This is a genomic window from Caulobacter ginsengisoli (genome assembly GCF_030814835.1).
GTDB lineage: Bacteria > Pseudomonadota > Alphaproteobacteria > Caulobacterales > Caulobacteraceae > Caulobacter > Caulobacter ginsengisoli.
This window is the reverse complement of record NZ_JAUSVS010000006.1, coordinates 53,898-107,858: the sequence shown is the minus strand read 5'-3', so window position 1 is coordinate 107,858 and position 53,961 is coordinate 53,898. Positions and strand designations below refer to the sequence as shown.

Sequence of the window (53,961 nt, the reverse complement as noted above, 5' to 3'; positions counted from 1 at the left end):
GAGCGCGAAGAGCGGGTGAGGAGACAACCAGCGGCCACGTTTCGGGCGAAACACCCTAGCGCCGGCGGCATGCTGAACCGCCGCAAGCCTCCCCCTCCGTGGGACGCCGCCTTCGGCGTGTCCCTCGCTCCCCCTCGCAAGCGAGGGGGAGAGGCGCTGTGCTTCACGTGAAACATGACGCCCTCCCCCGGGATGATGAGAAACGGGGGAGGGCGCTCCGGCCTACTGCGTCGGGGGGGTTATCCCGCCGCCGTAGTCGAAGTTCGGCTCGCGCGGCTTGCCGCCGGCGAAGGTCCAACTCAGGCCGATCATCACCTGCCGGGTGTCGAACCGGGTCCGGACACGGTCCTTCAGGATTGGCGTGCCGAGGGTCAGGCGGTCGCCGAAGGTTCCGAACAGGTCCTGGGCGGTGAGCACGAAGGCGAGCTGGTCGGTCAGCCTGCGGCGGTAGCCCAGATTGACCCCCGCCATGGGCTCACCGAGGCCCTGGGACGTCAGGCGCTTGCCTTGGGCGAAGACATTGAGCTGGACCAGGTCGTCCGGGCTCGCCTGCCAGTTCAGATTGCCCCGCCCGCTGACGGCCCAGATCGACCGGGTGGGCGGAAAGCCCGGGCCGAAGCTGTCCAGTTCGATCCGGGCGACCGTGCTGCTGAGATTGTAGGTCAGGCTGGGGCTGAACCGCCCGGTCGCCACCAGCTCCACCCCCAGGCTGCGGCTGTCGGCCAGGTTCTGGCGGGTGGCCAGGAAGACGCCGCCGCCCAGGCTGGCTGCCACATCGGCCACGCCGCCCTGGTTCTCGCGATAGAACAGGGTGGCCAGGTAGCGGCTGGGCCCCCGGCGCAGCTCGTAGCCCAGCTCGAAGGAGTCGGTCTGCTGGGGGCGCAGGTTCGGGTTGCCGGACCGGTAGTTCACCGGGTCGACCATGAAGCGGAAGCTGTTGTAGTCGAACGGATTGGGCCGCTGGATGCGGCGGCTGTAGCTGGCGGTGACGGTCCGGCTGTCGTCCAGCTTCCAGGCCAGATGCAGGGTCGGATAGGCCTTCAGGTCGCTGCGGCTGTCGAACCGGCCCTGGGTGATCTGGGCCAGATCCAGCTGGGTCCGCTCCAGGCGCAGCCCCGCCAGCACGGTCAGGGGGCCCACCGGCCGCTCGTAGGTGGCGTAGGCCTGGCTGAGGGTCTGCCTGAACCGGTAATGGTTGGTCAGGGTCAGGTCCGGGGTCAGGGCGCCGGGCGCGGCGCCCTTGAAGCCGCGATTGACGTAGTCGTTGTCGTCCCGCTGGATGTCGAAGCCCAGCTTCAGGGTGACGCCGTCGCCCAGTGGCCGGACCAGGTCGCCCTTGAGGTCCAGCTGGGTGAACAGGTTGTCGATCCGCTGCTGGTCGAAGGCGTCGGGACCGGCGGGCAGCTGATACCGGGTCTGGCCGCCCCGGACCCGGTCGTCATTGGTGGCGTCGTAGGTGAAGTTCAGGGTGAAGAGGCCGCCCTCGTCGTCCAGCTTGCGGCGCAGGGAGGCGCCCAGCTGGCCGTTCACCCGCTGCTGGTGGACATTGAGGATGCGGACAAACTGGCTGACCGGCAGGCCGGTGGGGTCGGCCCCGGCCCAGTCCGCCTCCGACTGCAGCCGAAAATCGGTCAGGCTCAGGCGCGCCTGCAGGCCCAGCCGCGTGCGCGCATCCAGGTCGTAGTCCAGGCCCGCCCGGCCCGAGAGGTTCTGGGGCTTGAACCGCGAGACCTGGTCCTGGGTCGTGTCGTCGAAGCCGCCGGGGACAAGGCGCTGGCGTTCCTCGTGAAGCCACAGCAGCTGCCGGTCGCGCCGATACGCAGCGTCGCCGGTGAAGCTGAGCCTGTCGCCGTTGAACCCGACATTGCCCCCCAGGATTAGCCGGCCGGCGTCGCTGGCCGAGATCCGGGCCGAGCCGGTGGCGCCCATGCCCTGGGCCTTCTTGGTGATCAGGTTAATGACCCCGGCCGAGCCGTCGGGGCTGAACTCGGCCGAGGGGTTGGTGATGACCTCGACCCGCTCGATCTGGCCGGCCGGCAGCTGCTGCAGCGCCTGGCCCTTGTTGTCGCCCTGGAACTGGGTGGAGGGCTTGCCGTCGATCAGGATGGTGACGTTGCTGTCGCCCCGCAGGCTGACATTGCCCTGGACGTCCACCTCCACCGAGGGGAGGTTGCGCAGGGCGTCGGCGATGGAGCCGGACTGGGCCTGCAGGTCGCCCGAGACGCTGTAGCTGCGCCGGTCGATGCTGGTGGAGATGGCGGGTTTCTGGGCCTGGACGACCACGCCGGCGACGTCGGTGGACTGGGGCGCGGGCTTGGGCGCCTCTTCCGCAAGGACGGCCACGGGTGCGGCGGTGGCGAACAGCGCCAGCAGCAAGAGACGGTTCCGCACAGGTCTTTCCTCCGAGCCGGGCTGGCTGTAGGCTCGGAATACAGACGTATTCTCGATTGGAATACACGTGTATTATCTGTAATGCGGAATTTGCCGCCGATTGTGAGAGGATCGCGCCATGAAAATTTCAGGCGCCGAGAGCCAGGTCATGGACGCCCTTTGGCGGCAGGGGCCGCTGACGGTCGACGGCGTGCTGGCCCAGGTGGGCGAGGCGCACGGCTGGCAGGTGGGCACGGTCAAGACCCTGATCACCCGCCTGCTGCACAAGGGGGCCATCGAGGGCCGCCGCGAGCCCGAGGGCTACCGCTACCACCCCTTGGTCAGCCGGGCCGACTATGTGCAGGGCGAGAGCCAGAGCCTGGTCGACCGGCTGTTCGGCGGCGAGGTCGCCCCGCTGGTCGCCCATTTCGCCGAGCACCGGGCCCTGTCGCCCAAGGATATCAAGCTGCTCCGGCAGCTGATGGCGGAGCTTCCCGAAGAAGAAGGCGGGGCCGATGACGAGTGACCTGCTCCTCTGGATCAACCTCGCCGTCTCGGCCGCCGTGCTGACGGTCCTGGCCCTGCGCCTGCCGGTGCGCCGGCTGTTCGGCGCCCGAATCGCCTATGGCCTCTGGGCCCTGGTTCCCCTGGCCGCCGCGGCCGTGCTGGTTCCGGCCAGGATGGTGAGGGTCATGCAGGCGCCGCTGAGCGCCGCCCCGGCGACCGCCTGGCTCGAGTCCGCCGAGGCGGCCTCGGCGCCCGCGTCCGGGTTCGATCCGGTTCTGCTGCTGACCGGGTTCTGGCTGGCCGGCGCCCTGGCCAGTCTCGCGTATCTGGCCTGGCGCCAGAGACAGTTCGGCCAGGCCATTCGCCAGGGCGCCGCCGGCCCGGCCGTGGTCGGCGTCCTGCGGCCCCGGGTGGTGACCCCCGCCGATTTCGCCACCCGCTACACCGCCCGCGAGCAGCAGGTGGTGCTGACCCACGAGGCCGCCCACATCGCCCGCCAGGACTGCCGCATCAACGCCCTGATGGCCCTGGCCCGCTGCCTGAGCTGGTTCAATCCGCTGGTCCACCTGATGGGCCACTATCTGCGGATCGACCAGGAACTGGCCTGCGACGCCCAGGTGGTTGCCCTCCACCCCAACGCCCGCCGGGCCTACGCCCAGGCCATGCTCAAGGCCCAGCTCGCCGCCCGGCCCCTGCCGCTGGGCTGCTACTGGCCGGCGCCGGCCGCCCATCCCCTGGCCGAGCGGGTCCGCCTGCTCGCCCGCCCCACGCCAGGTCCCGGCCGCCGGCTGATGGGCGCGGCCCTGGTGGCCCTGGTCGCCCTGGCCGGCGCCGGCGCCGTCTGGGCGGCCCGGCCTGCCCAGGTCGTGATGGTCCCGGCCGAGCCGGCGCCCATGGCCCAGGCCTCCACCCAGGCCAAAAGCACGCCGACAGCCCCGGCCAGGCCCGCCGCTCCGACCCCAAAGCTCCAGGCCGCCGCCCAGCCCATAGCGCCTGAGCCGGCGCCTACGCCTACGCCGCCCGACCAAAGCCCGCGCGCCGCGCCCCCGCAGATCATTCCCGCCGCCGTCACCATGGTCGAGCGGCCGATGCCCGAACGGTTCGACCCCAACCACCGCTTCGGCGCCGCCGCCCGGCGCTCGGCCGTGGCCCCGGGCTTCGCCGTGCGGGTGCTGGCCGAGATGACTGACCCGGAAGGGATACTGCTGACCACCGACATGACCGCCTACGGCTCTCAGTCGCGCTTCCGCACCGGCTGGTACTGGAACAAAGGCAGCCGCTATTCCCTGTTCACCAGCGTCGTGCAGCGCGGCGACCGTTTTCTGGTGACGGCCAGCCTCAACAAGCGCTTTGAGGCCGAGGTGTCGGGGAGCATCTGGCTTGCGGACGGCCAGGCCGGGGAGATCACCCTGCCCAACGGCCTGAAGGTCCGGGTCCGGCCGACCCTGCGGCCGGAAACGCCTGACGAAATCGCGGCCGGGCGGGATATCCAGCGCCGCACCTAGCAGTGTTTCACGTGAAACCTACTTTCCTCCCCGCGAAGCGGCGGAGGAGAGCTACTTCCCGATACAGAAGCTGGCGAACACCCTGTCCAGCACGTCCTCGACATCGACCCGGCCGGTGACCCGGCCCAGGGCGCGGGCGGCGAGGCGGACGTCTTCGGCGGCCAGTTCGACCTCGGTCTGGGCCAGGGCCCGGTCCAGATAGAGCCGCGCGGTCGTCAGGCTCTCGGCATGTCGCAGCCGGGTGGCGGCCGGCAGGTCGGCGCCGGAGAGGGCTGAGATCACCCGCTGCTCGATGAGCTTTTCCAGCGCCTCGAGGCCCTGGCCGTCCGTCACCGAAATCGCCAGCTGCTGCAGGCCGCCGGCGCGGGCATGGTTCTTCAGCGGGCCGGTGAGGGGGCTGGGGCCAAGGTCGGCCTTGGTCCGGACCAGCAGGTCGCCGGGGCGGCCCAGGCCCGCCGGATCTTCCCAGTCCCCGCCGCCGGCCCCGTCGACCAGGATGAGGCGCAGGTCGGCCGCCTCGGCCCAGGCGCGGGCGCGGCGCACGCCCTCCTGCTCGATGGGGTCCGCCGTGGCCCGCACCCCGGCGGTGTCGGCCAGCAGCACCTTGTAGCCGGCCAGGACCAGCGGGACCTCGATGATGTCGCGGGTGGTGCCCGGGATTTCGGTGACGATGGCGGCGTCGCGGGCGGCCAGGGCGTTGAGCAGGCTGGACTTGCCGGCATTGGGGGCGCCGACCAGGGCGATGCGGTAGCCTTCGCGGACCTTGCGGCCCCGGTCGGCGCCGGCCAGGGCGGCGTCCAGGTCTTCCAGCAGCTTCGTCAGCCCGGGGCGGGCCCGGGCGGCGACATCCTCGGGCAGGTCCTCGTCGGGGAAATCGACCGCCGCCTCCAGCACCGCCAGGGCCTCGACCAGGATGTCCCGCCAGCTGTCGTAGCGGCGGGAGAGCCCGCCCTCGAGTTGGGCCAGGGCCTGCCGCGCCTGGCTGGCGGTCTCCGCATCGACCAGGTCGGCCACCGCCTCGGCCTGGGCCAGGTCCAGCCGGCCGTTCTGGAAGGCCCGGCGAGTGAATTCGCCCGGCTCGGCCAGGCGCAGCCCCAGGGCTGCCAGGGCCTCGATGGCCGCCTCGACCACGGCCGGGCCGCCATGCAGCTGCAACTCGGCGCTGTCCTCGCCGGTGTAGTTCGCGCTCCCCGGCATCCACAGCACCAGGGCCTCGTCGAACACCGCCCCGGCGGCGTCCTTCAGCCGGCGCACCGAGGCGCGGCGCGGGAAGGGCAGTTTGCCGGACAGGCTTTTAAGCGCCTCACCCGTGGCGGGGCCGGACAGGCGCACCACCGCCACCGCCGCGCGGCCGGGCGCGGTGGCCGGGGCGAAGATGGTGTCGGTCATTTGCCCAAAGCTACTTTCGAGTGGTGTCGCCGCCCATGGTGTTGGAGGCCGCCGCGGTCATCAGCTTGCGGAACTGCTCCTGGGCGTTGGTCCCGAAGGCCATCCAGTTCTTCATCAGCTCGTCGGGGGCGAGGGCGGCCATGTTGGAATCCAGCCGGGTCTTCATCTCGTTGACCAGATGGTCGTTCAGGGTGCTGACGTCCGGGAGGCCCAGGAAGGTGCGCGCCTCGACGGGGGTGCAGTCGATCTCGATGGTCATCTTCATCGGGCGTCTTTCTCCAGTCCCACACGGTCTGGTATGGGCTGTACCTGCCATACGGGAGAACGCAACATGAGCGGTGAAAGCCTGACCATCAAGACGCCGGATGGATCGTTCACGGCCTATGTCGCCAGACCGACCGCCGCGAATGCCCCGGCCGTGGTCGTCATCCAGGAGATTTTCGGGGTCAACGCGGTGATGCGCGAGATCACCGACGGCCTGGCGGGCCAGGGTTACCTCGCCATCTGCCCCGACCTGTTCTGGCGGATCGAGCCCGGCATCGACATCACCGATCATTCGGAAGCCGAGTGGAAACGGGCCTTCGAGCTGTTCAACGCCTTCGACGTCGACGCCGGCCTCAAGGACATCCAGGCGACCATCGACGCCGCCCGGGCCGACCCCGGCTGCAACGGCAAGGTCGGGTCGGTCGGCTTCTGCCTGGGCGGCCTGCTGGCCTATCTGACCGCCACCCGCACCGATGTCGACGCGGCGGTCGCCTATTACGGGGTCGGGATCGACAAGCATCTGACCGAGACCGTCAGCCATCCGCTGCTGATGCACGTAGCGGCCGAGGACGGTTTCGTGCCCAAGGAAGCCCAGGCGGCCATCCATGCGGTGCTCGACGCCAATCCCAAGGTCGAGATCCACGACTATCCCGGCCGCGACCACGCCTTCGCCCGCCCGGGCGGCGAGCACTACGACGCCGGCGACGCGCGGAAGGCCGGCGAGCGGTCGCTGGCCTTCTTCAAGGCCAAGCTGGGGTAGGGGCCCTCACAACTTGCTGAACGCCACCCCGCGCCAGCCCCAGCCGGCGTCATGGACGGCCTTGCGCAGCGGGTCTTTGATCTCCTCGCTGTCGAAGCGGTAGCTGTAGATCTCGCCATAGGAGAGGTCCTCGCGGAAGGCGTAGACCGCTTCGAAGCTCTTCTCCCATTGCTGGCCGCGAAAGGCCGTGGCTTCGAGCGTCAGGACGGGATGGCCGCCGACCTTCCATTCGATTTCCCAGGCCTGGTCGACGGCGCGCACCTCGTGCTTTTCCGCGTCGAACTTCATCAGCACCTTGAACGTCCGCTTCAGGCCGGCCTTGGCGAAGATCTCATACCAGCGGGCGTCGACGATCTTCCATTCGCCGACCAGATCGACATGCTCCCTGGCCCCGCTCCGCACCTTCCAGGGCGCGGTGTCGCGGTTCAGCGCCATCAGCCGCTCGCGCAGCGCCGCCGCGCCCAGCCTGCGCACGCCCTTCGGCGCGGGCCGGCTGCCGGTTATCAGGTCCCACAGCTTCATCCCGACCTTCCCGCCTTGACTTGGCCCCGGCACAGGGCGGCACAGTGGTCCCCATCCTCTCCAGTAGCCAGCGCCAAAGGATATCAATCGCATGCGTGGTCTCGCCCTAGGCGCCTGCGCCGCCGCAGCCCTTCTGGCCCTGGCGGCCTCGTCCGCGCCTGAGGCGGCCCCCAGGGCGAAGCCGCAACTTCGCTGCGGCTGGATCCAGAATCCCACCCCCGCCAACTGGTGGCTGGTCGACCGCGACGGCGACTGGACCCTGATGACCCAGGGGAGCGGCGAGGACCCGCCCGAGGGCATGGAGAGCATTCCCGACCTGACGGGCCGCAACTGGGTCGTCACCAACGGCGCCGCCTATGGCTATGGCTGCGTCTGCATGGGGGTCGATGTCGACCGCGCCGCCCGGCGGATCACCCGCATCTACAGCGTCAAACAGAAGCCGCTCAGCGCCTGCCGGGCCGACAAGCGCCTGCCCAAGCCCTGACCTGTCAGACTTCCCTCGCGATCGCCGCCTTCACTTCGGCGATCCGCGCCTCGTCCCGGCGGTAGAAGATCCAGCCCTTGATCCGCTTGCCGCGGATCAGGCCGGCCTGGGTGAGCACCTTGAGATGCTCGCTGGCGGTGGGCTGGCTGACGCCCAGCTTCTCGGCGATCAGCTGGCCGCAGACGCCGTCCTCCACCAGGTCGCCATCGACCTGGGGCCGGAAATGCGCCGTGGGGTCCTTGAGCCAGGCCAGCACCTGCAGGCGGCGGTCGTTGGCCAGGGCCTTGAGGACTTCCGATATAGGCATATTGCTATTTAGCTAATTTACGGCGATATGTCCAGGCCATGGACCGCATCGACCCCGACAGCATCGCCGCCGCCGAGACGGTGATCCGCCCCTACATCCGCCGCACGCCCGTTCTCGAGCTGGACCGGGCCCAGTTCGGCCTGCCGCCAGGGCCGCTGGTCCTCAAGCTGGAGCAGCTGCAGCATGCGGGGTCGTTCAAGACCCGGGGCGCCTTCGCCAACCTGCTGCTGCGGGCGGCGCCGGCGGCCGGGGTTGCGGCGGCCTCGGGCGGCAATCACGGGGCGGCGGTGGCCTATGCGGCCCGGCAGCTGGGGATCAGGGCGCAGATCTTCGTGCAGGAGACGGCCTCCCCGGCCAAGACCGCCCGCATCCGCGACTACGGCGCCGAACTGGTCATCGGCGGCGAGAGCCATGCCGAGGCGCTGACCGCCTGCGAGGCCTGGGCGGCGCGGACCGGGGCGATGACCGTCCACGCCTTCGACCAGGTCGAGACGATGCGCGGGGCCGGGACGCTGGGACTGGAGCTGGAGGCCCAGGCCGGGGTCGACACGGTGATGGCGGCGGTCGGCGGCGGCGGGCTGATGGGCGGTCTGGCCGGCTGGTTCGGCGATCGCCTGCGGCTGGTGGCCGTGGAGCCCCAGGCCTCGCCGACCCTGCATCGGGCCCTGGCCGCCGGCCAGCCGGTCGAGGCCGAGGTTGGCGGCCTGGCCGGCGATTCGCTGTCGCCGCGCCGGGTCGGCCAGCTGGTCTTCCCGCTGCTGGCGCGCCATGTGGCGGCCAATCCCCTGGTCAGCGACGACGACATCCAGACGGCCCAGGCGGCGCTCTGGCGGGTGCTGCGGCTGGTGGTCGAGCCCGGCGGGGCGGCGGCCTTCGCGGCCCTGCTCAGCGGGGCCTACGCCCCGGCCCCGGACGAGCGGGTGGCGGTGATCCTCTCCGGCGCCAACACCACGGCGGTCGATTTCGGCCGCTGATTTTCAGGAAAGACACGATGTTCATCCAACGTTTCGGAACCACCGTCCGCATGAGCCAGGCCGTGGCCTTCGGCCAGACCATCTACCTGGCCGGCCAGGTGTCGCAGGCGGACGGCGTCGCCGCCCAGACCCGCGAGATTCTGGCCAACATCGACGCCCTGCTGGCCAGGTCCGGCTCCGACAGCAGCCGCCTGCTCAGCGCGACACTCTGGCTGGCCGACATCGCCGACTATGACGCGGTGAATGAAATCTGGGACGCCTGGGTCCCGACCGGGACGGCCCCGGTGCGGGCCTGTGTCGAAAGCCGGCTTGCGGGCGACGCCTTCAGGGTCGAGATAGGGGTCATCGCCGCCGTGAAAGAAGAATAGTCATGCTCGCCATCCAGGCCGTCCGCACCGGCGGGCCCGAAGTCCTCGAAGCGGTCGACCTGCCCGTCCCGACGCCCGGGCCGGGCCAGATCCTGGTCCGCAACGCCGCCATCGGGCTGAACTATATCGACACCTATTTCCGCAGCGGCCTCTACCCGGCCAAGCTGCCGGCGGTGCTGGGGCTGGAAGGCGCGGGGGTGGTCGAGGCGGTGGGCGAGGGCGTCACCCGCTTCAAGGTCGGCGACCGCGCCGCCTATGGCAACGGGCCGATGGGGGCCTATGCCGAGGCCCATCTGGTGTCGGCCGACCGGGCGGTGAAGATTCCCAAGGGCGTCGACACCGAGACGGCCGCCGCGGCCATGCTCAAGGGCATGACGGCGGAATTCCTGCTGCGGCGCTGCTATCCGGTCAAGGCCGGCGACACGATCCTGGTCCATGCCGCCGCCGGCGGGGTGGGGCAGATCCTGGTGCAGTGGGCGGTGTCGCTGGGGGCCAGGGTGATCGGCACGGCCGGCTCGGCCGACAAGGCGGCCGTGGCCAAGGGGCTGGGCTGCGAGGAGGTCATCCTCTATCGCGACGAGGACGTGGCGGCGCGGGTCAAGGCCCTGACCGGCGGGGCCGGGGTGCGGGTGGTGTATGACGGCGTCGGGGCTGCGACCTTCGAGGGCAGCCTCTCGAGCCTGGGCCGGCGGGGGATGCTGGTCTCTTATGGCAACGCCTCCGGCCCGGCGCCGGCGGTGCTGCCGCTGCGCCTGAGCCAGGGCGGCTCGCTGTTCCTGACCCGGCCGACCCTGTTCGACTATGTGGCGACGACGCCGGAACTGGATTCCAGCGCCAAGGCGTTGTTCGCGGTGATCGCCTCGGGGGCGGTGAAGATCCAGATCGGCCAGCGGTTCGCGCTGAAGGACGCCCGGGCGGCCCATGAGGCGCTCGAGGGCCGCGAGACGGTCGGGGCGACGTTGCTGATTCCCTAGCCCTAACTCCTCTCCTCGGTAGAGGAGAGGTCGACTCTGAGCGCGAAGGCGCGAAGAGCGGGTGAGGAGATTCCCACGCCTGCCGGTGCTTGAATCTCCCACGCTAGCGTCAAGCTGAACCGCCTGCGGCGGCCAGCGTGGGAATCTCCTCACCCGGAGGCAGCGCCTTGCGGCGCATGCCTCTCGACCTCTCCTCTACCGAGGAGAGGAGGCGCGCTCCCTTTGACCCCTAGGTATTCATCGAGTTGAAGAAGTCCCCGTTCGTCTTCGACTGCCGCATCTTGTCGAGCAGGAACTCGATCGCGTCCTGGGCCCCCATCGGGTTGAGGATGCGGCGCAGGATGTAGGTCTTGGTCAGCTGGTCCTTTGGCGTGATCAGCTCTTCCTTGCGGGTGCCGGACTTCAGCACGTCGATGGCCGGGAAGATGCGCTTGTCGGCCACCTTGCGGTCCAGGATGATTTCGCTGTTACCGGTGCCCTTGAACTCTTCGAAGATGACCTCGTCCATCCGGCTGCCGGTGTCGATCAGGGCGGTGGCGATGATCGAGAGCGACCCGCCCTCCTCGATGTTCCGCGCCGCGCCGAAGAAGCGTTTCGGACGTTGCAGGGCGTTGGCGTCGACGCCGCCGGTCAGCACCTTGCCCGAGCTGGGCACGGTGGTGTTGTAGGCGCGGCCGAGGCGCGTGACCGAGTCCAGCAAGATGACCACGTCGCGCTTGTGCTCGACCAGGCGCTTGGCCTTTTCGATGACCATTTCGGCGACCTGCACATGGCGGGTGGCCGGCTCGTCGAAGGTCGAGGAGATGACCTCGCCCTTCACCGTGCGGCGCATGTCGGTGACTTCTTCCGGCCGCTCGTCGATCAAGAGGACGATCAGGTAGCATTCGGGGTGGTTGGTCTCGATCGACTTGGCGATGTTCTGCAGCATCACCGTCTTGCCGACCCGGGGCGGGGCGACGATCAAACAGCGCTGGCCCTTGCCGAGCGGGGCGACGATGTCGATGACCCGGCCGGAGCGATCCTTCACGGTCGGATCGGGCAGCTCCATGTTCAGCCGCTCCTCGGGATAGAGGGGCGTGAGGTTATCGAAATGGACCTTGTGGCGGACGTTCTCGGGGGATTCGAAATTGATCTGGGTGACGGTGACCAACGAGAAGTAGCGCTCGCCTTCCCGGGGCGCGCGGATGGCGCCGTCGACGCTGTCGCCGGTGCGCAGGCCGAAGCGGCGGATCTGCGAGGGCGAGACATAGATGTCGTCGGGGCCGGGCAGGTAGTTGGACTCGGGCGAGCGCAGGAAGCCGAAGCCGTCGGACAGCACCTCCATGGTGCCCGAGCCGGAGATCTCGATCCCCTCCTCGGCGACGGTCTTGAGGATCGCGAACATCATGTCCTGCTTGCGCATGGAGTTGGCGTTCTCGATCTCCAGCTTCTCGGCCAGGGCCAGCAGGTCGGCGGGCGACTTGTCCTTCAGCTCCTGCAGGGACATGCGGGTGAGACCCAGCTCGGCCACGGCGGCGGAGACGTCGTGGTCCCCGTCATCGCCGTTTTCCTCGTCGGCGGCCGCCTGCGTATCGACGGCCTCCTGCGGGGTGGTGTCGACCTCGGCGTCTTCGCCGGCCGGGATTTCGGTGTCGTTGTTATCGGACATGAAAATAGACTCGTGGGTGCGGAGGCCGGATGGGCCTTCGGGTCTTGCTAAAGCCAGGCGAAAGGCCGGGCGATGAGGCGTCTTGCGGCGCCGGGTCTTGGGGGGCGGATCCTTGGGCGGCCCAGGACGGGCGCCGATCCGTGTGGTGTGACGAGAGGCAAATCAGCCCTTCGCTTCGCGGTGAGGGGAACCATATGGCGGGCCCCCGGTCAAGGGCGATAGGGTCGCGGGGCTTTTCGAGAGGGATGGATGGACGAGCTGATGCTGAGCCATGAGGCCGAGGTCGACGAGGCGACCGCCCGGCGGATCAGCGATGGGCTGGACGATCACAACCTGGCCATGACCGGGGTCCACGACTGGCAGCCGGTGGGCCTGGTCCTGCGCACCGGCCAGGGAGAACTGGCCGGCGGGCTGATGGGTCATGTGTGGGGCGGCTGGCTGGATATCAAGACCCTGTGGATCGCCGAACCCTTCCAGGGACGGGGCCACGGCTCGCGGCTGATTGGCGAGGCGGAGGCGTTCGCGGTGCGCCACGGCGCGGTCTGGGCGACCCTGGACACCCACAACCCGCGGGCGCGGTTGCTCTATGAGCGGCTGGGCTACCGGGTGGTGGGCGAGCTGCCGGACTTTCCGCCGGGGTTCAGCAAGGTGCTGATGAAGAAGGCGCTGGCCTGAAATTCTCAGCTCTCCCCCTCGCCTGCGAGGGGGAGCGAGGGACACGCCGAAGGCGGCGTCCCACGGAGGGGGAGCCTGGCGGCGGTTCAGCATGCCGCCGGCGCGGGGTAGTTCCCCGACAGGCTTTCGCCGACCTGTCTCCTCACCCGCTCTTCGCGCTGGCGCGCTCAGAGTCGACCTCTCCTCGAAGAGGAGAGGAGTTGGACCTTCTAGTTCCCGAACTCGGTCGTCACGGCGATGACCATGATGATGGCGGCGACGAAAGGCAGTTCGTTGACGGCGCGCCAGAATCTGTCGCTGCGCTGGTTGGTCCCCGTCTCGAACCTGCGGCGGGCCCGGGAGAGGAAGCCGTGCCAGCTGACCAGGAAGACGACGCCGGCCAGCTTGGTCAGCATCCAGGGCCGCAGTAAAAAGTCCCAGCCGCGCAGATGGCCGTCGATCCAGATCAGCAGCAGGCCGAACAGGAAGGCGATGATCATCGCCGGGTTGATGATGCCGCGCATCAGCCGGAGTTCCATGACCTTGAAGGTCTCGTCCATCTGCGAGCCGGGCGGGGCGGTCAGGTGGTAGATGTAGAGGCGGGGCAGATACATCATGCCGGCCATCCAGGCGATCACCGCGATGATGTGCAGGCCGCGGGCCAGGTTGTACTGCTGCAGGATCCAGTCGCCCATCAAACCCTCTCCGTGCTTCGCCCGGTTCTGGGACATTGCCGCAGCGCCGACGGGCAGATCCAGTCCCCGACCGGGCCGACGCCGCCGGGCCGCTCGAGCGCGGTGCGCACCGCCCCGGCCAGGCCGTCGATGAAGGCCGCCTCGATCCCCAGGGCCGGGGCGCGGACGTAGGATGGACAGCCCTTCTGGCGGGCCATGGCCCCGTATTCGTGGTCGAGCTCGACCAGGGTCTCGATATGCTCGGACACGAAGGCGATGGGGACGACCAGCAGGTTCAGGCCCGCCGCGCTGGCCTCGGCGATCTCGTGTTCGGTGGCCGGCCCGATCCATTTCATCGGCCCGACCCGGCTCTGGTAGCTGATCCGCCAATCCCAGTCTTTGGCCCAGGTCGTCGAAAGCTTGCCGACGATGGCGCCGGCCGTGGCCTCGATCTGGGCCTGGTAGGGATCGCCCCGGGCCACCACGCTTTCGGGGAGGCCATGGGCGGAGAACAGCAGCCGGGTGGGCCCCGCAGCGCCGGCGGCGGCCCAGGCAGCCTCGATCTTCGCGGCGTGGGCGGCGGCCAGGCCGTCCAGGGTCGGGTAGCAGCAGATGGCGCGGCTGCGGCCGGGACCTTTGTAGGCCTTGCGCCAGGCGGCGAGGGAGGAGCCGGTCGTGGTGGTGGAATATTGCGGATAGAGCGGGGTCAGGACGATCTCGTCGGGCCCGAAGGCGGCGACGGCGGCGGCGGTCTCGTCGGTCAGAGGCTTCCAGTAGCGCATGGCGATGAAGCAGCGGACCTCGTCGCCAGGGGCAGCCAGGGTCGCTTCCAGGGCCTTGGCCTGGGCCTGGGTTTCCGGGAGCAACGGCGAGGCGCCGCCCATGATGGCGTAATTGGCCTGGGCGGAGGCTTCCCGGCGGCTGGAGATCAGGGCCGCCAGCGGGGTGCGGACGATCCCCGGCAGGGCGATGATGGCCGGGTCGTTGAACAGGTTGAACAGGAAGGGCCGCACGGCCTCCGGGCCATCGGGGCCGCCGAGATTGAACAGGACGACGGCGATCTTGCGCGGCGCCATCAGATCCTCCCCCGGAGGGGGAGGGGGACCATGCGAAGCATGGTGGAGGGGGTTTGAGCCTGCATCCAGGCGTCAGGAGAGAACGCGGCGGATCGGCTGAGCTTAGCTCCCACGCGTGGATGTAGGGGTTGACCCCCTCCACCACGCCTTCCGCGCGGTCCCCCTCCCCCTCCGGGTGAGGATTTTTCGGTGATTGTCATACCGCCCGCATGCCCTCGCCGGTGATGCGCTTCAGCACCTGTTCGACATGGGCCAGCGGGGTGTCGGGCAGGATGCCGTGGCCGAGGTTGAAGATGTAGGGGCCGGACCCCCATTGGGCGAGCAGGCCTTCGACCCGGGCGTCCAGGGCCTTGCCGCCGGCCCGCAGCAGGAGGGGGTCCAGGGCGCCCTGGATGGGCTTGGTCTTCTGGATGCGCTGGCCGACCGCGGCGCTGGCCTGGGTGTCCAGGGCGACGGCGGTCACCGGGCAGTCCCGGGCGTAATCCTCGACCAGCTGGCCGCCCCCGCGCGGCAGGCCGATGATCGGCGCATCGACCCCGGCGGCGCGAACCTGCTGGATGATGCGGGTGTGTGGGGCCGTCACCAGCCGCTGGAACAGCGGTTCGGACAGACCCTCGGCCCAGCTTTCGAACAGCTTCAGCACCTGGGCGCCCGCCTTGGCCTGCATGACCAGGTAGCGGGCGGTGGCGTCGCTGAGCAGGGCCAGCAGGCGGTCGAGATCCTCCGGATGCTCATAGGCGAAGCGGCGGGCGCCGGTGCGGTCGGAGGAGCGGCCCTCGATCATGTAGGTGGCCACGGTCCAGGGCGCGCCGGCAAAGCCGATCAGGGCCCGTTCCGGCTCTAAGGACGCGCGGACCCGGGTCAGGGTTTCGCCGATATTGGCGAGACGCTGGGTGGAGGCCTCGACCTCGGCCTCCATGGCGGCCAGCTCGGGGAGCGGCCCCAGCCGCGGGCCCTCGCCGGCCTCGAACCAGACCTTTTGGCCCAGCGCCCCGGGGATCAGCAGGATGTCGGCGAAGACGATGGCGGCGTCATAGGGAAAGCGCCGCATCGGCTGCAGGGTGGCCTCGGCGGCCTTTTCGGGGTCGAAGCAGAAGCTGATGAAGTCGGGGGCGGTTTCACGCAGGGCGCGGTATTCGGCCAGGTACCGGCCGGCCTGGCGCATGAACCAGACGGGGGGGCGGTCGAGGGTCTCGCCGGCCAGGGCTCTCAGAAGGCGGGGTTGGGCGGAGGCGTTCATTGACCGCCTTGATAGGGCCCTCATCCCCCCTGGCAAGCCCCCTCCCGTCCGCCTTCTATTTCTTAATAAGATATTAAGATTGAACGAGAGGAAGGGGTTGGTCAGGGGTAAAGGCGGGAGAACGGCGCGCCGCGCAGGCGATATCCGCCACTGCTCCCTCATTCGGCGCCCAGTCCGTCCACAGACCGATTCGAGGCCTGTGAATCCCGGGGACAACCGGCAGGCGCCGGGATTCCCTCGATGAATCGGGCGGGAGAACACGGATCGCTCCGGCGCCGCCGCGCCTTTGGTTAACTGGCCTGGAAATCGCGATGCGCGGGTCGGGTATGGTTGAAGGGCCTGGGGATGGGTTGGGTCACGACCGGGGTGGTTCTACAGCCGCCGGCCGGCCGCGCGGATTCCATGCCCGGCCGGGGGCGGGGCGTTAAGACTTCGTTAACGAAGTTTCCACAGCAGAGTTTCAATCGTGTGACGGTGCGAACCGGGGAGCCGGACGTTGGCGGCTTTGGGCGTGGGATTAAATTGGGAAGGAAGAGAAGAAGGGAGGAGAAGCGCAAGGGGCCGTGGTCGGCGGATAGGTTGCGCCTGGGCCACGCTCGGATGGGGCTTACCGAGGCGCGAAGCGCCTCAAGGAAGATGTCGGCCCTTGACGGCCCAGGCTGGGGCCAGCGCCGTCGCTTGCTCTTCTTCTAATCCTTCTCTTCCTTCCCAATTTAATCCCACGCCAGACGCCGCCGCGGCCCCTCTCCAGGGCCCCCATCGATCGGGTTCGCGGACGAATTCCTCTTTTCCCCTTCGCCCCAGCCACGGTGTCTCTTAAGAGTTCCCTCCGTGACCTCCGCGCCGCGCATCGCCACCTATTTCCATGTCCATCTCGTCTCGGACTCCACCGGCGAGACGCTGAACGCCATGGCCCGCGCGGTCTGCACCCAGTTCAACGACGTCCTGCCCATCGAGCACATCTACGCCCTGGTCCGCAGCCAGCGGCAGATGGACCGGGCGCTGGAGGAGATCGCCGGGGCGCCGGGGGTGGTGATGCACACCATCATGAACGCCATGCTGCGCCAGGCGCTGGAGGAGGGCTGCCGCAGCCTCGACATCCCCTGCATCGCCGCGCTCGATCCGGTGATGATGGCCATGAGCCGCTATCTGGGGGCGCCGATCTCCAGCCGGGTGGGGGCCCAGCACGTGCTGGACAACGACTATTTCAACCGCATGGAAGCCCTGAACTACGCCATCGGCCATGACGACGGCCAGCTGGGCCAGGACCTGGAAAAGGCCGACGTCGTGCTGGTCGGGGTCTCGCGCACCTCCAAGACCCCGACCTGCATCTATCTGGCCCACCGCGGCATCCGGGCGGCCAATGTGCCGCTGATCCCCGGCTCGCCGCCGCCGCCGGCCCTGCTGAACCTGAAGAACACCCTGGTGGTGGGCCTGATCGCCTCGCCCGACCGCCTGGTGCAGATCCGCAGGAACCGCCTGCTGTCGCTGAAGGAAAACCGCGAGACCAGCTACACCGATATCGAGACTGTCCGGGCCGAGATCATCGAGGCGCGGCGGCTCTTCGAGCGGCTGGACTGGCCGGTGATCGACGTCTCGCGGCGGTCGGTGGAGGAGACGGCGGCCTCGATCATGAACCTGCTGTCGGGCGGCCGGCCCCAGGTCGAGGTGCTGGGATGAAGGCGGTGACGCTGGCCTCGAAGAGTTCGGCGCGGGCGGCGGTGCTCAGGGGCGCGGGCGTGATCTTCGAGACCGCCGGGTCGGGCGTCGACGAGGCGGCGGTGAAGGCCGGGCTGCTGGCCGAAAACGCCACGCCCCGCGAGGTGGCCGACGCGCTGGCCGAGCTGAAGGCGGTCAAGGTCAGCCGAAACCGGCCCGGCCTGGTGATTGGCGCCGACCAGACCCTGGAGCTGGACGGGGCGCTGTTCGACAAGGCCGAGAGCCTGGACGAGGCGCGCGAGCGGCTGAAAGCCATGCGCGGCAGGATCCACAAGCTGCATTCCGCCGTGGTGGTGGCCGAGAACGGCCAGGCCATCTGGCGCGAGGTCCCGGCCGCCAGGCTCTCCATGCGGCCGTTCACCGACGCCTTCCTGGAGGGCTATCTGAGCCGGGTCGGCGAGGACGTGCTGTCCAGCGTTGGCTGCTATCAACTCGAGGGCGAGGGGGTGCAGCTTTTCGACCGCATCGAGGGCGACTATTTCACCATACTGGGGTTGCCACTGACGGGCCTGCTGGACCTGCTGCGGCGGCATGGGGTGCTGGAACTATGAGCGTGGGCCCGACATGAGCGTAGGGATGACCGGGGCGGCCTGGGTGGCGGGGGTGGTCGGCAGTCCGATCAACCATTCGCTCAGCCCGGTGATTCACAACGCCTGGATCGAGGAGGCCCTGCTCGACGCGGCCTATGTGCCCTTCAACCCCCCGCCGCCGGCCTTCCGGGGCTTCATCCAGGGCCTGAGGGGCGGGGCGATCCGGGGGCTGAACGTCACCATCCCCTTCAAGGAAGAGGCGCTGGCCCTGGCCGACGAGGCCAGCGACCTGGCCCGGCGGGCCGGGGCGGCCAACCTGCTGCTGTTCCGCGACGACGGGGCGATCATCGCCGACAATACCGACGGCACCGGCCTGCTGGCCGCCCTGCATGTCCAGGCCGAATACCGCGCCGACGCCGGGCCGGTGGTGATCCTGGGAGCCGGCGGCGCGGCCCGGGGCGCGGCGGCGGCCCTGCTGGAGGCCGGCGCCCCGGCCGTGCGGGTGATCAATCGCACGCGGGAACGCGCCCTGGTCCTGGCCCGGCAGCTGGGCCCCCTGGTCACCGGCTTTGGCCGCGAGGACGCCCATGTGGCCCTGCGCGACGCGGCCTGCATCATCAACGCCACCTCGCTGGGCCTGGGCGGCGGGCCCGGTCCCGACATCGACCTGGGCCTGGCGCCCCATGCCGCGGTGGTGATGGACATGGTCTACAAGCCGCTGGAAACCGGCCTGATCCACCGGGCCCTGGAGCGGGGCATGCGCACGGTCGACGGGCTGGAGATGCTGATCCGCCAGGCCGTGCCCTCGTTCGAGGCCTTCTATGGCCGTCGGCCGCCGGCGACGATCAATGTCCGGGCGTTATGCCTGGAAACCCTGGCGGCGCAGGAGCGCAACGCGTGATTGTTCTGGGACTGACCGGCTCGATCGGCATGGGCAAGTCGACCACCGCGGCGATGTTCGCCGCCGAGGGCGTCCCGGTCTACGACGCCGACGCCGAGGTGCATGCCCTCTATGCGCCGGGCGGGGCGGCGGTCGCGCCCATCGAGGCGGCGTTTCCCGGCGTCACCGCCGGCGGGGCGGTGGACCGGGCCAAGCTCAGCCAGCGGGTGGTCGGCCAGCCGGACGAGCTGAAGAAGCTGGAAGCCATCGTCCACCCCCTGGTCGGGGCGACGCGGGGCGAGTTCTTCGCCAAGGCTGAGGCCGCCGGGGCGGATGTGGTGGTGCTCGACATCCCCCTGCTGTTCGAGACCGGCGGCGAGAAGCGGGTCGACGCGGTGGTGGTGGTCTCGGCGCCGGCCGACATGCAACGGGCCCGGGTGCTGGCCCGCGACGGCATGGACGAGGCCAAGCTGGACGCCATCCTGGCCCGGCAGATGGCCGACGCCGAGAAGCGGGCCCGGGCGCACTACATCATCGACACCGGCCAGGGCCTGGATCATGCGCGAGCCCAGGTGCGCGAGGTGCTGGCCAAGGTGCGGGCGGGGCTGCCTGACAGGCCTTCGGCCTAGCCGACGAAAAGGCGCGCAAATTAGGAGCGCGGTGGCGCGGTCAGGTGGGTTTAAGCCGCTTCGCGGGAAGGAAGATAAGTTCAGAGAAGAAGAGCAAGGGGGTCGGGACATCCTCGAAGCGCCGCAGGCGATCAATTTGAGAAGACAGCCTGCGGCGCGTCCAGCGAGCTCAACCGCTTGCTCTTCTTCTCTTCCCTTATCTTCCTGTCGCGAAGCGACCCCAAAATCCCACGCCTCCTCGACCACGGACCGTCGGACTTCGCGCCCGTTCGTGTGGTTCGTGGACAACCCTTACCCACACCTGCGACCGCGCCGCCGCTTGACCGACTCCCACGAACGGAGCGAATGAAAGGCAATGGCGCGGCATATAGTACTCGACACCGAGACCACGGGGCTCGACCCCCGCAGCGGTCACCGGCTGATCGAAATCGCCTGCGTCGAGGTCGTCGACTACATCCCGACCGGCAAGAGCTTCCACCGCTACGTCCATCCCGACCGCGCCATCGACCCGGACGCCGAGCGGGTGCACGGCATCTCGCTGGAGCGGCTCAAGAACGAGCCGCGCTTCCATGAGAGCGTGGTCTGCGACGAGTTCCTGGCCTTCGTCGGCAGCGACACCATCGTCGCCCACAACGCCCCCTTCGACCGCGGTTTCATCAATGCCGAGCTGGAGCGGGCCGGCAAGCCGGTGACCGAGGACCATCGCTGGGTCGACACCCTGGCCATCGCCAAGAAGAAGTTCCCGGGGATGTACAACTCCCTGGACGCCCTCTGTAAGCGGATGAAGATCTCGCTGGAGGGCCGCGAGAAGCACGGGGCCCTGATCGACGCCCAGCTGCTGGCCGCCGTCTATCTGGAACTGCAGGGCGGCAAGGAACGGGCGCTGGACCTGACCGCCGCGGTGGTGCGCCAGGCGGTGGGCGCGGCGGTGGCGGCGTCCTATGGCGCGCGGCCCAGGCCCCTGGCGCCGCGTTGCACCGAGGCGGAACGGGCGGCGCATGAGGCGTTCGTGCGGGACGTGCTGAAGGACAAGGCGGTGTGGCTGCAGTTCAGGGGCTAGGGATTAGGGGATAGCTGGCGCCAATCCCTAGCCCCTAAACCCTAGTCCCTAAGCGGAAGCGATCTCGTCCGGAAGTCCAATCATGTGGAAGCCCGCATCGACGTGGACCACCTCACCGGTCGTCGAGAAGCCCAGGTCCGACAGCAGCCACAGCGCCGCGCCGGCGACGCCTTCCATGCTGGTGTCTTCCTTCAGGGCGCTGAAGGCCCGGCCCTGGCTGATCATGCCACGACCGCCCGAGATGCCGGCCAGGGACAGGGTGCGCATGGCGCCGGCCGAGATGGCGTTGACCCGGATCTTCTGCTGGCCGAGATCCCGGGCAATGTAGCGCATGGAGGCCTCGAGCGCGGCCTTGGCGACGCCCATGGTGTTGTAGTTGGGGATGACCCGCTCGGCGCCCAGATAGGTCATGGTCACCATCGACCCGCCATTGGGCATCAGTTTCGCGGCGCGGCGGGCGCAGTCGACGAAGCTGAAGGCCGAGACGTTCATGGCGCTAAGGAAGCCGTCGCGGGTGGTGTTCTCGACGAAACTGCCCTTCAGCTCGTCCTTCTTGGCGAAGGCGATGGAATGCAGGAAGGCGTCCAGCGTCCCCATCTCCTTCTCGATCTGGGCGAAGGCGGCGTCCATGGAGGCGTCGTCGGTGACCTCCATCGGCACGAAGGTCTTGACCCCGATGCTCTCGCCCAGCGGCCGGACCCGCTTTTCCATGTCGGGCAGGTAGGCGAAGGCCAGCTCCGCGCCTTGGGCGGCCAGCTGCGAGGCGATGCCCCAGGCGATGGAGTTGTGGTTGGCCACCCCGGTGATCAGGGCCTTCTTGCCCTTCATCAACTCGCCGGTCGGGAAGTTGTAGTCGTCGGCCATGGTGGAGGTCCTATGGTCGTGGAGAGGGTCTAGGGGCTAGGGATTAGGGGCTAGAAGCGGGAAGGGCTAGCCCCTAGCCCCTATTCCCTAGCCCCTCACGGGTCGTCAGACCCGGCTGAAGATCAGCGACCCGTTCGTCCCGCCGAAGCCGAAGCTGTTGGACATCACCGTCTCGAGCTGGCGGTCGATGCGGCTGCGGGCGATGGGCAGGCCTTCGAACAGCGGGTCGAGGTTTTCGATGTTGGCGCTTTCGGCGACGAAGCCGTTGTTGAGCATCAAGAGACTGTAGATCGCCTCCTGCGCCCCGGCGGCGCCCAGGCTGTGGCCGGTCAGGGACTTGGTCGAGGAGATCAGCGGGGCCTTGTCGCCGAACACCTCGCGCACGGCCCCCATCTCCTTCTCGTCGCCGACCGGCGTGCTGGTGCCGTGCGGGTTGAGATAGTCGATGGTGCGCCCGCCGGCGTCGGCCATGGCCAGGCGCATGCAGCGCACCGCGCCCTCGCCGGAGGGGGCGACCATGTCGAAGCCGTCGCTGTTGGCCGCGAAGCCGGTGACCTCGGCGTAGATCTTGGCCCCGCGCGCCTTGGCGTGCTCCAGCTCTTCCAGCACCAGCATCCCGGCCCCGCCGGCGATGACGAAGCCGTCGCGGTCCTTGTCATAGGCGCGGCTGGCCTTGGCGGGGGTGTCGTTGAAGTTGGTCGACATGGCGCCCATGGCGTCGAACAGGTTGGAAAGCGTCCAGTCCAGCTCCTCCGTGCCGCCGGCGAAGACGATGTCCTGCTTGCCCATCTGGATCTGCTCGGCGGCCGCGCCGATGCAGTGGGCGCTGGTCGCGCAGGCCGAGGAGATCGAATAGTTGATCCCCTTGATCTTGAACCAGGTCGAGAGCACCGCCGAGGGGCCAGAGCTCATGGCCTTGGGCACCGCGAACGGACCGATCCGCTTGGGGCCCTTCTCGCGGGTGATATCGGCGGCGTTGACGATGGCTCTCGTCGAGGGCCCGCCCGAGCCGACGATCAGGCCGGTGCGGACGTTGGAAATCTCGGACTCTTCCAGGCCCGCGTCGGCGATGACCTGCTCCATGGCGATGTGGGCGTAGCCGGTGCCGGGGGCCAGGAAGCGGGCGGCGCGGCGGTCGACCATGGATTCCCAGTCGATCTGCGGGGCGGCGTGCACCTGGCAGCGGAAGCCCAGCTCGGCGTAGTCGGGGGCGGCGATGACCCCCGAACGGGCCTCGCGCAGAGAGGCCAGGACTTCGTTGGGGTTGTTGCCGATCGAGGACACGATCCCCATCCCGGTGACGACGACACGACGCATAGGCGCTCCTTGTTCCTTTTTCCGCCCCTCCGGACCTCGACCCTCCTTGAAACTTTGGGGCGGGCCCGGTTCCTGGTCAACGCTTAGGTGTAGAGCCCGACCCGCAGATCGGTCGCCTCATAGATGGGCTTTCCGTCGGCCAGGAGAACCCCATCGCCGATGCCCATGACCAGGCGGCGCAGGATCACCCGCTTCAGCTCGATGCGGTATTCCACCTTCTTGATGTCAGGCGTCACCTCGCCGGTGAACTTCACTTCGCCCACGCCCAGGGCGCGGCCCTTGCCGGGGGCGCCCGACCAGCCGAGGAAGAAGCCGACCAGCTGCCACATGGCGTCCAGGCCCAGGCAGCCCGGCATCACCGGGTCATTGATGAAGTGGCATTTGAAGAACCACAGGTCCGGATTGATATCGAGCTCGGCGGTGATGAAGCCCTTGCCGGCCGCCCCGCCATGGTCGTCGATATGGGTGATGCGGTCGAACATCAGCATCGGCGGCACGGGCAGCTGGGCGTTGCCCGGCCCGAACATGCGGCCGTTCCCGCAGTCGATCAGATCCTGGTAGTCGTAGCTGGATTTGGCTTTAGCCGCAGTCATTCCGGTCACCGTCTTCCTGTCCGTTCAACCCGGAACGGCAGGCTCTGGTTGCCGGGGTAGCAGAGCAGGAAGCGAGGGACTAGGGGTTAGGGGCTAGGGACCAGAGCCCGCTAACCCCTAACCCCTAGTCCCTAACCCCTACTTCGGCCGTGGCCGGCAGACCGGCGGGGGGCCGCCGCCCCAGACGTCTTCCTGGCGCACCCAGCCCTTCACGCCGGAGGCCTTGAGGCGGCACCAGCCCTTCTCGCAGCGGTCGAGCAGGGCGATGGCGTGGGGCTGCAGCCAGGCGACCAGCTTGGCGTCGTCGCGGGGCTCGGCGCGCAGGGTGGCGGCGGTGGGGGCGTTGCGCAGGGCGAAGCGGCGGCCATCGACCAGCCGCTTGTTGACCCAGGCGACCGATCCGTCGGCGGCCTGCACTTTTCGCCAGTCGCTGGTCTCGGCGATCACCTTCACCGGCAGGCCCTTGCCGTGCCAGACCCACTGGATGTCGTAGTCCTCGCCCGGACCCTTGCGGGCGTTGACCTCGGCGAACTTCAGCGACACGAAGCGCGGCACCGGCAGGGTCGAGGGGGTGGCGCAGTTCTGGTCGCCCGCCCCGCGGCAGGCTCCCGCGAGCAGTCCCAAGCCGCAAATCGCCAAAAGCGACAGCATCTTGCCTTGCGGACCCCGGTTCGCTTGGACACGGGCCGCCGCTTTGCTAGAGGTGCCCAGACACCTCCGTCCTCGACGCCCGCCCGGGCGGCGCCCGTTTCCGTCAGAATCGCTCATGGCCGCCCAGAAGCCCAAAGTCGTCGTTACCCGCAAGCTGCCCGATCCGGTTGAAACCCGGATGCTGGAACTGTTCGGTAAAGAAACCGAACTGAATTTCGACGACACCCCGTTTACCGCGGACCGGCTGCTCGACGCCATGAACCGTTGCGACGTGCTGGTGCCGACCATCACCGACCGGCTGGACAAGGCCCTGCTGGCCCGGGCCGGCGAGCGGCTGAAGCTGATCGCCAATTTCGGGGCCGGAGTCGACAACATCGATGTCGCCACCGCCAACGCCCGCGGGCTGATCGTCACCAACACCCCGGGCGTGCTGACCGAGGACACCGCCGACCTGACCATGGGCCTGATCATGGCCGCCTCGCGCCGGCTGGTGGAGGGCGCCAATGTCGTGCAGGCCGGTGGTTTCAGCGGCTGGTCGCCGACCTGGATGATGGGCCGGCGGATCTGGGGCAAGCGGCTGGGCATCATCGGCATGGGCCGCATCGGCCAGGCCCTGGCCCGCCGCGCGGCGGCCTTCGGCCTGTCGATCCACTATCACAACCGCAAGCCCGTCAGCCCCCGCATCGCCGAGGAGCTGGGCGCCACCTACTGGGAGAGCCTGGACCAGATGCTGGCCCGGATGGACGTCATCTCGGTCAACTGCCCGCACACCCCGGCCACCTATCACCTGCTCTCGGCCCGGCGGCTGAAGCTGCTGCAGCCGCATGCCATCGTGGTCAACACCGCCCGGGGCGAGGTGATCGACGAGGGAGCCCTGGCCAACATGCTGGCCCGGGGCGAGATCGCCGGGGCCGGGCTGGACGTCTACGAGCACGAGCCGGCCATCAATCCCAAGCTGCTGAAACTGCCCAATGTCGTCCTGCTGCCCCATATGGGCTCGGCGACCATCGAGGGCCGCATCGACATGGGCGAGAAGGTCATCGTCAACATCAAGACCTTCATGGACGGGCACAGGCCGCCGGATAGGGTTATCCCGGCGATGCTGTAGCTAGGGGTTCCTCGCCCCTTGGGCGAGGTGGCGGCGAAGCCGACGGAGTGGGCTCTTGGGAGCACACGGGTTTTCAGGATTGAGCACTGTCGGAGTGGGCGTGCTTTCGCCTACGTGCCGGCTGACAGAGCCCACTCCACCACTTCGTGGTCCCCCTCGCCCAACGGGCGAGGAATGACGGAACGCCGTTCGCGCCTGTCCGCTTGACGCGGCGCCAGCCGCTTGGGCAACCTGTCCCGCAGTAGGGGGACGGGTTTTGATCAATCGCAGACGCTTGATGGCGACGGCTCTGGCCGCGCCGCTGGCCAGCCAGGCCTTGGCTGGCGAGGCCTGGGCCGCGGACGCGCCCGGCGCGGCGGCCGTCATCCCGCCCACGCTCGATGAGCTGCTGAAGAAGCCGGTGATGCTGGACGCGGCCCTGTCGCCGGACGGCGAGCGGGTGGCCATGCTGCGCGAGGTGCGGGAGGGCGACAAGCGGCTGGCCTATCTGCGGATGGCCAAGGTCGGCGACTACGACAACACCACCCAGGTGCTGCTGGGCGACTTCGAGGTCGAGCAGGTGGAATGGGCCAGCAACGACCGGCTGCTGATCTGGCTGCGGTTCGACAAAGGCCAGGACGGCAAGCCGACCGGCATCCCGTACGACGGCGACTTCATCCCCATCCCGGTGCGGCGGGTGATGGCCGTCAGCCCCGACGGCAAGAACCCGGTGGCGCTGTTCGGCAATCAGAAGCGGGTCCTGCGCCGGGACTTCAACCTGGCCCAGGTGGTCGACGTGACCCCGGACGACCCCGACCACGTCATCATGCAGATCTGGAACTACGACTACGACTGCTGGGCGCTCTACCAGGTCAATATCCATACCGGCGAGGCGGTCGTATCCGAGCGCGGGTCCCCGACGACCGACGGCTGGTTCCTGCAGAACGGCAGGCCGGTCCTGCGCTATGATTCCAACGACAGCGGCACGTCGGTGACCGTCTCGGCCCGGGCCCCGGGCGAGAGCGACTGGAAGGTCTATCGCAAGTTCCGCCGCGACGAGCTGAAGAAGCTGGAGAACTTCGACGTCATGGCCGCCACGCCGGAACCGGGCGTGCTGCTGGTCGCCAGCCTGGCCACGATGGACGATGCGGTGACGGTCCGCCGCTTCGACCTGCGAAACCTGACCATGGGCGAGGTCGTGGCCCATCAGCCGGGCCGCGACATCTCGGGGGTGTTCTGCGACGAGCGGTCGGGGCTGGTGGCCAGCCGCTATCTCGAGGACCGCCAGGCCTACCTGTTCACCGACCCCAAACTGGCGGCGCATTTCAAGGGCATGAACGCCTTCTTCGGCAACGAGTGCAATGTGCGCCTCTACGACGTCGACCAGACGCACAACCGCTTCATCACCTTTGTCAGCGGTCCCCGCCAGGCCGGCGGGTTCCATCTCTATGACCGCACGGCCAGACAGTACGCCCCGCTGGGCGACACCCGGCCCTGGCTGGACGGCCGCCTGGCCTCGATGGAGATCCTCAAGGTCAAGGCGCGCGACGGCCTGGACCTGACCGCCTATCTGACCGTGCCCGTCACCCCGGCAGCTGGACCCCGGCCGATGGTGGTCATGCCGCATGGCGGGCCGCAGGCGCGCGACGGCTACGACTACGACCTCTGGGCCCAGGCCCTGGCGGCCCAGGGCTGGCTGGTGCTGCAGCCCAACTTCCGCGGCTCGGGCGGCTACGGCAAGGCCTTCGCCGCGGCCGGCCACCGCCGCTGGGGCGACGCCATGCAGTGGGACGTCGAGGACTGTGTCGAGGCCGTGGTGAAATCCGGCCGGGCCGATCCGGGCCGACTGGCCATCCTGGGGGCCAGCTACGGCGGCTACGCGGCCCTGATGGGGGTGGTGCTCAAGCCCGACCTCTACCGCTGCGCGGTGTCGCGGGCCGGGGACAGCGACCTGAACCAGCTGCTGACCTACGCCCGGCGCGATGAGGGCGCCGACTCGCTGACCTACAAATGGTGGGTCAGGCTGGTCGGCGACCCCAAGACCGACGCGGCCATGCTCAAGGCCGGTTCGCCCCGCCAGCGGGTGGGCGAGATCAAGGCGCCGCTGCTGCTGTACCATGGCAGCGACGACCACATCGTCACGCCGGAGGCCTCGCGGGATATGGCCAAGGCGATGAAGAAGGCCGGCAAGCCGTGCGAGTATGTCGAGGTCAAGGGCGAGGGCCACAACGGCTGGGCGGAGGCCGAGGAGCGCCGGTTCCTCGAACGGGCGATCGGCTTCATCGCCCGGAATTTCCAGGCCTGAGGACCTCGCCGGGATCGATCGCGGCGACCCGTCACGCTTGACGTGGACGTAAGGGCCGGGCCAAAGCTGCGGCAGTATTTTGGGGGGCTTTATCATGATCCAACGCAGAACCCTGCTGGCCGGCGCCTTCGCCGCGCCCGCCCTGACCGCCGCCATGGCGGCCTGGACCCGGGCCGTGGCCGCCGACGCCGTTACGCCGCCCACCGTCGCCGAGCTGATGAAGAAGCCCGAGGTGCTGGGCGCCAGCCTGTCGCCGGACGGCCAGCGGATCGCCATCCTGCGCGAGCAGCGCCAGGGTGAAAAACGGGTCGCCTTCGTGCTGATCGTCAAGGCCGACGACCTGGCGGCCGCCCCCAGGACCGTGGTGCTGGGCGACTACGACCCCATGCAGGTGGTCTGGGCCAACAATGACCGGCTGCTGGTCACCCTGGCCATGGATCACGACGCCAACGGCCTGAAGATCAAGGGCGTGTACGACGGGTCGATCGAGAACATCACCATCTACCGGGCCATGGCCATCGGCGCCGACGGCTCCAATCCGGTGATCATGGTCGGCAACCGCACCAACGCCATCACCGACAGCCTCGATCTGAGCCGGATCGTCGACATGCTGGCCGACGACCCGGACAACGTGATCATGCAGATCTGGGACCCGGGTCCCAGCCAGTGGACGCTGCAGAAGGTCAACGTCAATACCGGCGTCGCGGTCCGCTACGAGGCCGGCTCCAAGTCCACCTACGCCTGGGATTTCCAGAACGGCGTGCCGGTCGTGCGCTACGACAGCGCCACCACCCGCCGCACGGCCGTCAACATATTCGTGCGGCCGCAGGGCGCGGCGGACTGGACCTTTTATCGCAAGGTCCGCAGCGACTTCGGTGAGCTTCCCGCCGAGTTCGAGATCATCGCCGCCTCGCCCGAGCGGGACGTGCTCTGGGCGATGGAGCTGCCCGAGGGCGAGGACGCGCAGGTCATCCGCAAGTTCGACCTGAGGACCCGGACGCTGGGCGAGGTAGTGGCCCGCCAGCCCGGCCGCGGCGTCGACGGCATGCTGGTGGACAACAACCAACTGTTGGTGGGGGTCCGGTACACCGAGGACCGGACCAGCTACCAGTTCGCCGACAAGAGCTTCCAGGGCCACTTCAAGGGCATGAACGCCTTCTTCGAGAACAAGGCCAACGTCTTCCTGTTCGACGTCGACGACGCCCACAACCGCTTCCTGGCCCATGTCAGCGGGCCGCAGCAGGCGCCGGCCTACTACCTTTATGACCGCAAGGCCGTGCGGTTCGACGTGCTGGGGGATTCGCGGCCCTGGCTGGGCGGCCGCCTGGCGCCCATGGAGACCTTGAAGATCAAGGCCCGCGACGGGCTGGACCTCACCGCCTACCTGACCACGCCCATCACCCCCGCCACCGGACCCCTGCCGATGGTGGTCGTGCCGCATGGCGGGCCGCAGGTTCGCGACCAGAGCGGCTACGATCACCTGGTCCAGGCCCTGGCCGCCCAGGGCTGGCTGGTGCTGCAGCCCAACTATCGCGGCTCGACCGGCTATGGCCGCGCCTTTGCCGAGGCGGGCCACCATCACTGGGGCGACGCCATGCAGTGGGATGTCGAGGATTGCGTGGACAGCCTGGTCAAGGCCGGCCGGGCCGATCCGAAACGCCTGGCCATACTGGGCGGCAGCTACGGCGGCTATGCGGCGCTGATGGGGGGCATCCTCAAGCCGGACCTCTATCGCTGCGTGGTCTCGCGGGCCGGACCCTCGGACCTGCCCAAGACCCTCGCCGACGTCCGCGGCCAGGGCGACGCCGAGATCTACCGCTGGTGGACCGATCTGATCGGCGATCCGGCCAGGGACGCGGCCATGCTGCGCGCCGCCTCGCCGGCCTTGCGCGCCGCGGAGATGAAGGCGCCGGTGCTGCTGTTCCACGGGACCAAGGACCCGGTGGTCGACGTCTTCGCCTCGCGGGACATGAACGCGGCCCTGAAACAGGCCGGCAAGGCGGTGACCTATGTCGAGGTCAAGGGCGAGGGCCACGGCGGCTGGAAGGACGAGCACGAGACGACCTGGCTGGAGCAGTCGGTCGCCTTCATCGCCAAGAGTTTCAAGAGCTAGACACGCGAACCGCCCGGGGGGGACCATGATCGACCGCAGACGACTGATCGCCACGGCCTTGGCGGCGCCAGGCCTGGCCGGGTCGGCCTGGGCCGCCGACGGGCCGCCCGCCGCCATCAAGCCGCCCAGCCTGGAGGAGCTGTTCCGCTACCCCGTGCTGGTCGATGCGGCCCTGTCTCCGGACGGCGAGCGGGTGGCGGTGCTGCGCGAGGAGCGCGGCCTGGCCCCGCCGGGCAGCGTCACGCCGGAAAAGGAGCGGGAGTATAAGCGGTGGAAGCCGATGGCGGGGTCGACGGCCAAGCCGTTTGATCCGCAGGAAGGCCACCTGGCCTATATCAGGCTGTCGAAGGTCACCGAACTGGACGGCAAGCCGGTCACGGTCCTGCTGGGCGACCGCGCGGTGCGGCAGGTGGAATGGGCCAACAACGAGCGGCTGCTGGTCTGGGTCACCATCGAGGCCAACGCCGACGTCACCCTAGGCCAGGGCGGGCAGGGCGATGACGGGCCGGCCCGCCCTCGCTCGCAGGTTAAAACCCGGGCCAGGCGGGTCCTGTCCATCGGCGCCGACGGCAAGGACCAGATGATCCTGGCCGCCGATCCGAAATACGGTTTCGCCAACAACTGGACCATGGACAATGTGGTCGATCTGCTGCCGAGCGATCCGGACCACGTCATCATGCAGATCGGGCGGAACAACCGCTGGAATCTGTACAGGGTGAATGTCTACACCGGCGAGCCGGTGCTGATCGAGCAGGGCTTTCCCAATACCGACGCCTGGTTCCTGCAGGACGGCGTCCCGGTCTTGCGCCTCGATTCCAACGGCGACAATTCCGTCGTCACCGTCCATGCCCGGGCGCCCGGCGCGGCCGACTGGACGCTCTATCACCGCTTCCGCCGCAACGAACAGGACAAGCTCGCCGACTTCAACGTCGTCGGCGCGACGACCGAGCCCGGCATCCTGCTGGTGGCCAGCCAGCAGCCCGGCGACGATACCGTGGTGGTCCGGCGCTTCGACGTGGCGAGCCTGGCCCTGGGCGATACGGTCGCCCACCACCCTGGCCGCGACATCGAGGAAATCTTCCAGGACGAGGCCGGCGTCATCGTCGGCGCCCGCTACATCGAGGACCGCGACGCCTACGACTTCGTCGACCCCAAGCTGGCGCCCCACTTCCGGGCGCTGAACAGGTTCTACGACGACCAGTGCAACATGCGCCTCCATGATGTCAGCCGCGACCACAGCCGGTTCATCGTCAGGGTCTCGGGCCCACAGGCGCCGAAAGGCTTCTGCCTGTACGACCGCGCCGCCCTGCACGTCGAGGATTTGGGAGAGGCCCGGCCCTGGCTGAACGGCCGTCTGGCCGGGATGGAGGTTTTGCGGATACCGGCCCGTGACGGTCTGCCCCTCACCGCCTATCTGACCGTGCCGGTCAATCCGCCGAAAGGCCCCGCGCCGCTGGTGGTCATGCCGCATGGCGGGCCCGAAGCGCGCGACAGCTACAGCTTCGACCGTTGGGCCCAATACCTGACGACGCAGGGCTGGCTGGTGCTGCAGCCCAACTTCCGGGGCTCCGGGGGCCTGGGCCGCGCTTTCGCCGAGGCGGGGCATCATCGCTGGGGCGACGCCATGCAGTGGGATATCCAGGACTGCGTCGACGCCCTGATCAAGTCCGGCCGGGCGGACCCGGCCCGGCTGGCGATCGCCGGCGGCAGTTACGGCGGCTACGCGGCGATGATGGGCGCCATCCTGCAGCCAGACCGCTACCGGTGCGTGATCTCGCGGGCCGGACCCTCGGACCTGCCCGATTTTCTCTCCTACATGCGCGGCCTCGATGGGTCGGACTCGCCGCTCTATGCCTGGTGGACCAAGCTGATCGGCGATCCGGCCAAGGATGGCGCCATGCTGGCGGCGGCCTCGCCGGTCCGCCGCATCGCCGAACTCAAGGCCCCGCTGCTGCTGTTCCACGGCGACCGGGATCCCATCGTCCCCGTGGCCGCCTCGCGCGACATGGCCAAGGCGATGAAGAAGGCCGGCAAGTTCTGCGCCTATTTCGAAGTCGAGTACGAGGGCCATAGCGACTGGGGCTATGACGACGAATTCGCCTTTATGGAAAAGTCCGCCGCCTTTATCGCTCAATCCTTCGGCGGATAGACCTTCAGCTTGATCCAACTGTCGAGGTTGGCGGCGGACCTGTCGGGGATCTGTTCCATCGGCACGTGGCCGACCTGGCCGTAGGCGTCCAGGGTCGCGCCCGGGATGGCTTTGGCGAAGGCCTCGCCGTCGGCGAAGGGGACCAGTTTGTCCTGGCGGCCATGCATGACCAGGGTCGGAATCTTGATGACCGCCAGCTTCTGCGGGGTCGCCGGGTCGCGGAAGGTGGCCTGCAGGCCGAACAGGATGTCGCGGTGGCCGGGGGCTCTGGCCAGGTCCACATAGCGGTCGACCAGGGCGTCGGTGACCAGGGTCTTGTCGAGATAGGCGTCCTCAAGCCCCGCCTTGGTCAGGCCGCGGGCATCGAGATTGTGCAGCAGGGCCCGGCCGATGGGGTTGGCCATGACCTTGAAGATCACCGGGCCGTCGCGGCCCTCCTGCGGATGGGCCCAGCCGCCGGCGTCGACCAGCACCAGCCCGTCCAGCCGCTCAGGGTGAACCAGGGCGTAGTTCCAGGCCACCGCCCCGCCCATGGAGTTGCCGGCCAGCACGAACTTCTGCAGCTTCAGATGGTCGACCACGCCCTGCACCACGTCGAGGAAGGTGGTCGGGCCGACCTGGAAGCCCGGCGGGGCCTGCGTGAGGCCATGGCCCGGCAGGTCCAGGCTGACGATGCGATAGGTCCCGCCCAGCCGCTTCACCCAGGGCTCCCAGGTGTCGACATTGGCCGAGAAGCCATGGACCAGCACCAGCACCGGGCCCTTGGGATTGCCCTGGTCGCGGTAGTGGACATGCAGGCCGCCCGGCAGGTCGACATAGCGGGAGGCGGCGTTCTGGTATTTGGCCTGCAGGGTCTTCCAGGGCAGGTCGGGGCGCTGCAGTGTGACCCAGAGGATGGCGAGCATGGCGACGACCAGCAGGGCCAGCCCGCCGAGGATGCGAAGCAGGGTCTTCATGTGCGTGCCCTCCCCAGGGATTGTTTGCGATATTTAACGCACGCGGCAACTATCTCGTCAATGGCGGCAAGGGTCCTGTACCTAAAAGCCGCTCATCCCCGCGAAAGCGGGGACCCAGGCTTTTTTGCTGTTGAGGGCGAATCTGACAGGTCTGGGCGATTGCTAGTCCGCTACGAAAAACACCTGGGTCCCCGCTTTCGCGGGGATGAGCGGGTGTGTGTTGGGCGCGCGTGGACGTTACCCGCCGCACGCCGGGCAGGCGGGATCGGCCCCGACCCTGAGCGTCCGACTCTCACCGCTCAGCCCCTCATAGACCAGCAGCCGGCCGGTCAGCGGCGTCCCGGCCCCGGCGATCAGCTTGATGGCCTCCAGGGCCATCATCGAGCCGACCACCCCGGCCAGCGCCCCCACCACCCCGACGGCGACGCAGGTCTCGGCGTCGGGGGGGATGTCGGGGACCAGGCAGCGGTAGCAGGGTCTGCCGGCGAACACCCCGACCTGGCCGGTCCAGCGGCCGATGGCCCCGCTGACCAGGGGAACGCCGTGCTCGAGGCAGGCGGCGTTGACGGCAAAGCGGGTCTCGAAATTGTCGGTGCCGTCCAGGACCAGGTCGAAGCCGGCGACCAGGTCCGGATGGAAGGCGGTGGCGTGGGCGACCACCTCGACCTCGGGGTTGAGGGCGGTCAGGTGTTCGGCGGCGGCTTCGGTCTTGGGCCGGCCGACGTCGTTGGTGGCGTAGATCACCTGCCGCTGCAGATTGGAGAGGGCGACGGTGTCGGGGTCGACCAGGTCGAGGCGGCCGACTCCGGCGGCGGCCAGGTAGAGGGCGGCGGGGGCGCCCAGGCCGCCGGCCCCGACGATCAGCACCCGGGCGGCCTTCAGCTTCTGCTGGCCCGGGCCGCCGACCTCGCGCAGCACCAGGTGGCGGGCATAGCGTTCGACCTCGCTATCGGAAAACTTCATGCGTCTTGACCCGATCCGTCCGCCCCGCCACCTATCGAGAGATGCAGAACGCCACATCCTTCCCCGATTGGCACGGGACCACCATCCTGGCCGTGCGCAAGGACGGCCAGACCGTCGTCGCCGGCGACGGCCAGGTCTCCATGGGCCAGACCATCGTCAAGGGCAACGCCCGCAAGGTCCGCACCCTGGCCGGCGGCAAGGTCATCGCCGGGTTCGCCGGGGCCACGGCCGACGCCTTCACCCTGATCGAGCGGCTGGAAGCCAAGCTGGAACAGTATCCCGACCAGCTGGCCCGGGCCTGCGTGGACCTGGCCAAGGACTGGCGCACCGACCGCTATCTGCGCCGGCTGGAGGCCATGCTGATCGTCGCCGACAAGGACGCCATCTACACCGTCACCGGGGTCGGCGACGTTCTGGAGCCGGAAAGCGGGGTGGCGGCCATCGGCTCGGGCGGCGCCTACGCCCTGGCCGCGGCCCGCGCCTTACTGGACGGTAACTTGACCGCCGAGGCCATCGCCCGAAAGGCTATGGGGATAGCCGCGGACATCTGCGTCTACACCAATAGCTCCCTGACGCTGGAGACCCTCTGACATGCGCGCCCTGATCCTGGCCGCCGTCTGCCTGCTGGCCGCTCCGGCGGTCGCGGACATCGCCCCCCTGACCCCCAAGGCCGTGGTCGAGGCCGAGCGGGCCTTCGCCGCCGATGGGGCGGCGTTCGGGATCAAGAAGAGCTTTTTGACCTGGATGGCCGACGACGCCATCGTCCTCAATCCCGACCCGACCAGCGCCAAGGCCCTCTATGGATCGCGGCCCGACGGCAAGGGGCCGCTGCTGGAATGGTGGCCGGTCTATGCCGGGATCGCCCGCTCCGGCGACCTGGGCTTCACCACCGGGCCCTACACGGTCAACGGCAAGCCCGGCGCCTTCTATTTCACGGTCTGGAAGAAGCAGCCCGACGGCGGCTGGAAATGGATCTTCGATGGTGGGGCGGGGGCCGACCCGACCGGGGCGCCGGCCAGGGATTCCGAGCCCGGCTACCTGACTGCCTCCAACCAGAAGGGCCAGTATCCGGAAAGCGCTTCCGCCGACCTGGCCAAGGTCGAAAAGGCCCTGGCCGCCCAGGCCGGCGAGGATTCCGTCGCCGCCTACCGCGCCGTGCTGGCCTGCGACGCCCGGGTCTATACCGAGGACAAGCTGCCCGGCATCGGCTGCAGCCAGTTCGGCCCGGCCCTCGAGGCGCGGCCCCGCAAGCTGCTGATGTCGTCGCTGGGCGTGACGATGTCGGCCTATGGCGACCTGGCCTTCACCTATGGCGCGGTCGCCTGGGGCGAGGGGGCCGGGTTCCGCCGCGGCCACTACGCCCGCATCTGGCAGCGCCGGGCCGAGGGCTGGAAGCTGGTCTTCGACGAGCTGGTCTCCATTCCGCCACCCCCACCGCCGCCCAAGGTCGGCTGAGTTCCGTTCATGACCGAGTTTTCCCCCCGCGAGATCGTTTCCGAGCTCGACCGCTTCATCGTCGGCCATGCCGAGGCCAAGAAGGCCGTGGCCGTGGCCCTGCGCAACCGCTGGCGCCGCCGCCGGGTGCCCGAGGCCCTGCGCGATGAGGTGACGCCCAAGAACATCCTGCTGATCGGCCCTACGGGCGTGGGCAAGACCGAGATCGCCCGGCGGCTGGCGAAACTGGCCCAGGCGCCCTTCCTCAAGGTCGAGGCGACCAAGTTCACCGAGGTCGGCTATGTCGGCCGCGACGTCGACCAGATCATGCGCGACCTGGTCGAGGCGGCCCTGGGCATGGTGCGCGACAAGCGGCGGGCGGGGGTCAAGGCCAGGGCGGAGACGGCGGCCGAGGAGCGCATCCTCGACGCCCTGACCGGGCCGGGCTCGACGGCGGCGCGGGAGAGCTTTCGGGGCAAGCTGCGGGCCGGCGACCTGGACGACAAGGAGATCGAGCTGCAGCTCAACGACGCCACGTCGCCCTTCCAGGGCATGGACATCCCCGGCCAGCCCGGCCTGGGGGTGGGGGTGCTGAACCTTGGCGACATCATGGGCAAGGCCTTCGGCGGCGGCCGCACCAAGACCCAGAAGACCACGGTGGCGGCGGCCTGGACGCCGCTGATCGCCGAGGAGAGCGACAAGCTGCTCGACCAGGACAGCCTGACCGCCGAGGCCATCGAGCTGGCCGAGAACCAGGGCATCGTCTTCCTGGACGAGATCGACAAGGTGGCCAGCCGCCAGGACCGGGCCGGCGGCGGCGATGTCTCCCGCGAGGGGGTGCAGCGCGACCTGCTGCCCCTGATCGAGGGCACCACGGTGGCCACCAAGCATGGGCCGGTGAAGAGCGACCATGTGCTGTTCATCGCCTCAGGGGCGTTCCACGTCGCCAAGCCGTCGGACCTGCTGCCGGAGCTGCAAGGAAGGCTGCCGATCCGCGTCGAGCTGAAGGCCCTGTCGCGCGACGACATGCGGCGAATTCTCACCGAGCCCGAGGCCAACCTGATCATCCAGCACCAGGCCCTGATCGCCACCGAGGGCGTCACCCTGACCTTCAGCGAGGACGCCATCGACGCCCTGGCCGACGCCGCCGTGGCGGTCAATTCCAGCGTCGAGAACATCGGGGCCCGCCGCCTGCAGACCATCCTGGAAAAGGTGGTCGAGGACATCAGCTTCACCGCCGGCGACCACGGCGGCGAGACCATCGCGGTGGACGGGGACTATGTGCGGGACAAGGTCGGGGCCCTGGCGGCGGATGCGGATCTGAGCCGGTTCATTCTCTGAAACTCCGCCCCCGTAGGGGGCGGACGGCCCGCCCGAGGCGCGCCTGCAGCGCGCCCGTGGCCGGCCAGGTGGGGGTGTTTGGGCAGGTGCAGGGGCCGTCCGGTTTCGACAGGGCGAATTGCAGGGCGCCCGAGACCAGCCACAGCTTGGCGCCGCCCCTGCCCGAAGACCCCCTCCGGACCGCGCTCTGGCGCGGTCGTCCTCCCCCTACGGGTGAGGAGTTGGTGGCTTGCCTCCCGCCCACTTTGGGTGAACCCTGCCTTCCGCAGGAGGTCCCCCCATGAACGTCGAGCTGACCGACGAGCGGATCCTGGTCCTGGCCGACCGCTTCTCCATGGAGCAGGCCGAGGGCCGGGCCTGGACCAAGCGGGTGGAGGCCTTCGGGACCCTGGCCCGGATGAGCGGCTTTCTGAAACAGCCCAAGGACGACGAGTTCGAGGTCGCCTATCGCGAGCGCCGGCTGCAGCCCTTCTGGCGGCTGAGCGCCCGCACGGTGCTGGGCTATGAGCGCCGCCGCGACTACATGGTGGCCGTCGGTCCGATGGTGCAGTCGGTGGCCATCGGCGGCGAGACCCTCACCGCCAGCGGCGGCCAGATCAAGGTCAGCGGCCTGGAGACCTGCCGCGAGGAAAACCGCCGCGATCTCTATGTCGACGGGCTGAGCAAGGCGCCGCAGCCGACCCTGGCGGATTATCTCAAGCACCCGGCCAGCGAGGCCGACGCCGAGACCCTGGCCGCCGCCACCCGCGATGGGGTGGTGGTCGTGCCGTCCGAAGCCAAGGCCTCGACCCTGGTCCGCGACCTGATCGCCGCCTCGATCACCCGTATCGAGGCCGATACTGTGCTGGAGGAGACGGTGCGGGTCGAGGCCATCGAGCTCTACTACCGGCCGGTCTACGCCTTCCGCTACCGTTGGCAGGGCAAGGAGGCGGTGGTCGAGTTCGACGCGGTCACGGGCGAGCCCAGGGCCGGCGGGGCGACCTTCGAGCGGTATCTCGGCAAGATGCTGGACCCGGCCTTCCTGCTCGACGTCGGGGCCGAGGCGGCCAACATGTTCATCCCCGGGGCGAACCTGGCCAAGATGGCCATCGTCAAGGGAATCGAGCTGTCGAAGCGGTAGGTTCCAAGCTCCGCCCCCGTAGGGGGCGGACGGCCCGCCCGAGGCGCGCATCGAGCGCGCCCGTGGCCGGCCAGGTGGGGGTGTTCGGGCAGGGGCAGGGGCTATCCGGTTCTTACAGGGCGGACTGCAAGGCGCCCGAGCGCAGGCAGAAACGGGCGCGCGCCTGCCCGAAGACCCCCTCCTGATCGCGCTCTGGCGCGATCGTCCTCCCCCTACGGGTGAGGAGTAGGGAACTCGGCCTCGAACGCCGCCAGTCCCTTCTTCGAAAACGTCACCACCCGCGACCCCGGCTCCAGCCTCGCCCAGCCCAGCTCCGTCATCCGGCTCAGAAGCCCCGCCCCCAGCGTCCCGGCCAGGTGACTGCGGCGGGCGGACCAGTCGAGGCAGCTACGGCAGAGCGGGCGCTTCTGGGCGCGGAGGGTTTCGGGGTCGAGGCCGAAGCCCCGGACGAAGGCCTCGCCCGTCTCGGTGAGGACAGGGTGGTCGTCCACCAGCGCCAGCCGGCCGTCGGCGACCAGGGCCTCGAACATCGCCACCCCCAGCTCGCCGGCCAGGTGGTCGTAGCAGCGGCGGGCCCTGCGCAGGGCCGGGTCGCGGGGGCCGGGGCGGGTGCGGCTGTGGCCGGCCCGGGCGGCCAGACTCATCAGGCCCTCCAGCACGGCGGCGACATCGGGGCCGGCCAGGGCGAAATAGCGGTGCCGCCCGGCCTGGCGGACGGTGATCAGGCCCCCGGCCTCGAGCCGCGCCAAGTGGCTGCTGGCGGTCTGGGCGGTGACCCCGGCCTCGCGGGCCAGTTCCCCGGCCGTCAGGGCCTGGCCGCCCATCAGCGCGGTCAGCATGTTGGCCCGGGCCGGATCGCCCAGCAGGGCGGCGGCGCGGACGATGTCGGGGCCATCGGGCATAGTTCGACCATAGTCGAAACATGATGGACGATCCAGCGGCTAGAACTCCGCCATGACCATTACCTGCTGCATCCGCTACGAGATCGACCCGTTCCAGAAGGCGGCCTTCGAGGAATACTCGAAAGCCTGGCTGCGGATCATCCCGGCCTGCGGCGGCGACCTGATCGGCTATTTCATGCCGCATGAGGGGACCAACAATGTCGCCCTGGCGCTGATCGGCTTCGACAGCCTGGCCGCTTACGAAGCCTACCGCGCCCGGCTGCGGGCCGACCCGGCCGGCATGGCCAATTTCCGCTTCGCCGAGGAGAGGCGGCTGATCCTGCGGGAAGAGCGGACGTTTCTAAGGCCGGTAGTGGCGTAATCCTCCCCCTCCGGGTGAGGATTTGCAGAGAGCCTCCCGGTCTGCCTAGCTAGCCCGCGCCACCGCCTCCAGCCCCAGCATCGCCGCCTTGCGCCCCAGGCCCCAGTGATAGCCGGTCAGCCGGCCGTCCCTGGCGATGACCCGGTGGCAGGGGATCAGCAGCGAGACCGGGTTGGCCCCGATGGCGGCGCCGGCGGCGCGGTTGGCGCCCGGCTTGCCCGCCCAGTCGGCGACCTGGCCGTAAGAGGCGGTCTGGCCGGGCGGGATGCGCAGCAGGGCCTTCCAGACCTGGACATGGAAGGGCGAGCCGATCAGCACCAGCGGGATGGGCTCGCGGGCGTCGCCGAACGCCTTGGTGGCCATGGCCTGCGCGGCCGTGTCATCGCGCAGCCAGGCGGCGGCCGGGAAGCGGGCGTGCATGTCGGCGAAGGCGCTGTCCTCCTCGCCGGGGCCCGCGAAGCCCAGCCCGGCCAGGCCGCGCGGGGCGACCACGAACAGGCCGCGGCCGAACGGGGTGGGGGCGAGGCCCCATTTCAGGGTCAGGCCCTCGCCGCGCCGGCGGGCCTCGCCGGGGGTGACGGCCTCCTGGGCGATGAACAGGTCGTGCAGCCGCGAGGGGCCGGACAGGCCGGCGTCCAGGGCGGCGTCGAGGACGGGGGCGCCCTCCTCCAGCAGCACCCGGGCCTCGGCATGGGCGATGGCGGCCAGGAAGGTCTTGGGACTGACCCCGGCCCAGCGGGTGAACAGCCGCTGATAATGGAAGGGCGACAGGCCGGCGGCCTCGGCGGCTTCCTCGAGGCTGGGCCGCTCGCGCCAGCGCTCGGCCAGCCAGGCGAGGGACTTTTCCATGCGGACGTAATCGCGGGCCCGGTCCTCGAGCCGGACGATGACGCCGCTGGGGTCTGGGGTTTGGGTCATGAGGTCCATGTGAGCGGTTGTAGCCCCCACGCCAAGGCCCAGTCCGCCCGGTTCTTGCGGTCGGCGCGAGAAGAGTTGTCCACGAACCACACGAACCACACGAACGGGTGGCGCCCGGAACCGTATTCGTGGAGGGGCTGGGCGGCGGTGGGTTTTTGGGTCGCTTCGCGACAGGAAGATAAGGAAGATTCAAGAAGGGTAAGCGGTCGAGATATCCTTGAAGCGCCGCAGGCCATCGAATCCGAAAGATTGCCGGCGGCGCATCTAGCGAGCCACCGTCGCTTGCGTTTCTTCTCTGAACTTCTCTTCCTTCCCGCGAAGCGGCTTAATCCCACCTGCACGCGCCACGGCATCAGGCGGATTTCACACCAGGTTCGTGTGGTTCGTGTGGTTCGTGGACAATTCCTTCCCTCACCACCCCGGATGCCGATCCGCCCGCGCCGCCCGGATCGCCCGGTCGATGGCCTCGCCCAGGGCCACCCGTTCCTCGGGGCTGAGGTCGCGGCCGACGGTGTAGATCTTGCCCGACATCCGCAGGCGCACCCGCATCTGGTGCTCGCCCGGCTCCTCGAGGTCGAGGGCGGTGAAGGCGGTGGGAGATTCCCAGACCAGCTCGCTGATGTCGTCATGCTCCTTGAGCACCCTGACGGTCTCGACGCTGATCTGCAGGCGCTCGCGGCGTTCGGCGGCGCGGAAGTTGGACCGCAGCGCCAGCCACAGGAAGAAGACGTCCAGCCCCAGGAAGAAGGGGGCCGGCCAGGCGCCCATGATGAACAGGGCGATGGCCAGGATCATGCTGCCGACGATGGCCACGCCCAGCACGATCTTGAAACCCTGCGGTCCCATGGAGCGGTTGGGGGTGATCACCGCGTCCATGTACAGCTTGCCGCTCATTAAGCTTCCTGTCGGGAGAGGCCTGGGCCAAAACATGGCCTCATGGCCGCGACCCCGAAACCTGCCGCAAAACGTCTTCCCAAGAAAGTCTTGGCGCCGAAAGAGCGGGAAAGGGTGGAAACCCTGTTCCAGCGCTTCTCCACGCTCGCCGAGGACCCGCGCACCGAGCTGGACTTCAAGAACCCCTTCACCCTGCTGGTCGCCGTCGCCCTGTCGGCCCAGGCCACGGACAAGCAGGTCAACAAGGCCACCGGCCCCCTGTTCGAGGTCGCCGACAATCCGGCCGACATGCTGGCGCTCGGCGAGGCGGGACTGACCCGCTACATCGCCTCGATCGGCCTGTTCCGCACGAAAGCCAAGAACGTCATCGGTCTTTCGCGTATCCTGCTGGAGCAGCATGGCGGCCAGGTCCCCCTCGAGCGGACGGCGCTGATGGCCCTGCCGGGGGTGGGGCGCAAGACCGCCAGCGTGGTCCTCAACGAGCTCGACATCGAACCGGCCATCGCCGTCGACACCCATGTCTACCGGGTCAGCCATCGCCTGAAGCTGTCGGCGGGCAAGACGCCGGACCAGGTCGAGGCCGACCTGATGCGGATCGTCCCGCAGCCCTACAAGACCCGGGCCCACCATTGGCTGATCCTGCACGGGCGATACGTGTGTCTGGCCCGGCGGCCGAAATGCGAGACCTGCCAGGTCTCGGACCTGTGTCCGTCGCGGGCGCTGTTCACGGGCATCTAATCCCATCCCGGAATCCCTGGCGAAGGCCAGGGCCCAAGCGGGCGCCGACGATCTGGCGCGGGCGCCCGGCCGGCGCTGTATGGACCCTGGCCTTCGCCAGGGAATTCGGGAGTTTAGAGGGTGAGCGCCGCCCGCACCGCCGCCCCGAACATCGCCCCGCCGTCGGGGGCGTGTTCCAGGAAGAGGTCGGGTTCGATGGCTTCCAGCTCCATCAGGGCCAGGCGGCCGTCGAGGGCGCGGATCAGGTCGATGCGGCAATAGGTGATGGGACGCGCGGCGGCCTTGAACACAGCCTGCGCGGCGGCGAGGGCCTCGGGGGTGGGGTCGACCAGGGTTTCCTGGCCGCCGTACTGGGCCTGGACGCGGAATTCGCCGGGGGCGGCGACCTTGCTGACCGCGTGGCTGAAACGGCCCCCGAACCAGAATACCGCCAGCTCGCCCTCTTCCCGCACCGCCGGCAGGAAGGGCTGGATCAGGGCCGCTCCGGTGGGCGCGCCGTCGAGGGGATCGCCGGGCCGCAGGACCACGGTCCGGTGGGCGCCGGCGGAGATCTGCGGCTTGGCGACCAGGTCGGCCACCCCGAAGCTGGCGCGGGCGGCCTCGATCGCCGCGGGGGTCACGGCCTCGACGGCCAGGGTCGGAATGACCGGCGCCCCGTGGGCGGCGAGGTCGAGCAGATAGGTCTTGGCGGTGTTCCAGCGCAGGGTTTCGACCGGGTTGAGGACGGTGACTCCGGAGGCCTCGAGACGGTCCAGCAGGGCGAACCACTGGTCGGTGTGCTGGTGATAGCCCCAGGCCATCATCGGCAGCACGGCGGCGTAGGGGGCCGGATCGAAGGGCTGGGTCCAGGGTGCGGCCTCGGCGGTGAGGCCGGCCGTGGCCAGGGCGGCTTCGAGCCGTTTGAACCAGCGAGGATAGATGGCGCCGTACATCGGGTTGTCGGCGGTGGGGCTTAGGATGGCGATGCGGGTCATCGGTGGGCGCGTATCATCACCGTCTCCCCAGCGAAAGCTGGGGCCCATGAGAGAAGCAACGCGGCCGGGCCAGTAGGGGTTGATCTGCCCTCATGGGCCCCAGCTTTCGCTGGGGAAGCGGGAGAAAGTTGCCCCGTCCCACTCCCCCCTGTAACAAGCCTCTCCCTACGCCGCACGGAACCGCCCATGACCACCCAGTACGACGTCGCCGCCATCGGCAACGCCATTGTCGATGTGATCGCGTCCTCGGACGACGCCTTCCTGGCGGCCCAGGGCCTGGTCAAGGGTTCGATGGCGCTGATCGACGCCGATCAGGCCGAGCACCTCTACGGCAGGATGGCCCAGGCCATCGAGACCTCGGGCGGTTCGGCCGGCAACACCGTCGCCGGGGTGGCCAGCCTGGGCGGCCAGGCGGCCTATATCGGCAAGGTGGCCGACGACCAGCTGGGCGCCTTCTTCGCCCATGACCTCAAGGCCATCGGCGCGCATTTCTCGTCCACGCCCCTGGTCGGCGGGGCCCCGACGGCCCGCAGCCTGATCAATGTCACCCCCGACGGCGAGCGGACCATGTGCACCTATCTGGGCGCCTGCGTGGAGCTGACCGCCGCCGATGTCGACCCGGCCATCATCGAGAACGCCTTCAGCGTCTATCTGGAAGGCTATCTGTTCGACCCGCCGGAAGCGCGCCGGGCCTTCGCCAAGGCCGCCGGCCTGGCGCATGGGGCCGGGCGGCTGATCGCCATGACCCTGTCGGACAGCTTCGTGGTCGAGCGCCACCGCGAGGGGCTGCTGGCCTTCATCGACAGCCAGGTCGACATCGTCTTCGCCAATTCCGACGAGGTGAAGGCCCTGTTCCAGACCGACGACTTCGACAACGCCGCCGCCCAGCTGGGGGCCAGGACCAAGATCGCCGCCGTGACCAACGGCGCCCAGGGCTCCATCGTGCTCGCCGGGCGGGACAGTCATCGGATCGACGCCTGTCCCGTCGATAAAGTCGTGGACACCACGGGCGCGGGCGACCAATACGCGGCGGGGTTCCTGTTCGGCCTGGCCCGGGGCCGGTCGCTCGAGGTTTGCGGGCGGCTGGGTTCGATGGCGGCGGCCGAGGTGATCTCGCATATTGGCCCCCGGCCGCAGGTTAACCTGGCCGAGCTGGCCCGGACGCAAGGACTGATCTGATGAGCCGCAGCGCGCAGGTGGTCCGCCAGACCAAGGAGACCCAGATCCGGGTTTCCATCGACCTGGACGGAACCGGGGAGTCGAAGATCTCGACCGGCATCGGTTTCTTCGACCACATGCTGGAAAGCTTCGCCCGGCATGGCGGCTTCGACCTGGAGGTCGAGACCAAGGGCGACCTGCATATCGACATGCACCACACGGTCGAGGACACCGGCATCGTCATCGGCGCGGCGGTCAACCAGGCGCTGGACGGCTTCAAGGGCATCCGGCGGTTCGGCCACGCCTATATCCCCATGGACGAGACCCTGACCCGCTGCGCCCTGGACCTTTCCAACCGGCCCTACCTGATCTGGAAGGTGGTCTATTCGCGCCCCAAGGTCGGGGAGATGGACACCGAGCTGTTCAAGGAATTCCACCACGCGTTCGCCATGAACTGCGGCGCCTGCGTGCATCTGGAAACCCTCTACGGCGACAACAGCCACCACATCGCCGAGAGCGGCTTCAAGGCCCTGGCGCGGGCCTTGCGCGCCGCCGTCGAGATCGACCCCAAGACCCACGGCCACGCCCCCTCCACCAAGGGCGTGCTCTGATAATCCCATGCAGAGCGTCGCCCTGATCGACTACGGGTCGGGCAACCTGCGCTCGGCCGAAAAAGCCCTTCGCCGCGCGGCGGGGGCGCTTTCGCGCGCGCCCGACATCGTGGTGACCGCCGATCCGGACGTCGTGGCCAGGGCCGACCGGGTGGTGCTGCCCGGCGTGGGCGCCTTCGCCGCCTGCATGGCCGCCTTCGAGGCCCGCGACGGGCTGGAGGCGGCGATGGGCGAGGCCTGTCGCACGCGCGGCGCGCCTTTCCTGGGCATCTGTGTCGGCATGCAGCTGCTGGCCGATCGGGGGCTGGAGTTCGGCGAGACCAAGGGCCTGGGCTGGATACCGGGCGACGTGGCCCGGGTGGTTTCAAACGATCCGCTTGCCAAGATTCCGCACATGGGCTGGAACGGTCTGGTCGATTGCCGGGCGCATCCGCTGCTGGGTGGCCTGCCGGACGATTGCCACATGTATTTCACCCACAGCTTCGCCATGACCCCAACCGACCCGGCCGACCGGCTGGCGGCGGTGGATCACGGCGGACGCTTCACCGCCGCCGTGGCGCGGGGCAATCTGGCCGGGGTGCAGTTCCACCCCGAAAAATCCCAGGGCGCGGGGCTGCGTTTGCTGGCGAACTTCCTGGAGTGGGCGCCTTGATCCTCTATCCGGCCATCGACCTGAAGGACGGGCGCTGCGTGCGGCTGCTGCACGGCGACCTCTCCAAGGAAACCGTCTTCAACACCTCGCCCGGCGACCAGGCCGGGCGGTTCCAGAAGGCCGGGTTCGAGTGGCTGCATGTGGTCGACCTCAACGGCGCCATCGAGGGCCGGCCGGTCAACGCCGCGGCGGTGGCCGAGATCATGGGCGCGGTGTCGATCCCGGTGCAGCTGGGCGGCGGCATCCGCACCCTGGAGCAGGTCGAGGCCTGGATCGAGGCGGGGGTCAGCCGGGTCATCCTGGGCACGGTGGCGGTGCGCGACCCGGCCCTGGTGCGCGAGGCCGGGCGGCTGTGGCCCGAGCAGATCGCCGTGGCGGTCGACGTGCGCGACGGCAAGGTGGCGACCGAGGGCTGGGTCGGTTCGTCCGAGCTGGACGCCGTCAGCCTCGCGCGTCGCTTCGAGGACGCCGGCATGGCGGCCCTGATCGTCACCGACATCGGCCGCGACGGGGCGATGACGGGGCTGAACGTCGCCCAGGTCGGCGAGGTTGCCGACGCGGTGGCCATTCCGGTGATCGCCTCGGGCGGGCTGGCCTCGGTGAAGGACATCCTGGCCATCCGTGAGCGGTCGGGCGTCCCCATCGCCGGCGCCATCCTGGGCCGGGCCCTCTATGAGGGCGCCATCACCGCCGATGAAGCCCTGGGGGCGGCGGCCTGATGCTGAAGGTCCGCCTCATTCCCTGCCTGGACGTCAAGGCCGGCCGGGTGGTCAAGGGCGTGCAGTTCCTGGCGCTGCGCGACGCCGGCGACCCGGTCGAGCAGGCGGCGACCTATGACGCGGCCGGGGCGGACGAGTTGATGTTCCTGGACATCACCGCCAGCCATGAGGGCCGGGGGGCCATCCTCGACGTCATCGCCCGCACGGCGGATGTCTGTTTCATGCCGCTGTCGGTGGGCGGCGGCATCCGCACGGTCGAGGACGCCCGCGCTCTGCTGCGGGCCGGGGCCGACAAGATCTCGGTGAACACGGCGGCGGTCGAGGACCCCGACCTGATCCCGCGCCTAGCCGACGCTTTCGGCAGCCAGGCCGTCGTTGTGGCGGTGGACGCGAAAGCCCGCGAAGGCGGCTGGCATGTCTTCACCTACGGCGGCCGCACCGACACCGGGCTGGACGCTATCGAATACGCCGCCGCCTCGGTGGCGCGGGGAGCGGGCGAGGTGCTGCTGACCTCGATGGACCGCGACGGGGCCAAGACCGGCTATGATACAGCGCTGCTGCGGGCGGTGACCTCGGCCGTGACCGTGCCGGTGATCGCCAGCGGCGGGGCCGGGAACGCCGCGCATCTGGTCGAGGCGGTCAAGGACGGCGGCGCCGACGCGGTGCTGGCGGCCTCGATCTTCCATTTCGGCGAGGTCTCGATTGCGCAGGCCAAGGCGGCGATGGCGGCGGCGGGCATCCCGGTGCGGCCGGTCTGGGAGGATGCGGCATGAGCCGGTTGGCGGAGGTGCTCGATCGCCTGGTGGCGACGCTGGAGGCGCGGCGCGGGGGCGACCCGGCGAGATCCTGGAGCGCCAGGTTGATGAGCGACCCCAAGCTGGCGGCGCGCAAGCTGGGCGAGGAGGCCATCGAGGCGGTCATCGCCGCCCTGGAGGACGAACCCCAGGCTCTGGCCGACGAGGCGGCCGACGTGATCTATCACCTGCTGGCGTTGCTGGCGGCCAAGGGGGTGTCGACCGACGAGGTCGCCGCCGTGCTCGAGGAACGCGAGGGGACCTCGGGGATCGAGGAGAAGGCTTCGCGTTAGGCAATCCTCACCCGGAGGGGGAGGGGGACCGCGCTCCCCGGGTCGCGCGAAGCGCGCGCCCGAGGACAGGCTCCGGCGTGGTGGAGGGGGTCGGCCACTACATCCACGCCTGGAGGTTCCCTCAGCCGATCCGCCGCGCTCTATCCTGACGCCTGAATGTAGGCTCAAACCCCCTCCACCACCGCTTCGCGGCGGTCCCCCTCCCCCTCCGGGTGAGGATTGGCGTGGATCAGGCGATCCCCAGCCGCTCCGCATCCGCCCGCACGGGCAGCTGCAGGTCCGCGAACAGCGCCGACCGGTCTGGACCCAGCCTTGCGGGGTAAAAGGCCGCGTTCTTCGTCTTCCCCCGTGACCAGACCCGCACCACCTTGGCCAGGTTCGCCGGCCGCTTGATCCAGGCGTCGGAGGCCTCCAGCATGTGGAAGCCCCGCATGAACTGCCGCATCAGGTCCGGGTCCGAGCGCAGCGCCACCCCGACGCCGTCCTCGGCGAAGCTCTTGATCAGCCGGGCCTTCAGTTTCGGCTGGTAGTCCGGGTTCAGCGCATGCTTCGCCCGGCGGATGGCCGAGCGGTCCTGGTCGCGCATCTGGATGTAGAAGGGTCGCAGCTGGTCGTTGACCGACTTCTGGTAGGCCACCGCGCGGGCGACCGGATCGGAACTCGAGGCCAGGGCCTTGGCCAGCAGCTGGCCCTCGACAGCGGCGAAGGAGCAGCCCCGGCCATAGAGGGGGTTGGTGCGGACCAGGCCATCGCCGGCCGCGAACAGGTTGAGCGCCAGGGGCTGGTCGTTCGGGGCGGTGTCGCGCCAGCGGCTCTTGAGGTCGCCCATGCCGAACACCTTGCTGATCGGCTCGGACTTGTCCGGCGCGGTCCAGGGGGCGACGCCGGGGAGCAGGGCGCAGATGCGGTCGAACACCTCGGGCTTGAGCACCGCCTGGCGCAGGGTCAGCTCGATCTCCGGCACCGCCAGGGTCACCGAGAAACAGCCGTTGTCGCCCGGGAACACCCCGAACTTGATGAAGCCCAGGTCGCCGGCCGCCGAGGCCTTGCCGCGTTCGGGCTGGACCTGGCCGGGCCGCAGCCGCCAGTGGCGGGTGTAGTAGAGGATGCCGGCGTCCTCTTCCTCTTCCGGCGCCTTGATGCCCATCTCGGCGAGATGGTCGAAGAGGTCGGTGGTGCGGCCGGCGCCGTCGACGACGATGTCGGCGGCCATGTCGCCCTGATCGGTTTTCAGCCCCGTGCAGACGAAGCGGCCCTGGGCGTCCTTCTCGCCGAGCAGACCGGTGACGTTGACGCCGCTCCGGATCTCCACCCCGGCCATGACCTGGACATGCCGGCGGATGACCAGCTCCAGGGTGGTGCGGCGGCTGGTCAGGATGGTCAGGGCGTCGTCGCCCGGCTGGGGCTTGTAGAGGTAGCGGCTGGAGAGCGGCAGGCCCTCGGCGAACTTCAGCTCGCGCACCCCGGCCTCGACCAGTTCCTGGAGCAGGTCGGGGTGCTCGGCGACCAGGATCTCGCGCAGCCGGGCCAGGAAGGCGTGGCTGTGGCGCAGATGGCCCACGCCCCGGCGGTTCCAGGTTTCGAACGCCTCGTCGGCCCCGCCCTCGGGGGCGGGCGGGTCGCGCTCGAGGATGGTGACCCTGTGGCCGGCCTTGCCCAGGGCCAGGGCGGTAAACAGCCCCGCCATGCCGGCGCCGACGACCAGAACCGATTGGGATGCTGCAGCAGTCATGGGCGGACTATGCAGAAACGGCGGTTTCCACGCCAGTCTGACCCGGCGTCAGGTCGGCGGATCGGTCGCAGGGAAGGCGTCACGGGCTGCGGGCGGCATGGGGCGTGGGTTTAAATTGGGAAGGAAGAGAAGGGTAAAAAAGAAGAGCAAGCGACGGCGCTGAGCGAGCCTGGGCCGTCAAGGCCTGGCAATCTTCGTCGAGGCGCTTTGCGCCTCAATAAGACCCCGTTCGGGTGTGGCCCAGGCGCAGTTCGGCCACCCGCACGGTCCCTTCCTCTTCTTCTCTCTTCTTCTCTTTCTTCCCAATTTAAACCCACGCTTGATGCCGCCAACGGTCGTGGACTGCTACCTCTCCTCGACCCGCTTTAGCGCCACGTACAAAGCCCCCTCGCCGCCATGCCGCCGCGCGGCGGGCGACACCCCCGCGACCAGCTCGCGCAGGCCAGGCGCGTTCAGCCAGTCGGGGACGGATCTTCGTAGAATGCCGTCGCCCAGGCGGCCCTTGCCGGTGATGACCAGGACGGCGCGGTGGCCCTGGACGGCGGCTCTGTGCAGGAAGCTTTCCAGGGCGGCTCTCGCGGCGTCCCAGGTCATGCCGTGCAGGTCGATGCGGGCCTCGATGACGTCGCGCTCGCGGACCAGGCGGCGGTGGCGGCGGGGTTCGATCAGGTCGGGCGGCGGCTTGGGGCCCGAGCGGCGGCGGACATGGGGGACTTCGGCCATCACGGCGGGCGCGGCCGGTTTGACGGCAGCCGGCGCGGGGGCTTCCTCGACCTTGGGAACCACCCGGCCCGGGCGTGGGGTCACGGTCTCGGCGACCTTGGCCCAGAGTCTGAGATCTTCCGGGCGTGCGGGCCGCTTCATTCGCTCAGGATGGGGACGAGGCGGTAGAGGCGCAAGCTGTGCTTGACCCGGCCGGCCTCCAGGCCCGCCGCCCGGCCGCGGCCGATATAGAGGTCGGCGCGGATGTCGCCCTTGATGGCGCCGCCGGTGTCCAGGGCCATGACGGCGCGGCGGTAGGTTGGGAAGGCGCCGGTCAGGCTGGGGGCCTCGGCGGAGATCCAGTAGAGCTCGCCGTAGCCGTGGCGGCTGGGGTCGATGGCGATGGCCCGGCCGGCGGGCAGGGGGATGCCCGCCGCCCCGGCCGGTTCGGCCCCGTCGTCGTCGGCCAGGCGGAAGAAGACGAAGCGAGGGTTGAGGGCCATGATGGCGTCGGCCTCTGGGCCCCGGTGCTCGGCCAGCCAGTCGAGGATGGCGCCGCCGGAGGTGTTGTCGGGGCTGAGCAGGCCCTGGTCGCGCATCGGGGTGGCGATGCCCTTGAAGGGGCGGCCGTTGGTGCCGGTGAAGATGGCCCGCTTGCGGGTCCCGCCCGGCAGGACCAGCGTGCCCGAGCCCTGGATCTGCAGGAAGAAGAACTCCTCGGGCCGCATCCAGGCCAGGGGGCGGGGCTCGTCGCGGGCCTCGATCTCGGCGCGTTCGGGATAGGGCTTGCCGTCGACCAGGTCGTCGGGGCGGGGGCGGACGGGGACGGTGAAGTCGTCCTGGCGAGAGAAGCGGGCCTCGTATTCGGGGGAATAGTAGGCGGTCAGCAGGCCCGTCTGGCCAGGATCGCCCGCCGGTTCGATGCGGAAATGGGTCTCGATGAAGTAGCGCGAGCCGGCCTCGTCGAGGGCGCCGGCGGCCTTGGCCCGGCGGCAGACCTCCTGGCCGGCGGGGCTCTTGTCGGCCCCGCAGCCGGCGCGGTAGGCGGCGAGGGCGGCGGCGTGGTCCTCGCTGTCCCAGCCGGGCAGGTCGGCGAAGGCGATGCTGGGCCGGGGCGGGGGTTCGGGCTGCGGCGCGGGCCTGGGTTCAGGCTTGGGGACAGGCGCGGGCGCGGGGTTCGGCGCTGGTTTCGGAGGTTTGGAACCCGTCGTGGCGCAGGCCGCGAGCAGCAGGCCCGCGGCCAGTACGACAGCACGACGCAGCATGTCAGGCCTCCGCGGGATCCACCTGAACCAGCGTCCAGTTGGGGTCGCGGCTGTTGAGATTCCGTTGGAAGGTCCAGAGCTCGGCGGTGCGGCGGTCGTCGACGGCCTCGCCCTCGGGGCCCTTGGAGCGGGCGCGGTATTCGCCCAGGAAGCGGACCTTGGCGCGGGCCACGGTCCCCTCGGTCTCCACCCCGTCCAGGTCGGCCCTGGGGGTCTGCAGGAAGTCGACCCGCTCGGAGCGGCCCTGGGCCTCGCGCTCGGCCATGGCGGTCTCGAAACCGGCCAGGACGTGCGGGGCCAGGAGTCTCTTGAGGGTCTCGCGGTCGCCCTCGGCGAAGGCCTTGACCACCATCTCGTAGGCGGCGCGGGCCCCGTTCAGGAACTGGCCGACCTCGAAGCTGGGATCGCGGGCCTTGACGGCGGCCAGGCCGGTGAGCTCCACGCCTTCCAGCGCCTCGGGGGCCGGGGCGCGGCTGTCGGGCAGGGCCGGGGCGGGCATGTCCTCGGGCTGGCGGCCGACCCGGCGGCCCAGCACCGAATAGAGCTGGTAGAGCACCACGCCCGCCAGCACGGCCAGAATGATCAGTTCAATCATGATGGGCACGGGGGTGGGGGTCCTTAAAAACGGGGGCGAGCGCCCTACTATATAGGCCGTACGGCGGCCCAAGTCAGGGATTGCGCACATAACCCCTTAAAGTGGCGTGACGTTGCACGGCGAGGGGCTCTCGTGTTAGCAGCCCGGCTCGCCCTTTTCATGGCGTTTCAGGGCCTTAGGGCCCACGCCCACACTCCGGACGGACTTTCGTTTTCATGACCGACACGCCTCCTCAAGACGATTCTGGCGCCGAACAGCAGCCCGGCTTCAACATCCTGGCCCAGTATGTCCGCGACCTGTCGTTCGAAAACCCCCTGGCCCCGGAGTCGCTGCGCGCCACGGGCGGCCAGCCGGCCATCGACATCGGCGTGGAACTGAACGCCCGCCGCCGTCCCGACGACCTTTATGAGATCGACCTGAAGCTGACGGTCAAGGCCGAGCGCGGCGCGGAAACGGCCTTCGTGATCGAGCTGGTCTATGGCGGCCTCTTCCAGGTGGTCGGGGTTCCGGAGAGCGAGCTGGAACGCGTGCTGCTGATCGAATGCCCGCGCTTTTTGTTCCCCTATGCCCGCCGGGTGATCTCGGACATGACCGGCGAAGGCGGCTTCCCGCCGTTCATGCTGGAGCCCATCGACTTCGCGGCCGTCTATGCGGCGCGGCAGGCGTCGGGCAGCGATACGGTGACGATCGGGAACGCTTGAGGGCTCGGGGCTGGCGCGGGCTCCCGCTCTTCCCCCTCTGGGGGAAGTGGCCCGGAGGGCCGAAGGGGGCTTCAGCCACGGGCTCCTTTCTGACATGTCGGCGTCACCGTCCGCTGCCGTTTGGCCCGTGGATGTAGCCCCCTCAGTCGCTCCGCGACAGCTCCCCCAGAGGGGGAGCAGCTAGGGCGCGTACGCCCGCATGAACACCCTTGCCGCCGCCTTCGCCGTGCGCTCGGCCTCCTCATCCGTTGGCGGATCGGCCAACCCCAATAACGCCTGGGTCTGCCTGTGGCTGACCACCATGCCGGCGAAGAAGTCCGCCGCCTGGGGGATGTCGTCGATGGCGAGGCGCCCGGCCTTGACCTCGATTTCCAGGAATCGCGCCAGCTGGGCGCGGCTGGCCTTGGGGCCGTTCTCGAACACCTCGCGGGCCAGGTCCGGCATCTCGGCGGCGCTCTGCATGGTGATGCGCATCAGGCTGTAGGTGCGGGCCGTCACCACCCGGATCAGGGTGAGGGCGTAGGCGGCCAGGGCTTCCTCGGGATGGGCCTCGGCGTCCTGCTCGCGCAGGGGCGCGGTCATGCTTGAGACCCGGCGGGCGACCAGTTCGCGCACCAGCTCGGTCTTGGAGCCGAAATGGTTGTAGACCGTCTGCTTGGAGACCCCGGCGCGGCGGGCGATCTCCTCGATGGGAGCGGCCAGGCCGCGCTCGGCCAGCACCTCGGAGGCGGCGTCGAGGATGGCCTCGCTCTTGGCGAGGTCGATCTGTCCGGCCAGGCGCGGCATCTAGTGGGCCTCCGACATGTCTGGACCGCCCGGGGCCATCTTGGCGGGCGCGGTGAAGATCGACAGGAAGGCGGCGGCGACCGCTCCCAGGGACAGCAGGGCGAAGGCGTCCCCGAAGGCCAGCAGCTGGGCCTTCTGGTAGAGGATGTAGTGCATGGCCTTGTAGGCGGCGCCCTGCGGATCGGTGACGCCCAGCTGCTGCATGCGCATGGTCAGCCCGTTCATCATCGCCACCGCCTCGCCGCTGGCCGTGCTCATGGCGGCGGAGAGCTCGTTCATATGGACGGCGGTCTGGGTGGCCAGGGTGGTGGAGATCAACGCCATGGCCATGGCTCCGCCGACATTGCGCGACAGGTTCACCATCCCCGAGGCGTCCTTGATCATCTGGGGGGTGAGGGTCGACATGGTCATCTGGGTGGTGGCGATCATCGCCACCATCACGCCCACGCCGCGCCAGGCCTGCAGGCCGGCGAACTGCCAGAAGCCCCAGTCGGCGGTGACGGCGTGGCCCAGCCACATGCCCCAGGCCACCATCCCGAACCCGACGATCATCGGCAGGCGCGGATCGACCTTGCGCACGATCGAGCCGATGGTCGGGCCGGTGAAGAACATGCAGAGGCCCGAGACCAGCATGGTGGTCCCAACCTCGGCGGCCGAATAGCCGCGGATCCGGCCCAGGAACAGCGGCAGGATGAAGGTGCCGCCATAAAGGCTGGCCCCCGAGACGGCGGTCATGCAGACGCCGAGGGCGAAGTTGCGGTCCTGGAAGGCTCTCAGCTGCACGATAGGCTTGAAGTAGGTCAGATTGCGCCAGATGAAGACCGTGCCGGTGATCAGGGCCAGCACCGCCAGCCAGAGGATCTTGTCCTCGTGGAACCAGTTGTCCTTGGCGCCCTCCTCCAGGACGTACTGCAGGCTCATCAGGAAGACGGCCATGACGCTGAGGCCGAACCAGTCGAAATTCGTGGCCAGCGAGCGGTCGCCCTTGTCGAAATTGCCGTAGCGCCAGACCAGGAAGAGGCTCAGCGCCCCGGGGCCGACATTGATGAAGAACAGCCAGCGCCAGTCCAGCCACTCGGTGACATGGCCGCCCAGGGCCGGGCCGATGGTGGGGGCCAGGGTGACGATCATGCCGGTGATGACATTGGCGGTGGTGCGGCGCTCGGGCGGGAAGGCGCTGAAGGCGGTGGCGAACACCGTCGGCACCATGGCCCCGCCGACGAAGCCCTGCAGGGCCCTCGTCACGATCATGAAGTCGATGCTGGTGGAGAGGCCGGCCAGCACGCTCATGGCGATGAAGCCGAAACAGCTGGCCAGGAAGACCCGCTGGGTGCCCCACAGCCGCGACAGGTACGAGCTGAGCGGGATCATCACCACTTCGGGGATCAGATAGGCGGTCTGGATCCAGCTGACCTGGTCGGCGCTGGCCCCCACCCCGGCCTGGATCTGCGGCAGCGAGGCCGAGACGATCTGGATGTCCAGGATGGCCATGAACTGGCCGATGACCATGCCGCCAAAGCCCAGGAACAGCATGCCCCAGTTGACGGTCGAGCCGTCCATGGCCTTTTGCGGCGCCGGCCCGGAAGGCGGCGTCTGCGGGATCGGCCCGGCGGTGGCGGCCGCGTCCGTCATGGTTCTAGCGGGTGGTTGAGGGTTGGCTGGCCAGGATCGGCTGGTCGGCGGCGGACTCGGCGAAGCTGGTCCCGCTGCGGTCGCGCACATCGACCTTGATCTCGACC

56 protein-coding genes (1 of these 56 cut by a window edge) are annotated in these 53,961 nt (G+C 69.3%); 30 read left to right on the top strand and 26 right to left on the bottom strand.

Features of this window, described 5'->3' with window-relative positions:
- Positions 1 to 222: 222 nt before the first annotated feature.
- Positions 223 to 2,391: a TonB-dependent receptor domain-containing protein gene (locus QO010_RS15455; protein WP_307350530.1), complete on the bottom strand. Its 2,169-nt coding sequence runs from the start codon at positions 2,389 to 2,391 to the stop codon at positions 223 to 225.
- Positions 2,392 to 2,509: 118 nt separating this feature from the next.
- Between QO010_RS15455 and QO010_RS15450 the strand changes: the two genes are divergently transcribed.
- Positions 2,510 to 2,896, top strand: a complete 387-nt coding sequence (locus QO010_RS15450) for a BlaI/MecI/CopY family transcriptional regulator (protein ID WP_307350529.1) — start codon at positions 2,510 to 2,512, stop codon at positions 2,894 to 2,896.
- Positions 2,886 to 4,382: a M56 family metallopeptidase gene (locus QO010_RS15445; RefSeq protein ID WP_307350528.1), complete on the top strand. Its 1,497-nt coding sequence runs from the start codon at positions 2,886 to 2,888 to the stop codon at positions 4,380 to 4,382. The genes QO010_RS15450 and QO010_RS15445 overlap by 11 nt, the downstream gene beginning before the upstream one ends.
- Positions 4,383 to 4,433: 51 nt before the next feature.
- Here QO010_RS15445 and mnmE read toward each other — a convergent pair whose 3' ends face one another.
- Together mnmE and QO010_RS15435 are read right to left on the bottom strand one after the other, a co-directional pair.
- Positions 4,434 to 5,771, bottom strand: coding sequence for a tRNA uridine-5-carboxymethylaminomethyl(34) synthesis GTPase MnmE (gene mnmE, locus QO010_RS15440; protein ID WP_307350527.1), 1,338 nt, complete (start codon positions 5,769 to 5,771; stop codon positions 4,434 to 4,436).
- Positions 5,772 to 5,781: 10 nt separating this feature from the next.
- Entirely contained in the window at positions 5,782 to 6,036 is a 255-nt protein-coding gene (locus QO010_RS15435; protein ID WP_307350526.1) for a DUF6489 family protein, read from the bottom strand.
- A gap of 66 nt (positions 6,037 to 6,102) precedes the next feature.
- On the opposite strand from QO010_RS15435, the gene QO010_RS15430 reads away from it, so the two are divergent.
- Positions 6,103 to 6,795 carry a dienelactone hydrolase family protein gene (locus QO010_RS15430; protein WP_307350525.1) on the top strand — a complete coding sequence of 231 codons (693 nt, stop codon included), beginning with the start codon at positions 6,103 to 6,105 and terminating at the stop codon, positions 6,793 to 6,795.
- Positions 6,796 to 6,801: 6 nt separating this feature from the next.
- On the opposite strand, the gene QO010_RS15425 is transcribed toward QO010_RS15430, so the two are convergent.
- Entirely contained in the window at positions 6,802 to 7,317 is a 516-nt protein-coding gene (locus QO010_RS15425) for a hypothetical protein (protein WP_307350524.1), read from the bottom strand.
- A 91-nt stretch (positions 7,318 to 7,408) separates the two neighbouring features.
- Between QO010_RS15425 and QO010_RS15420 the strand changes: the two genes are divergently transcribed.
- Positions 7,409 to 7,801, top strand: coding sequence for a DUF4087 domain-containing protein (locus tag QO010_RS15420; protein ID WP_307350523.1), 393 nt, complete (start codon positions 7,409 to 7,411; stop codon positions 7,799 to 7,801).
- A gap of 4 nt (positions 7,802 to 7,805) precedes the next feature.
- Here QO010_RS15420 and QO010_RS15415 read toward each other — a convergent pair whose 3' ends face one another.
- Positions 7,806 to 8,108, bottom strand: a complete 303-nt coding sequence (locus tag QO010_RS15415; RefSeq protein WP_307350522.1) for an ArsR/SmtB family transcription factor — start codon at positions 8,106 to 8,108, stop codon at positions 7,806 to 7,808.
- Positions 8,109 to 8,146: 38 nt separating this feature from the next.
- Here QO010_RS15415 and QO010_RS15410 point away from each other — a divergent pair, with 38 nt between their 5' ends.
- Genes QO010_RS15410 through QO010_RS15400 form a run of 3 tightly spaced genes read left to right on the top strand, consistent with a single transcriptional unit; the run spans position 8,147 to position 10,424 of the window.
- A complete protein-coding gene (locus QO010_RS15410; RefSeq protein ID WP_307350521.1) occupies positions 8,147 to 9,082 on the top strand; it encodes a threonine/serine dehydratase in 936 nt (311 codons plus the stop codon).
- Positions 9,083 to 9,099: 17 nt separating this feature from the next.
- The gene (locus tag QO010_RS15405; RefSeq protein ID WP_307350520.1) at positions 9,100 to 9,450 is read left to right on the top strand and encodes a RidA family protein; all 351 of its coding nucleotides are present in this window, start codon (positions 9,100 to 9,102) and stop codon (positions 9,448 to 9,450) included.
- 2 nt (positions 9,451 to 9,452) lie between these two features.
- Entirely contained in the window at positions 9,453 to 10,424 is a 972-nt protein-coding gene (locus QO010_RS15400) for a quinone oxidoreductase family protein (protein WP_307350519.1), read from the top strand.
- A gap of 229 nt (positions 10,425 to 10,653) precedes the next feature.
- On the opposite strand, the gene rho is transcribed toward QO010_RS15400, so the two are convergent.
- Positions 10,654 to 12,072: a transcription termination factor Rho gene (gene rho / locus QO010_RS15395; protein ID WP_307350518.1), complete on the bottom strand. Its 1,419-nt coding sequence runs from the start codon at positions 12,070 to 12,072 to the stop codon at positions 10,654 to 10,656.
- 249 nt (positions 12,073 to 12,321) lie between these two features.
- On the opposite strand from rho, the gene QO010_RS15390 reads away from it, so the two are divergent.
- Complete coding sequence (locus QO010_RS15390; protein ID WP_307350517.1) at positions 12,322 to 12,747, top strand: GNAT family N-acetyltransferase; 426 nt, start codon at positions 12,322 to 12,324, stop codon at positions 12,745 to 12,747.
- A gap of 209 nt (positions 12,748 to 12,956) precedes the next feature.
- On the opposite strand, the gene QO010_RS15385 is transcribed toward QO010_RS15390, so the two are convergent.
- The 3 genes from QO010_RS15385 to hemE form a co-directional block, all read right to left on the bottom strand.
- A complete protein-coding gene (locus QO010_RS15385) occupies positions 12,957 to 13,421 on the bottom strand; it encodes a CopD family protein (RefSeq protein ID WP_307350515.1) in 465 nt (154 codons plus the stop codon).
- Positions 13,421 to 14,476 carry a ferrochelatase gene (gene hemH, locus QO010_RS15380; protein ID WP_307350514.1) on the bottom strand — a complete coding sequence of 352 codons (1,056 nt, stop codon included), beginning with the start codon at positions 14,474 to 14,476 and terminating at the stop codon, positions 13,421 to 13,423. Before hemH ends, QO010_RS15385 begins: the two co-directional genes overlap by 1 nt.
- 196 nt (positions 14,477 to 14,672) lie before the next feature.
- Entirely contained in the window at positions 14,673 to 15,716 is a 1,044-nt protein-coding gene (gene hemE, locus QO010_RS15375) for a uroporphyrinogen decarboxylase (protein WP_307350513.1), read from the bottom strand.
- 831 nt (positions 15,717 to 16,547) lie between these two features.
- Here hemE and QO010_RS15370 point away from each other — a divergent pair.
- From QO010_RS15370 to dnaQ, 5 genes are all read left to right on the top strand, one after another.
- A complete protein-coding gene (locus tag QO010_RS15370; RefSeq protein WP_307350512.1) occupies positions 16,548 to 17,396 on the top strand; it encodes a pyruvate, water dikinase regulatory protein in 849 nt (282 codons plus the stop codon).
- A complete protein-coding gene (locus QO010_RS15365) occupies positions 17,393 to 17,986 on the top strand; it encodes a Maf family protein (RefSeq protein ID WP_307350511.1) in 594 nt (197 codons plus the stop codon). The genes QO010_RS15370 and QO010_RS15365 overlap by 4 nt, the downstream gene beginning before the upstream one ends.
- 13 nt (positions 17,987 to 17,999) lie before the next feature.
- On the top strand, positions 18,000 to 18,866 hold the full coding sequence (aroE, locus tag QO010_RS15360) for a shikimate dehydrogenase (protein ID WP_307350510.1): 867 nt from the start codon (positions 18,000 to 18,002) through the stop codon (positions 18,864 to 18,866).
- Complete coding sequence (coaE, locus tag QO010_RS15355) at positions 18,863 to 19,474, top strand: dephospho-CoA kinase (RefSeq protein WP_307350509.1); 612 nt, start codon at positions 18,863 to 18,865, stop codon at positions 19,472 to 19,474. The genes aroE and coaE overlap by 4 nt, the downstream gene beginning before the upstream one ends.
- A 355-nt stretch (positions 19,475 to 19,829) precedes the next feature.
- Entirely contained in the window at positions 19,830 to 20,534 is a 705-nt protein-coding gene (gene dnaQ, locus QO010_RS15350) for a DNA polymerase III subunit epsilon (protein WP_307350508.1), read from the top strand.
- 48 nt (positions 20,535 to 20,582) lie between these two features.
- On the opposite strand, the gene QO010_RS15345 is transcribed toward dnaQ, so the two are convergent.
- The 4 genes from QO010_RS15345 to QO010_RS15330 all read right to left on the bottom strand — a co-directional run bounded on the left by QO010_RS15345 (position 20,583) and on the right by QO010_RS15330 (position 23,932).
- Positions 20,583 to 21,398 carry an enoyl-ACP reductase FabI gene (locus tag QO010_RS15345; RefSeq protein ID WP_307350507.1) on the bottom strand — a complete coding sequence of 272 codons (816 nt, stop codon included), beginning with the start codon at positions 21,396 to 21,398 and terminating at the stop codon, positions 20,583 to 20,585.
- A 105-nt stretch (positions 21,399 to 21,503) separates the two neighbouring features.
- A complete protein-coding gene (fabB, locus tag QO010_RS15340) occupies positions 21,504 to 22,715 on the bottom strand; it encodes a beta-ketoacyl-ACP synthase I (protein WP_307350506.1) in 1,212 nt (403 codons plus the stop codon).
- A gap of 83 nt (positions 22,716 to 22,798) precedes the next feature.
- Complete coding sequence (gene fabA, locus QO010_RS15335) at positions 22,799 to 23,308, bottom strand: 3-hydroxyacyl-[acyl-carrier-protein] dehydratase FabA (RefSeq protein ID WP_307350505.1); 510 nt, start codon at positions 23,306 to 23,308, stop codon at positions 22,799 to 22,801.
- 138 nt (positions 23,309 to 23,446) lie between these two features.
- Complete coding sequence (locus QO010_RS15330) at positions 23,447 to 23,932, bottom strand: SH3 domain-containing protein (protein ID WP_307350504.1); 486 nt, start codon at positions 23,930 to 23,932, stop codon at positions 23,447 to 23,449.
- A 142-nt stretch (positions 23,933 to 24,074) separates the two neighbouring features.
- On the opposite strand from QO010_RS15330, the gene QO010_RS15325 reads away from it, so the two are divergent.
- From QO010_RS15325 to QO010_RS15310, 4 genes are all read left to right on the top strand, one after another.
- The gene (locus QO010_RS15325; protein ID WP_307350503.1) at positions 24,075 to 25,067 is read left to right on the top strand and encodes a 2-hydroxyacid dehydrogenase; all 993 of its coding nucleotides are present in this window, start codon (positions 24,075 to 24,077) and stop codon (positions 25,065 to 25,067) included.
- Positions 25,068 to 25,344: 277 nt separating this feature from the next.
- On the top strand, positions 25,345 to 27,351 hold the full coding sequence (locus tag QO010_RS15320; protein WP_307350502.1) for an alpha/beta hydrolase family protein: 2,007 nt from the start codon (positions 25,345 to 25,347) through the stop codon (positions 27,349 to 27,351).
- Positions 27,352 to 27,445: 94 nt separating this feature from the next.
- Positions 27,446 to 29,464 carry an alpha/beta hydrolase family protein gene (locus QO010_RS15315; protein ID WP_307350501.1) on the top strand — a complete coding sequence of 673 codons (2,019 nt, stop codon included), beginning with the start codon at positions 27,446 to 27,448 and terminating at the stop codon, positions 29,462 to 29,464.
- A 25-nt stretch (positions 29,465 to 29,489) separates the two neighbouring features.
- A complete protein-coding gene (locus tag QO010_RS15310; RefSeq protein WP_307350500.1) occupies positions 29,490 to 31,613 on the top strand; it encodes an alpha/beta hydrolase family protein in 2,124 nt (707 codons plus the stop codon).
- Here the strand turns inward: QO010_RS15310 and QO010_RS15305 are convergent.
- The gene (locus QO010_RS15305; protein ID WP_307350499.1) at positions 31,595 to 32,569 is read right to left on the bottom strand and encodes an alpha/beta fold hydrolase; all 975 of its coding nucleotides are present in this window, start codon (positions 32,567 to 32,569) and stop codon (positions 31,595 to 31,597) included. The genes QO010_RS15310 and QO010_RS15305 overlap by 19 nt on opposite strands.
- A 237-nt stretch (positions 32,570 to 32,806) precedes the next feature.
- Complete coding sequence (locus QO010_RS15300) at positions 32,807 to 33,532, bottom strand: HesA/MoeB/ThiF family protein (protein ID WP_307350498.1); 726 nt, start codon at positions 33,530 to 33,532, stop codon at positions 32,807 to 32,809.
- Positions 33,533 to 33,573: 41 nt separating this feature from the next.
- Here QO010_RS15300 and hslV point away from each other — a divergent pair, with 41 nt between their 5' ends.
- From hslV to QO010_RS15280, 4 genes are all read left to right on the top strand, one after another.
- Positions 33,574 to 34,122 carry an ATP-dependent protease subunit HslV gene (gene hslV / locus QO010_RS15295; protein WP_307350802.1) on the top strand — a complete coding sequence of 183 codons (549 nt, stop codon included), beginning with the start codon at positions 33,574 to 33,576 and terminating at the stop codon, positions 34,120 to 34,122.
- Between the two features lies 1 nt (position 34,123).
- Positions 34,124 to 34,987, top strand: a complete 864-nt coding sequence (locus QO010_RS15290) for a DUF4440 domain-containing protein (protein WP_307350497.1) — start codon at positions 34,124 to 34,126, stop codon at positions 34,985 to 34,987.
- A 9-nt stretch (positions 34,988 to 34,996) separates the two neighbouring features.
- Entirely contained in the window at positions 34,997 to 36,307 is a 1,311-nt protein-coding gene (hslU, locus tag QO010_RS15285; protein WP_307350496.1) for an ATP-dependent protease ATPase subunit HslU, read from the top strand.
- Positions 36,308 to 36,587: 280 nt separating this feature from the next.
- Entirely contained in the window at positions 36,588 to 37,427 is an 840-nt protein-coding gene (locus QO010_RS15280; protein ID WP_307350495.1) for a hypothetical protein, read from the top strand.
- 212 nt (positions 37,428 to 37,639) lie between these two features.
- Here QO010_RS15280 and QO010_RS15275 read toward each other — a convergent pair whose 3' ends face one another.
- The gene (locus tag QO010_RS15275) at positions 37,640 to 38,329 is read right to left on the bottom strand and encodes an ArsR/SmtB family transcription factor (RefSeq protein ID WP_307350494.1); all 690 of its coding nucleotides are present in this window, start codon (positions 38,327 to 38,329) and stop codon (positions 37,640 to 37,642) included.
- A gap of 52 nt (positions 38,330 to 38,381) precedes the next feature.
- On the opposite strand from QO010_RS15275, the gene QO010_RS15270 reads away from it, so the two are divergent.
- Positions 38,382 to 38,690 carry an NIPSNAP family protein gene (locus QO010_RS15270; RefSeq protein WP_307350493.1) on the top strand — a complete coding sequence of 103 codons (309 nt, stop codon included), beginning with the start codon at positions 38,382 to 38,384 and terminating at the stop codon, positions 38,688 to 38,690.
- A 45-nt stretch (positions 38,691 to 38,735) separates the two neighbouring features.
- Here QO010_RS15270 and QO010_RS15265 read toward each other — a convergent pair whose 3' ends face one another.
- Positions 38,736 to 39,608: a methylated-DNA--[protein]-cysteine S-methyltransferase gene (locus tag QO010_RS15265; RefSeq protein ID WP_307350492.1), complete on the bottom strand. Its 873-nt coding sequence runs from the start codon at positions 39,606 to 39,608 to the stop codon at positions 38,736 to 38,738.
- A 411-nt stretch (positions 39,609 to 40,019) separates the two neighbouring features.
- The gene (locus QO010_RS15260; RefSeq protein ID WP_307350491.1) at positions 40,020 to 40,502 is read right to left on the bottom strand and encodes a DUF2244 domain-containing protein; all 483 of its coding nucleotides are present in this window, start codon (positions 40,500 to 40,502) and stop codon (positions 40,020 to 40,022) included.
- 42 nt (positions 40,503 to 40,544) lie between these two features.
- Between QO010_RS15260 and nth the strand changes: the two genes are divergently transcribed.
- A complete protein-coding gene (nth, locus tag QO010_RS15255) occupies positions 40,545 to 41,240 on the top strand; it encodes an endonuclease III (protein WP_307350490.1) in 696 nt (231 codons plus the stop codon).
- A gap of 113 nt (positions 41,241 to 41,353) precedes the next feature.
- Here the strand turns inward: nth and QO010_RS15250 are convergent, their stop codons facing one another.
- Positions 41,354 to 42,214 carry an ATP-grasp domain-containing protein gene (locus QO010_RS15250; RefSeq protein WP_307350489.1) on the bottom strand — a complete coding sequence of 287 codons (861 nt, stop codon included), beginning with the start codon at positions 42,212 to 42,214 and terminating at the stop codon, positions 41,354 to 41,356.
- Positions 42,215 to 42,400: 186 nt separating this feature from the next.
- Here QO010_RS15250 and QO010_RS15245 point away from each other — a divergent pair, with 186 nt between their 5' ends.
- Genes QO010_RS15245 through QO010_RS15220 form a run of 6 tightly spaced genes read left to right on the top strand, consistent with a single transcriptional unit; the run spans position 42,401 to position 46,441 of the window.
- On the top strand, positions 42,401 to 43,393 hold the full coding sequence (locus QO010_RS15245) for an adenosine kinase (RefSeq protein WP_307350488.1): 993 nt from the start codon (positions 42,401 to 42,403) through the stop codon (positions 43,391 to 43,393).
- Positions 43,393 to 43,983 (top strand): imidazoleglycerol-phosphate dehydratase HisB, encoded by a 591-nt coding sequence (hisB, locus tag QO010_RS15240; protein WP_307350487.1) that lies wholly within the window; start codon positions 43,393 to 43,395, stop codon positions 43,981 to 43,983. Before QO010_RS15245 ends, hisB begins: the two co-directional genes overlap by 1 nt.
- A gap of 7 nt (positions 43,984 to 43,990) precedes the next feature.
- A complete protein-coding gene (hisH, locus tag QO010_RS15235) occupies positions 43,991 to 44,635 on the top strand; it encodes an imidazole glycerol phosphate synthase subunit HisH (protein WP_307350486.1) in 645 nt (214 codons plus the stop codon).
- Positions 44,632 to 45,354: a 1-(5-phosphoribosyl)-5-[(5-phosphoribosylamino)methylideneamino]imidazole-4-carboxamide isomerase gene (gene hisA / locus QO010_RS15230; RefSeq protein WP_307350800.1), complete on the top strand. Its 723-nt coding sequence runs from the start codon at positions 44,632 to 44,634 to the stop codon at positions 45,352 to 45,354. The genes hisH and hisA overlap by 4 nt, the downstream gene beginning before the upstream one ends.
- Positions 45,354 to 46,127 carry an imidazole glycerol phosphate synthase subunit HisF gene (hisF, locus tag QO010_RS15225; protein ID WP_307350485.1) on the top strand — a complete coding sequence of 258 codons (774 nt, stop codon included), beginning with the start codon at positions 45,354 to 45,356 and terminating at the stop codon, positions 46,125 to 46,127. The genes hisA and hisF overlap by 1 nt, the downstream gene beginning before the upstream one ends.
- Entirely contained in the window at positions 46,124 to 46,441 is a 318-nt protein-coding gene (locus QO010_RS15220) for a phosphoribosyl-ATP diphosphatase (protein ID WP_307350484.1), read from the top strand. Before hisF ends, QO010_RS15220 begins: the two co-directional genes overlap by 4 nt.
- Positions 46,442 to 46,670: 229 nt before the next feature.
- On the opposite strand, the gene QO010_RS15215 is transcribed toward QO010_RS15220, so the two are convergent.
- The 4 genes from QO010_RS15215 to timA all read right to left on the bottom strand — a co-directional run bounded on the left by QO010_RS15215 (position 46,671) and on the right by timA (position 50,735).
- Positions 46,671 to 48,173, bottom strand: a complete 1,503-nt coding sequence (locus QO010_RS15215; protein ID WP_307350483.1) for an FAD-dependent oxidoreductase — start codon at positions 48,171 to 48,173, stop codon at positions 46,671 to 46,673.
- 345 nt (positions 48,174 to 48,518) lie between these two features.
- Entirely contained in the window at positions 48,519 to 49,037 is a 519-nt protein-coding gene (locus QO010_RS15210; protein ID WP_307350482.1) for a Smr/MutS family protein, read from the bottom strand.
- Positions 49,034 to 50,140, bottom strand: coding sequence for an MltA domain-containing protein (locus tag QO010_RS15205; RefSeq protein ID WP_307350481.1), 1,107 nt, complete (start codon positions 50,138 to 50,140; stop codon positions 49,034 to 49,036). The genes QO010_RS15210 and QO010_RS15205 overlap by 4 nt, the downstream gene beginning before the upstream one ends.
- Before the next feature lies 1 nt (position 50,141).
- Entirely contained in the window at positions 50,142 to 50,735 is a 594-nt protein-coding gene (timA, locus tag QO010_RS15200) for a TIM44-related membrane protein TimA (RefSeq protein ID WP_307350798.1), read from the bottom strand.
- A gap of 215 nt (positions 50,736 to 50,950) precedes the next feature.
- On the opposite strand from timA, the gene secB reads away from it, so the two are divergent.
- A complete protein-coding gene (gene secB / locus QO010_RS15195) occupies positions 50,951 to 51,436 on the top strand; it encodes a protein-export chaperone SecB (RefSeq protein ID WP_307350480.1) in 486 nt (161 codons plus the stop codon).
- 180 nt (positions 51,437 to 51,616) lie between these two features.
- Here secB and QO010_RS15190 read toward each other — a convergent pair whose 3' ends face one another.
- The 3 genes in view from QO010_RS15190 to QO010_RS15180 are tightly spaced (at most 4 nt apart) and all read right to left on the bottom strand, a layout consistent with a single transcriptional unit that may run on beyond the window.
- Positions 51,617 to 52,222 (bottom strand): TetR/AcrR family transcriptional regulator, encoded by a 606-nt coding sequence (locus QO010_RS15190; RefSeq protein ID WP_307350479.1) that lies wholly within the window; start codon positions 52,220 to 52,222, stop codon positions 51,617 to 51,619.
- The gene (locus QO010_RS15185; RefSeq protein WP_370873764.1) at positions 52,223 to 53,854 is read right to left on the bottom strand and encodes a DHA2 family efflux MFS transporter permease subunit; all 1,632 of its coding nucleotides are present in this window, start codon (positions 53,852 to 53,854) and stop codon (positions 52,223 to 52,225) included. It lies immediately after the preceding gene.
- Between the two features lie 4 nt (positions 53,855 to 53,858).
- A protein-coding gene (locus tag QO010_RS15180; RefSeq protein ID WP_307350478.1) for an HlyD family secretion protein crosses the window boundary here: on the bottom strand, positions 53,859 to 53,961 show its 3' end. It continues 1,004 nt past the right edge of the window; 103 of the gene's 1,107 nt are visible here — the last part of the coding sequence; its start codon lies off the right edge, out of view; its stop codon occupies positions 53,859 to 53,861.

What these genes read in the sequence shown, in the direction of transcription:
- hemH (WP_307350514.1), bottom strand. Translation starts at nt 14,476, where the DNA reads ATGGCGCCGCGCAAGATCGCCGTCGTCCTGTTCAATCTCGGCGGCCCC.
- QO010_RS15315 (WP_307350501.1), top strand. Translation starts at nt 27,446, where the DNA reads ATGATCCAACGCAGAACCCTGCTGGCCGGCGCCTTCGCCGCGCCCGCC.
- QO010_RS15450 (WP_307350529.1), top strand. Translation starts at nt 2,510, where the DNA reads ATGAAAATTTCAGGCGCCGAGAGCCAGGTCATGGACGCCCTTTGGCGG.
- QO010_RS15300 (WP_307350498.1), bottom strand. Translation starts at nt 33,532, where the DNA reads ATGAAGTTTTCCGATAGCGAGGTCGAACGCTATGCCCGCCACCTGGTG.
- QO010_RS15390 (WP_307350517.1), top strand. Translation starts at nt 12,322, where the DNA reads ATGGACGAGCTGATGCTGAGCCATGAGGCCGAGGTCGACGAGGCGACC.
- QO010_RS15290 (WP_307350497.1), top strand. Translation starts at nt 34,124, where the DNA reads ATGCGCGCCCTGATCCTGGCCGCCGTCTGCCTGCTGGCCGCTCCGGCG.
- fabA (WP_307350505.1), bottom strand. Translation starts at nt 23,308, where the DNA reads ATGACTGCGGCTAAAGCCAAATCCAGCTACGACTACCAGGATCTGATC.
- QO010_RS15310 (WP_307350500.1), top strand. Translation starts at nt 29,490, where the DNA reads ATGATCGACCGCAGACGACTGATCGCCACGGCCTTGGCGGCGCCAGGC.
- QO010_RS15270 (WP_307350493.1), top strand. Translation starts at nt 38,382, where the DNA reads ATGACCATTACCTGCTGCATCCGCTACGAGATCGACCCGTTCCAGAAG.
- QO010_RS15205 (WP_307350481.1), bottom strand. Translation starts at nt 50,140, where the DNA reads ATGCTGCGTCGTGCTGTCGTACTGGCCGCGGGCCTGCTGCTCGCGGCC.
- hisH (WP_307350486.1), top strand. Translation starts at nt 43,991, where the DNA reads ATGCAGAGCGTCGCCCTGATCGACTACGGGTCGGGCAACCTGCGCTCG.
- QO010_RS15325 (WP_307350503.1), top strand. Translation starts at nt 24,075, where the DNA reads ATGGCCGCCCAGAAGCCCAAAGTCGTCGTTACCCGCAAGCTGCCCGAT.
- QO010_RS15210 (WP_307350482.1), bottom strand. Translation starts at nt 49,037, where the DNA reads ATGAAGCGGCCCGCACGCCCGGAAGATCTCAGACTCTGGGCCAAGGTC.
- QO010_RS15345 (WP_307350507.1), bottom strand. Translation starts at nt 21,398, where the DNA reads ATGGCCGACGACTACAACTTCCCGACCGGCGAGTTGATGAAGGGCAAG.
- QO010_RS15410 (WP_307350521.1), top strand. Translation starts at nt 8,147, where the DNA reads ATGGACCGCATCGACCCCGACAGCATCGCCGCCGCCGAGACGGTGATC.
- aroE (WP_307350510.1), top strand. Translation starts at nt 18,000, where the DNA reads ATGAGCGTAGGGATGACCGGGGCGGCCTGGGTGGCGGGGGTGGTCGGC.
- nth (WP_307350490.1), top strand. Translation starts at nt 40,545, where the DNA reads ATGGCCGCGACCCCGAAACCTGCCGCAAAACGTCTTCCCAAGAAAGTC.
- QO010_RS15260 (WP_307350491.1), bottom strand. Translation starts at nt 40,502, where the DNA reads ATGAGCGGCAAGCTGTACATGGACGCGGTGATCACCCCCAACCGCTCC.
- QO010_RS15280 (WP_307350495.1), top strand. Translation starts at nt 36,588, where the DNA reads ATGAACGTCGAGCTGACCGACGAGCGGATCCTGGTCCTGGCCGACCGC.
- QO010_RS15305 (WP_307350499.1), bottom strand. Translation starts at nt 32,569, where the DNA reads ATGAAGACCCTGCTTCGCATCCTCGGCGGGCTGGCCCTGCTGGTCGTC.
- dnaQ (WP_307350508.1), top strand. Translation starts at nt 19,830, where the DNA reads ATGGCGCGGCATATAGTACTCGACACCGAGACCACGGGGCTCGACCCC.
- QO010_RS15245 (WP_307350488.1), top strand. Translation starts at nt 42,401, where the DNA reads ATGACCACCCAGTACGACGTCGCCGCCATCGGCAACGCCATTGTCGAT.
- QO010_RS15430 (WP_307350525.1), top strand. Translation starts at nt 6,103, where the DNA reads ATGAGCGGTGAAAGCCTGACCATCAAGACGCCGGATGGATCGTTCACG.
- QO010_RS15420 (WP_307350523.1), top strand. Translation starts at nt 7,409, where the DNA reads ATGCGTGGTCTCGCCCTAGGCGCCTGCGCCGCCGCAGCCCTTCTGGCC.
- hslU (WP_307350496.1), top strand. Translation starts at nt 34,997, where the DNA reads ATGACCGAGTTTTCCCCCCGCGAGATCGTTTCCGAGCTCGACCGCTTC.
- QO010_RS15220 (WP_307350484.1), top strand. Translation starts at nt 46,124, where the DNA reads ATGAGCCGGTTGGCGGAGGTGCTCGATCGCCTGGTGGCGACGCTGGAG.
- QO010_RS15215 (WP_307350483.1), bottom strand. Translation starts at nt 48,173, where the DNA reads ATGACTGCTGCAGCATCCCAATCGGTTCTGGTCGTCGGCGCCGGCATG.
- fabB (WP_307350506.1), bottom strand. Translation starts at nt 22,715, where the DNA reads ATGCGTCGTGTCGTCGTCACCGGGATGGGGATCGTGTCCTCGATCGGC.
- QO010_RS15425 (WP_307350524.1), bottom strand. Translation starts at nt 7,317, where the DNA reads ATGAAGCTGTGGGACCTGATAACCGGCAGCCGGCCCGCGCCGAAGGGC.
- hisB (WP_307350487.1), top strand. Translation starts at nt 43,393, where the DNA reads ATGAGCCGCAGCGCGCAGGTGGTCCGCCAGACCAAGGAGACCCAGATC.
- QO010_RS15435 (WP_307350526.1), bottom strand. Translation starts at nt 6,036, where the DNA reads ATGAAGATGACCATCGAGATCGACTGCACCCCCGTCGAGGCGCGCACC.
- mnmE (WP_307350527.1), bottom strand. Translation starts at nt 5,771, where the DNA reads ATGACCGACACCATCTTCGCCCCGGCCACCGCGCCCGGCCGCGCGGCG.
- timA (WP_307350798.1), bottom strand. Translation starts at nt 50,735, where the DNA reads ATGATTGAACTGATCATTCTGGCCGTGCTGGCGGGCGTGGTGCTCTAC.
- QO010_RS15445 (WP_307350528.1), top strand. Translation starts at nt 2,886, where the DNA reads ATGACGAGTGACCTGCTCCTCTGGATCAACCTCGCCGTCTCGGCCGCC.
- QO010_RS15385 (WP_307350515.1), bottom strand. Translation starts at nt 13,421, where the DNA reads ATGGGCGACTGGATCCTGCAGCAGTACAACCTGGCCCGCGGCCTGCAC.
- rho (WP_307350518.1), bottom strand. Translation starts at nt 12,072, where the DNA reads ATGTCCGATAACAACGACACCGAAATCCCGGCCGGCGAAGACGCCGAG.
- QO010_RS15275 (WP_307350494.1), bottom strand. Translation starts at nt 38,329, where the DNA reads ATGCCCGATGGCCCCGACATCGTCCGCGCCGCCGCCCTGCTGGGCGAT.
- hemE (WP_307350513.1), bottom strand. Translation starts at nt 15,716, where the DNA reads ATGAACGCCTCCGCCCAACCCCGCCTTCTGAGAGCCCTGGCCGGCGAG.
- QO010_RS15320 (WP_307350502.1), top strand. Translation starts at nt 25,345, where the DNA reads ATGGCGACGGCTCTGGCCGCGCCGCTGGCCAGCCAGGCCTTGGCTGGC.
- QO010_RS15265 (WP_307350492.1), bottom strand. Translation starts at nt 39,608, where the DNA reads ATGACCCAAACCCCAGACCCCAGCGGCGTCATCGTCCGGCTCGAGGAC.
- QO010_RS15400 (WP_307350519.1), top strand. Translation starts at nt 9,453, where the DNA reads ATGCTCGCCATCCAGGCCGTCCGCACCGGCGGGCCCGAAGTCCTCGAA.
- secB (WP_307350480.1), top strand. Translation starts at nt 50,951, where the DNA reads ATGACCGACACGCCTCCTCAAGACGATTCTGGCGCCGAACAGCAGCCC.
- QO010_RS15365 (WP_307350511.1), top strand. Translation starts at nt 17,393, where the DNA reads ATGAAGGCGGTGACGCTGGCCTCGAAGAGTTCGGCGCGGGCGGCGGTG.
- QO010_RS15415 (WP_307350522.1), bottom strand. Translation starts at nt 8,108, where the DNA reads ATGCCTATATCGGAAGTCCTCAAGGCCCTGGCCAACGACCGCCGCCTG.
- QO010_RS15405 (WP_307350520.1), top strand. Translation starts at nt 9,100, where the DNA reads ATGTTCATCCAACGTTTCGGAACCACCGTCCGCATGAGCCAGGCCGTG.
- QO010_RS15190 (WP_307350479.1), bottom strand. Translation starts at nt 52,222, where the DNA reads ATGCCGCGCCTGGCCGGACAGATCGACCTCGCCAAGAGCGAGGCCATC.
- hslV (WP_307350802.1), top strand. Translation starts at nt 33,574, where the DNA reads ATGCAGAACGCCACATCCTTCCCCGATTGGCACGGGACCACCATCCTG.
- QO010_RS15185 (WP_370873764.1), bottom strand. Translation starts at nt 53,854, where the DNA reads ATGACGGACGCGGCCGCCACCGCCGGGCCGATCCCGCAGACGCCGCCT.
- hisF (WP_307350485.1), top strand. Translation starts at nt 45,354, where the DNA reads ATGCTGAAGGTCCGCCTCATTCCCTGCCTGGACGTCAAGGCCGGCCGG.
- QO010_RS15250 (WP_307350489.1), bottom strand. Translation starts at nt 42,214, where the DNA reads ATGACCCGCATCGCCATCCTAAGCCCCACCGCCGACAACCCGATGTAC.